Raw genomic sequence first — 56686 nt, 5'->3', positions numbered from 1 at the left:
GTCGTCGACCGACGCCGCGATCGCCACGGGCGCATGCCCGAGGCCGGCGGCCAGCAGGACGGCGGCGAACACGATGGCGCGCAAGCGCTGCATGGCGATTTCCCCGGTCGGCTGCGGGTTGCAGCGCAGGGTTGGATGCACGCCGGCCGGCGGGCGTTTAGAGCGTGTGCGTCAGCGCGACCCACGCAGCACGCCGGCTCACTCCACCGCGCGCACGAACAGGGTCTTGCCGGTGCTGCCCGGCGTGGTGCGCTCCTCCACGGTGAAGTGGCGCGGATGCTGGCGCAGCAGGTCGCTCAGCTTCTTCTGTCCGTACAAGCGTGGATCGAAGTCCGGACGGATCTTGGTGAGGTAATTGCCGACGCTGCCCAGGTGCGCCCAACCCTCCTCGTCCGAGGCTTCCTCGATCGCCTGGCGGATCAGCTCCAGCGGCAGCGGCAAGGGCCCGGCGGGTTTGTCCGGTGCGGGCGCGGCCGTGGCCGGGGCCGCAGCGGGTGCTGGCGCCACGGGCGGCTTCGTTTGCTTCGCGGCTTTTTTGGACGCCGGCTTGGCAGCCCTCACCGGCGCCACGACGGGTGCCGGCCCTTCGGCGCGCAGCACTTCGGTGTAGATGAACTTGTCGCACGCCTGCACGAAGGCATCGGGTGTCTTGCGTTCGCCGAAGCCGTACACCGTCAGCCCCTCCTCGCGCAGGCGCTGCGCCAGGCGGGTGAAGTCGCTGTCGCTCGACACCAGGCAGAAGCCGTCGAAACGCCGCGTGTACATCAGGTCCATCGCGTCGATGATCAACGAACTGTCGGTGGCGTTCTTGCCGCTGGTGTAGGCGAACTGCTGCACCGGACTGATCGAATGCTTGAGCAGCGCCTTCTTCCATTGCGACTGCTGGTTGGAGGTGAAGTCGCCGTAAATGCGCTTCACGCTCGCCACGCCGTACTTCGCCACTTCCGCAAGCAGTCCTTCGATCACCGACGGCTGCGCGTTGTCGGCATCGATGAGCACGGCCATGCGGCGCTGGTCGTCGGAGGCGAGAGAGGAGCGGGGTTTCATCAAGGATTCCTTGTGGGCGCAGGCGAACGGTGGCAGCAGGCGAACGTCGGTGTCCGCCATGGACAAGATACCCCGCCATGGAGAACGGGGCTCACGTCCAGCGGTTTGCGTTCTTCGGAAACCCGGGGCGCTGCACGCGCACCACGCAGAATCGCTGCCCCGTTGGCGCCTGCATCACCACCCACCGTTCCAGGCGACTCACCACGCTGGCCCCCAGGCCTTCCAGCCGGGACACCTCGGCGGGGATGTCATCGGTTTCGATGTCGATGTGCACGCGGCTCTCGTGCTCGACGCGTTGGATCTGCACGATCGGCTCGTCGGGCGGCGTTTCCAGCATGCGGTAGTTGCCGCGCGTGCCCGGGTGGCCGGGATCGACCGCACGGCCCAATGCCGCTGCCCAGAAGCTCGCGGCCTGGTCGACATCGGCGGTGTTGCAATCGATCAGCAGGGCGCACAGGCGTGAGTAATGCATGGCTTCCTCCAAGGCAGGGAGATCGCATTGGCCTGGGACAGGCCGTCGGGCGGACGGAGTTCAGTATGCAACGCGCGCCAATGCGCGTCGCAACCGGGCATGCTGCGACGCCCGGAATGCCCGGCACCGCGCACGCGTCGCGTGATGCACGCAGCATCCACACCGATGAACAGCGCTGGGGCGTTGCTCCCGACACGGCGACGCGATGAACGCGTGCGCGCCTGTCGCTTTCACCATTCCTTCGATGCGAAACACTCAACGTAGTGGCACTCCCCACAACGCAAGGAACCCGACATGAAGAAGTCGGCCATCAACCAGGACCAGCTGCAGGAACTTCTCTACCAGGTCCTGGAAACCGAACTCGGTGGCATTCAGGTGTACGAGACCGCGCTGCGCTGCGCCGTCAATGACGACCTGCGCAAGGAATGGCACGAGTACCTGGCGCAGACCCGCACGCACGTCGACGTGGCGACACGCCTGCTGACCGAGCTCGGCCTCGACCCCGCCGCGCCCACGCCGGGGCGCAGGGTCGTCTCCCACATCGGAGGAGCACTGGTATCCGCGATGGAGATGGCGCTCAGGATCGGCGACCGTACTGCCGCCGAACTGGTTGCCTGCGAATGCGTGGTGCTGGCGGAAACCAAGGACCATGGCAACTGGGAACTGATCGGCCAGCTCGTTGAACACGGTTCCGGCGTGGACACCCGCATGCTGCGGGCCGCGCATGACGCGGTGGAACAGGACGAAGACCACCACCTCTACCACACGCGCGGCTGGTGCCGCGAACTGTGGCTGCAATCGCTCGGCATGCCCGCCGTATTGCCGCCGCCGGAAGAGGTCAAGCAGGTCGAGACCGCCATCGGCGCATCGCGCGCGGAACAGGCACGCGACCAGATGCTCAAGCACTGATGCCGCGAACGCAGGGAAGAAGACGGGCCGCTTCAGCGGCCCGTCGTTCTACATCGAAGAATCCCAACTGCATGCACGCTCACCGCGCGAATCAGTGCGCCGCGACCAGTACCGCCCGCGGCCGGTATAGCGCGGGATAGAGGCGCTTGAGTTCGCCAATCTTCGGCAGATCGTTGAACCGGATGTAGGCCTCGTCCGGATGCAGCGTCAGGTAGTCCTGGTGGTAAGCCTCGGCTGGATAGAACCGCTTGCCGCTTTCGACCTGCGTAACGATCGGCGCATGGAACACGCCGGCCCGGCCCAGCTGGGCGATGTAGGCCCGGGTCGCCTGCGCCTGTTCCGGCGTCGTGGTGAATATCGCCGAACGGTATTGCGTGCCATGGTCCGGTCCCTGGCGATTGAGCTGGGTGGGGTCGTGGACGACCGAGAAGAACACCTGCATCAACGTGGCGTAGCTGACCTGCGCGGGGTCGTAGGTCACCTGCACGGCTTCGGCGTGACCAGTCGCACCCGTAGCGACGACGTAGTAACGAGCGGTGGCCGCACTGCCGCCGATGTAACCGGACACGGCCCGTTGCACGCCGTTGACGTGCTGGAACACGCCCTGCACGCCCCAGAAACAGCCGCCCGCGAACACGACGGTTTCGCTGTGCGCGGGCATGCCCGCGCGTGCCTGCGTGCCCGATGCGGGGGCCGGTGGCGGAATCGCCATCGCCTGCGCATTGGCGCTGCCGAACGGGAGCTGCAGCGTGAACACGATCGCCATCATCAACCCCGCGACGCCGGCGGCGATGACACCGGCAAGCAGTCTGTCCAGCGGAAGTTTCATGACGGGTGCTCCAAGGGATATCAGCCGGGGATATCAGCCGAAGGTGAAGGCGTAGGCGCGCGCGCCCGGATCCAGGAACTCGATCTCGAAGGTGTGTTCGCCAACGTCGCCGCGCTGGCGCACGAGCTGGTACAGGCGGTGCCCGCCGATCACGCCCATGCCCGAGGCATCCGTGTCCTCTCCGTGCGCATCGCCGGGCGCGCGGCCGTCGACGCGCACGCGGAAACGCACGGGCCTGGCATCGGCGTCCGGTGAGAGCACCAGGTGCAGGTCACGGGCATGGAAGCGGAAGGCGACGCGGCCACCGGCCTGGTCCACGCGCGCATCCTCGGGGCCGACGGTCCACTTGCCGGACAGAGCCCATTGGTTCAACGCCAGCGGCGTCGCGTTCGCGTACTCGTGGCCGCGATCGCGCACCAGGCCGCCCGCCGAGGCGAAGTGTTCGGCGCGCGCGTACCCGACGTAGGTCTCCGGCGATTGCAGGTTGTCCGTGTCGGCCTGCTGTTCCACTCCCTGCGCGTTGCCGGCGCTGTCGGCCATGGTCGGTAGCTGCGAGCGTCCCGCCTCTTCCAGCAGCTGGCGGATGATCCGTTCAGACCCTGCGTAGTCGCCCTCGCCGAAGTGATGGGCGCGGATGCGGCCTTGTGCATCGATGAAATAGTGTGCCGGCCAATACTGGTTGTTGAAGCCGCGCCAGATCGCGTAGTCGTTGTCGATCGCCACCGGATAGGTCACGCCCAGGTCGGCGACGGCACGGCGGACGTTGCCCAGGTCGCGTTCGAAGGCGAACTCCGGCGCATGCACGCCGATCACCACCAGCCCCTGGTCCTGGTACTTGTGCGCCCACTCGCGCACATAGGGCAGCGAGCGCAGGCAGTTGATGCAGGAGTAGGTCCAGAAGTCGACCAGCACGACCTTGCCGCGCAGGGAAGCGGCGTCGAGCGGCTTGCTGTTCAACCACGCATTGGCGCCCGCCAGCGACGGCAGCATGCCTTCGCTGTGGACGGACGCATCAACGGCACCGGCGTTGGCGGTCATCATCATCGCGGGGGCATCAGGCGCGTCCTTCGTCATCGCGTTCGCGTCCGACATCGCCGTGGGCTGGAAGCGATCCAGCAACGATTGTTCGACGCGCGCAGTGCTGACCGTGGACAGGCGCGTGAGCAGGCCGGTATCCAACCCCAGTGCGATCGCCGCTACGGCGGCGAGCACCGCCACCCCGAGTCCGCGCCGTACCCATTCGCCCAGGCCGAGCGAACGCTTCAACGCGGCGAAGACGCGGCCGCCGATCAACAGCGCGATGGCGAGCGAGCTTGCGGCACCCAGCGCGTAGGCTAGCAGCAATGCGGTTGTCCCCACGCTGGTCCCTTGCAGGGCAGCGCCCGTCAGCACCAGGCCGAGGATCGGGCCGGCGCACGGCGCCCACAGCAGCCCGGTGGCTACGCCCAGCAGCAGCGACGCACCGACACCGCCGTGGCCCTGTTCGTCGGCGATATCGGAGGAGCGGCTGAGGCGGCTGCCCAGCGCCTGGAACGGCGCACCCACCCGGTTCGCCAGCGCGGGCCACAACAGCGCCAGCGCGAATGCGGCCATTAGTGCAAGGGCGATCCAGCGCCCCACCTGGTTGGCCTGGGCCACCCATTGGCTGCCCACGGCCGCGAGCGTCGCCACGGCGGCGAAGGTCACCGCCATGCCCACGAGCATGGGCAGACCGGCGCGCGCGAAGGGTTTGTCCGAACGTGCGAACACGAACGGCAACACGGGCAGGATGCACGGACTGAGGATGGTCAGGGCGCCGCCCAGATAGGCGAGGACGAGTAGCAGCATCGGAATTCCCTGCGGTTTGGGTGGAGTTTTCGGTGGATTTCGATTGCAGCTCGGATTGCCGCTCAGCCCGGGGCGAACAGCATCGCCACGCCGTTCATGCAGTAGCGCAAACCGGTGGGGGCCGGGCCGTCATCGAAGACGTGGCCCAGGTGCCCGCCGCAACGACGGCAATGCACTTCGGTGCGTGCCATGCCGAAGGTCGAGTCGGTGTCCTCCCCGACCGCGTCGTGCAACGGCGCCCAGAAACTGGGCCAACCGGTGCCGCTGTCGAACTTGGTGGCCGATGAATACAAGGGCAAGCCACAGCCCGCGCACGCGAAGGTCCCGTGGCGGTGCTCATCGTTGAGCGGGCTGCTGTAGGGGCGCTCGGTGCCGTGCCCACGCAGCACCGCGTACTGCGCCGGCGTCAGGCGTTGCCGCCATTCGGCGTCGCTGTGCATCACTTCAAAACGCCGGGCCATGGCGGTCGCCGCCGGCGCGCGGCTGCAGGCGCCCAGGCCAAGCAGGCCGCCGACCATGGCCAGGCCGCCAACGCGTAGCGCTTCTCTGCGGGTCAAGGACATCTCGGGCTCCCGGTTGCGATTGCATGGGCGCATGGTCCGCCCGGCCGCGTCACCGAGTCCTCACGTAAAGTTAAATTTTGCGTGACACCTTCAGGGCCGGTATTGACCACAATCCCGCCTGAACCCACGACGGCTGCCGGATCCCCCCGAATGCCCCGCCCAGTCAAACGCGTACTGATAGTCGAAGACGACGCACACATCGCCGAGCTGCTGCGCCTGCACCTGCGCGATGAAGGCTTTGAGGTGGTGCACGCTGCCGACGGCAACGAAGGCCTGCGCCTGCTCGAGGAAGGCGGCTGGGATGCGCTCGTGCTCGACCTGATGCTCCCCGGCGTCGACGGGCTGGAGATCTGCAAGCGCGCACGCGCCATGGCCCGCTATACCCCGATCATCATCACCAGCGCGCGCTCCAGCGAAGTGCACCGCATCCTCGGCCTGGAACTGGGCGCGGACGACTATCTCGCCAAGCCCTTCTCCATGTTGGAACTGGTGGCACGAGTGAAGGCCCTGCTGCGGCGCGTGGAGGCGATGGCGCACAACGCGCGCATCGACTCCGGCGTCATCGAGCTGCACGGCCTGCGCATCGATCCCGTCGCGCGCGTGGCCAGCATCGAGGGCCAGGCGCTCGAACTGACGCCGCGCGAATTCGACCTGCTGCACTTCTTCGCCCGCCACCCGGACCAGGTGTTCTCGCGCATGGACCTGCTCAACCAGGTCTGGGGCTACCAGCACGACGGTTACGAACACACGGTCAACACCCACATCAACCGCCTGCGCGCCAAGATCGAAGCCGATCCGGCCCATCCCCGGCGGATCCTCACGATGTGGGGGCGTGGCTACAAGTTCGCCGACGCGCCTTCCGCCGGGGGCACCGGCGCATGATCCGCCTGAGCCTGTCCCAGCGCCTGTCCGCCGTGTTCTGCGGCCTGCTGCTGGTGTGCGTCGCCGCGTTGGCGATGACGCAGGTGCGCACCAGCGCGATGCACGAGCAGGAAGTAGTGCAACGCCTCTCGCGCGGGCTGGCCGAGCACATCGCCCACAACGGCGAACTGATGGACCAGCGCGGCCTGCGGCCGGCGAACGTGCGCGACCTGTTCGGCAAGCTCATGGCCGTCAATCCCAGTGTCGAGGTCTACCTGCTCGACGACCAGGGCCGCATCCTTGGCCACGACGCGCCCGAAGGCCACCTCAGGCGCAAGCAGGTGGATGTCGCGCCGATCCAGCGCCTGCTGCGCGGCGACCGCTTGCCAATCCTGGGCGACGACCCGCGCAGCGCGCGCGGCCGCAAAGTGTTCAACGCCGCGCCACTGCGCGTGCAGGGACGCGACGTCGGCTACATCTACGTGGTGCTGCTGGGCGAGCAACGCGATGCCCTGGTCGCGGATGTCGCGGCCAGCGCCACGCTGCGCACGACGCTGTGGTCGGTGTCGCTGGTGGCGGTGCTGGGACTGCTGGCGGGCATCGCCGCGTTCCGCTGGGTCACGCGCCCCTTGCGCCAGTTGACCGAGCGCATCCAGGCCTTCGATGTGGAGGGCCACGCGCCGCAGTCGCTGTCCGCGGCACCGGCTCCGCTGCCTGCGGACGAGAAGGACGAGATCGCCATCCTCGATCACGCCTTCACCCACATGTCGCAGCGCATCGGCGAGCAGTGGCAGGAATTGACCCGTCAGGACCAGCAGCGCCGCGAGCTGGTGGCCAACATCTCACACGACCTGCGCACGCCGCTGTCCTCCCTGCACGGCTATCTCGAAACGCTGGCACTCAAGGACACGACGCTGGACGAATCCGAGCGTCGCCGCTACCTGGACATCGCATTGGCGCAGAGCCGCAAGGTCGGCCGCCTGGTGCAGGAGCTGTTCGAACTGGCGCGCCTGGAATACGGTTCCGTGCAGCTGGACCTGCAGGCGTTCTCGTTGCCCGACCTGGTCCAGGACGTCTTCCAGAAATTCGAGTTGGCGGCCCAATCCAGGCGGCAGTCGCTGCTGGCCGACATCCCCGGCGAAGTTCCCGCCGTTGTCGGCGATCTGGGATTGATCGAACGCGTCCTGACCAATCTGCTGGACAACGCCGTACGCCACACGCCCGAAGGCGGCCGCATCGAACTGGCGCTGCGCACTACACCGCGCAGCGTGATCGTGACGATCGCCGACAACGGCCCGGGCATTCCGCCGGCGCTGCGAGCCAAGTTGTTCGACACGCCGTCGGTGCTGGTGTCGGGCAATCGCGACAGCGGCGGCCTCGGCCTGATGATCGTGCGCCAGATCCTGCAACTGCACGGCACGGCCATCGAGTTGGTCGACGACGTACGCGGCGCGGTATTCCGGTTTGAGCTGGCGACCGGGTAGTCGGCGTGGAGCCTCCACGCTGTCACTTCCGCATCGCCAGCCTGGCGTTTCCACGTAGCGCGCGCGGCAGGCGATACAGCGTGACTGCGCGCAGCCGACCAGTCAGCTGCATGAATCGGAAGCAGCGTCGCAGGTGGCGCATTCATCCTGTCGCCTTATCACCAGCGGACGTGAATCACGTTATCCAGTGCTAACGCAATGCGAGCAAACGCCTAACACGCGATCCGTAAGGTAGGCCGCGGTCCATCAAGGACCTCCTTCCAACGGAGATCACGAATGCCCACCACCCCGCAGAAGAACAAGTCTGATTCGCAGAACACCCGCCGCGACGACCAGTCCAAGCAGCACATGAGCCGTAGCGACGACCAGAGCAAGAAGCTGGGTTCACAGGACCAGTCGCAGGATCGCAACAAGCCCATGGGCACCCCAAGCGATCGTAGCGGCAGCGACCGCCACTAAAACGTCGCCAGCGACATGACTGCCTGGCGCGTACAGCGTCCGGACGCATCCACGTAGCGCAGATCCAAACTAGCGTGGATCAAAGATGAAACGGGTCGCTTGATGCGGCCCGTTTCTTTTGTCCGCGGACGCCCTTGACCGATGGCCCTTGACCGATGGCCGAAGCGCCTCTGAAGATGCGGCGCATGTTCCGGCTTCGCTGAGTCCTCATGAGACCAGGTCCCAAGCTGTTGATCACTGGCATCCTGCTCGCTGGACTGATGTATCTATCCGCTTGCGGACTGCTCTACCTGTCCCAACGCTCCTATATCTACTACCCGACGGGGCGGAATCCCGACGTTCCCGCCTTCATCCTGCAGCGCGATGACGCGCGGATCGTGGTCTCCTCCAACGGCGCCTCCTCCAACGACGCCTCCTCCAATGACATCGGCAGCGATCGCGCCATCCTCTACTTCGGCGGGAATGCCGAAGACGTTTCGAGGGCAATCGCGCCCTTGAGCCAGGCCTTCCCGGGCACGGCGATCTATGCGATGCACTATCGCGGCTATGGCGGCAGCACTGGAACGCCGTCGGAGCGCTCGCTGGTTGCCGATGGGATCGCGCTGCACGACCTGGTAGCCAGGACGCATCCGCGCATCTCCATCATCGGGCGCAGCCTGGGGAGCGGAGTGGCGATCCAGATCGCAGCATCGAGACCAACGGATCGGCTGGTGCTCGTCACTCCATACGACAGCATCGCCGAGGTTGCCGCCGATCACTTCAAACTGTTCCCGGTCAGGCTGATCCTGCGCGACAGGTATGAATCGTGGCGTTATGCCAGTCGCATGACCGTTCCAACAACGCTCATCGTTGCCACGCAGGACCAGGTCATCCCGAATCGAAGCTCGGAGAAGCTCGCCAGGGCGTTCCCGCCGGGCATCGCCAACCTGGTCAGGATCCCCGGCGCCGACCACAACAATGTGTCCGACTTCCCCGGGTACGTGGCTGCGCTTGGCGGGCAGGTCACGCAAGCACACTAGGCGCTTCATTCAAGCAACTGCATTCAGGCAGGGGCTGTTCCGCGGTCCGGTTTGATTCCAAGAAGCAGCTCTGTTGAACATCGCGGAAAATCCACGCGCCGGGAAACCATACGTGCAGCCGTGAACGCCGGCTGGCGGCGCCACCCGCTGCGCAACGCAGCGATCCGTCCCCGCGCTGGCCTCGCCCCATCCCCGGGAGGACAATCCCGGCACCGTCCCGCGGAGCACCGCCATGTCGACCGCCCCCGCCGAAACCGCCGCCGGCGGTCCTGCCACGCTTCGCGACGAAAGTGCCGCCAAGCAGCTGTTCTTCGGCAACATCCTCGACGAGCAGTTGTTCCCGTATCCGCAGATCCGCGCGCGCGACCGCGAGATGCTCGGCGCGATGACCGACGCCATCGACCAGTTCCTCGCCGACAAGGCCGCCGACCTCAAGCACTACGACCGCGACGCCGAACAACCTGCCGACTTCATCCAGGCCCTGCGCGACATGGGCCTGTTCGGCCTGATCATTCCCGAGGCCTACGGCGGGCTGGAACTCTCCAACGGCGCCTACGCGCGCGTGCTCGGCCAGACCAGCAGCCACGACAGCTCGGTATCGCTGACCATCGGCGCGCACAGTTCGATCGGCATGAAGGGCCTGCTGCTGTTCGGCAGCGACGAACAGAAGCAGCGCTACCTGCCGCGCCTCGCCAGTGGCGAACTGATCGCGGCGTTCTGCCTCACCGAATCCGGCGCCGGCTCCGATGCCGCGTCGATCCGTACCAGGGCGACGCGCAACGACGACGGCAGCTGGACGCTCACCGGCGAGAAGATCTGGATCACCAACGGCGGCATCGCCGGCTTCTATACCGTGTTCGCGCGCACCGATACGCCCGAGGGCAAGATCACCGCGTTCCTGGTCGAGGCCGGCTGGCCGGGCGTCAGCCACGGCCCGCACGAGGACAAGATGGGCATCCGCGCCTCGTCCACCACCACCGTCGCCTTCGTCGATGTGCGCGTGCCGGCGGAAAACGTGCTGGGCCCGGTCGGCAAGGGCTTCAAGGTGGCGATGAGCATCCTCAACAGCGGCCGCACCGGCCTGGGCGGCGGCGCGGTCGGCGGCATGCGCACGCTGCTGCGGCTTGCGACCGCGCAGGCCAAGGACCGCCAGCAGTTCGGCAAGCCGATCGCCGAGTTCGGCCTGGTGCGCGAGAAGATCGCGCGCATGGCGGTGGACTGCTTCGCCGCCGAGAGCACGGTGTGGATGGTCGCGCACCTGATCGACAGTGGCTGCACCGACTACTCGGTGGAAGCGGCGATCAGCAAGGTGTTCGCCAGCGAAGCCGTGCAGCGCGCGTCGTACGAGGCGCTGCAGATCGCCGCCGGCAACGGCTTCATGCGCGAATTCCCCTACGAGCAGATCACCCGCGACACCCGCATCCTGTCGATCTTCGAAGGCACCAACGAAATCCTGCGCCTGTACATCGCCCTGTCCGGGCTCAAGGACGTGGGCGCCGGCCTGGGCGAGCTCAAGGCCGCGGTGGGCGACATCTTCAACGACCCGATCAAGGGCTTCGGCGTGCTCGGCGACTACACGAGCCGGCGCGTGCGCGAAGCCACCGGCGTCGGCACCGACCGCATCGTGCATCCACTGGCCGAGCCGCTGCGCAAGCTGGCCGCGGTGTACGAGAAGTATGCGGTGGAACTGTCGAAGTCGTCCGACGCGCTGCTGCGCCAGCACGGCAAGGCCATCGCCGACCAGCAACACGCGCAGAAGCGTATCGCCGACATCGCCATCGACCTGTTCGTCGGCCTGTGCGTGCTCTCGCGCGCCGACAGCCTGCTCAAGCAGCAGCATCCCGCCGCGGCGCAGGCGGTGGAGATCGCTGAAATGTTCACCCGCGCAGCGCGGCGCCGCATGGCGGGCAACCGGCGTGGCCTGGAGCGCAACGAGGATGCGCAGACCGAGCGGCTCGCGGCCGACGTGCTGGCGCGGGGCGGGTATGCGTGGGATGTGATCTGACGGACCCGCTTCGCCCACACGCTCCCTTCTCCCGCTTGCGGGAGAAGGTGCCCGAAGGGCGGATGAGGGCGCTCTTAGCGGCTCAATTCGCAGAACCTACCCGCAGTGCACGCGATTGCTTCCGAATCCTCAGTGCCTGCTGACCGCCCCTTCCGGCGCCTCCACCGACAACCGGTTGTCCACGCTGCGTACGCCCGGAATCTCCGCCACGGCATGCACCACGGGCTCGATATCACTGGCGGCCACGGCGCCGCCGAGCACGACGTGGCCCGCCTCCACATCCACCAGCAGCGTCGAGGAATGCGCGACCACATGCCCCAGCCGGGAACGGATGCGGTCACGCAGCAGCGCGTCGTCGACGGGCTCCGTCCGCACCCGCGTACGTTGGGGCATCACCGTGCCATGCGTACGCTCCACCCTCCGCCGCGCGCCGGCTTGCGCGGCTTCTTCAAGCCTGTGCCGCAGGTCGCCGCCACGCTCGCGCACGCGGGCGCGACGAAGGCGGCCGCCCTCGCGATCGAAGTAATACATCACGGCTGCACCGGCCGCGAAGGCCACGGCCAGCCTGACTACGGTGTTCATGCCGCTTCTCCTGCCTCGGGTCGACGCGTTGCGCGGAGTGCGCAGCCGGGCATCGTGCGGAGAGGGTGCCATTGGCAACGAAAAAACTGCGCGAAAGCCGGCGATCCGGTCACGACTCGGCGCGCTCCTGCGCGGCGCGCGCGAGAATCCAGCCTTGCCGGCGCTGTAGCAGGCGCACCCCGCCAAGGAGGTAGTTGACGCTGAACAACAGCGTCAGGCCGATCAGCAGCAGGTGCCAGCGATCGTGCAGCAGCATCCGCGGATAGGCATGCACCAGCCACCAGGCCAGGCCCTGGAAGGCCACCGCCAGCGGCATCATGACCGCGATGTTGAGGCGCTGGTCGCGGATGATGTCGTCGAGCAGCGCGAGTTCCTCCGTGGTGCCGAAATCCAGGGCATGGCGCCGCACCAGGCGCAGGTCCCACGCATACAGGCCCCAGACCGCGGCGGCGTAGATCGCGTTGAGTGCGAACCAATGTTCCGGATTGTCGACCTGGCTCAGCGCAGCCGCCTCGATCAGCGTCGCGCCGAAGTAGAGGAAGGTGTGGCCGAACTCCAGCGGCCAGCCGATGAACGAGAGTGTGTGGATCAGCGAGCGCGACCAGAAGATCAGGATCACCAGCAGTCCTGTCAGCAGGTACGGCCATACCTGCCACTGCAACCGCACCAGCGGCTGCACGGCGCTGGCGACGAGCACCCCCAGCGCCAGGCCCTGGATGATGCTGATGAGCGTGAGCTCGATGCCGACAACGGTGGCGTCGAGCTGGCTCTTGGCCTCGCGGCGACGGCGTTCGGCGGACGGCGGCTCGGTCATGGACTCGGATCGCAGCGACGGTGTCCATGCCTACGCGAAGCGGTGATGGCGGCGGCCGCGGCGCGACGCCCGGTTCCTGGCTCGCATCGCCTGGCAAGGCACGGCACAGCCATCGCTGTGCGTGCCTCGTCGCTCATGTTCGATGCCTGGCAAGCGCGAACCGGCCTGGCCCGGTGACCGCAAGCAGCAGCAAGCCGCCGATGATCGCGAGGTTCTTGTAGAAGTGCGTCATGTTCATCGCGCGGTCTGCGCCTTCCATCGACCAGAACGGATGGCCGATCAGGCTCGTGCCCAGCACGAACAACGCCATCAGCAGCGCGAGGGGTCGTGTCCAGAGTCCCAGGATCAACGCGATTCCGACGAGGCATTCCATGAACACCGCCACGCCAGCGGCAACTTGCGGCATCGGCGTGTGGATCGAGGCCAGGTAACCGACGGTCCCCTGGAAGTCCATCAGCTTGCTCCAGCCCGAGGTGACGAACAGGATCATGAGGAGGATGCGTGCGAGGAGGATCAGCGTGTCGCGGTTCCGTTCAATGAGAGCGTCCATCGCATCGCCTCGTTTCGTCCGGCCGGGGGCCGCAATCTTGAGTTGCTGGTGCTAAATACCCCGTGAAAATCCCCGCACTGTCCAGGTTCCGTGCCCGTAACCCCGCCCCGTGGCGAACGCCCGCTCCCGGCTGGAAGCAACCGCCCACGCACCTCCTTGAACGGATTCGCTAGCCGATGGCAGGCAGGCGGTCCGTTGTCGGGCAGCGCTACAATCCGCCCATGTCGATGCGTCACCTTGCCCGTCTGGCTCTGCACTGGCTCCTGGTCATTTCCATGATCACGACGGCGCTCGTGGTGCCCGCACAGGCCGCGACCGACACGCTGCAAAGCGCCGCAGCCGCGCGGATGGCCGCGGCCATGGCGGACATGCCCTGCGACGACATGGGCGCGGCAAAAGCCGCGCACAAAATGCCCTGCGACTGCTGCACGCCGGCATCCTGCGACCTGTCTGCCTGCATGGGCACGGCTTGCCTGCCCGAATTGCCGCGCCTGGTCATGGGCATTCCCGCAGCGGCGATCCAGGTGCCGTGGGATGCGCCGGCGCCGCCTTCACGACTGATCGATACACCGCTCCGACCTCCGATCGCGTGACCTCTCCGTAACGACGATACGGACGCCTCGCGTCCGCACGCCGCCGTGCGCGGCGATCACGGAGAACACTGATGCAATCCCTTTTACGCTGGGCAGCGATGGCGCTGCTCAGCCTGTTGCCCATGCTGGGCATGGCGAAGCCGATCGCTTTCGCGAAAGGCACGACGGTCATGGCCGAATACGGCGCCGGCACCATGAACGAGGTGCAGCTTTTCTACGCACCGCGTTATTGGTACTCGGTGGGCGGCGGCTGGCTCGAACTGACCAGCGAAGACGGCAGCAAGCAGCGCCACGTCACCTACCTGCGCGGCAACCTGCTGGCAAAGCGCTGGAACCTGCCCGGCGCGCAAGCCAATGTCTTCGCCTGGGGCGGCCTTGGGCGTGCCACCGGCAATGATTTCGACGGCAGCACGCTGGCACGCAACGTTGGTGTCCAGGCCGATTACGAAACCCGTCGCGTGTACGGCTCGTTCCGCTCCGACCTGCAGGAAAGCGATCACTACTCGCATCGCATCGACACCCTGCAACTGGGCTGGGCGCCGTACAAGCACGAGTACGACACGCTGGCCACCTGGTTCGTCGTGCAGGGCCGCCGCTACACCGGCGACCTGTTCGATGGCACCGAAACCGCGCTCCTCGTCCGCTTCTTCAAGCGCGGCGCATGGGTCGAGGTCGGCGCCACCACCGACGGCAAGCTCCAGGCCATGGCCATGTTCAACTTCTGATCAGGACTATTCACATGAACCGATTCAAGTTTCTTCTGGCCGCGTTGCTGCTCGGCGCTTCCCCGTTTGCGATGGCGAAAACCATCGAGATGGACGTCAACGGCCTGGTCTGCGGGTTCTGCGCCCAGGGCATCGAGAAAACGCTGAAGGGCCTTCCCGCCACCGAAGGCGTTTTCGTCAACCTCGAACACCACCTCGTCGCGGTGAAACTGAAGGATGGCGCCGACATCGACGATGCGGCCCTGCGCAAGGCACTCAAGGATTCCGGCTACACCGTTGTCGCGATCCATCGCACCGAACACTCGCTCGACGAAATCCGCCAGCAGGTGAAGCGCGGTGACTGACGCGATCGATGCGCAGGCGCCGCTGCGCCGCAACCTGGGTGTAGCCCTGCTGACCCTGCTCGCCAGCGGCGGCACGCTGGTGTGCTGCGTGCTACCCGCGGTGATGGTGGCACTGGGCGCAGGTGCGGCCCTGGCGGGATTGGTGACCGCGGTACCGCAACTGGTGTGGTTGTCGGAGCACAAGGCCGCCGTGTTCGGACTGGCCTTCGTCCTGCTGGTGCTGTCGGGCGCGATGGTGTGGCGGGCGCGCACCTTGCCGTGCCCCGCCGATCCTGCGCTGGCCCTGGCGTGCACGCGGTTGCGGCGAACCAGCCTGGTGCTGTGGTCCGTCGCTACGCTGTGCACCACGCTGGGCGCCGTGTTTGCGTTTGTACTGCCCGCGTTGCAATGACTCAGGGAGGGCGGCCACGCCGCCCTCCTTCCATCCACCGGAGATCCGAATGACCGCCGTGCAATTGCAAAGCCTCCTGACCTGCCCGCATTGCGGGCACCAGAGCCTGGAAACCATGCCGACCGAGGCTTGCCTCTTCTTCCACACCTGCACTGCGTGCGGCGAAACCCTCAGCCCGAAAGCGGGCGACTGCTGTGTGTTCTGCTCATACGGCAGCGTGCCGTGCCCACCGATTCAGCAGCAGGGGTCGTGTGGAGGCTGCGGATCGCCTGGTTGAAATCAAGCGTGAATGCAGGCGGTTCGCTTCCAAGAGGCCTGACTCCGGTTAGCCCACAGCGCCGAATCGAATGGCCCGCTAGAACCCGGACTCCACACCGCACCACTGGTCTTCACACGGCACGCCGTCATGGTCCCCATCCATCTCGGTGGCCGGGCAATGTTGGATGAAGTACTTGGCCTCGGCGCACGAGGTCATTTGCGGGCAGCGGGTGCGGCCGTCGCAGCGAGACCGATCGACTGCGGAGGGCGCGGCGGGAGTGGAGAACTGCGCCGGAGCGGCGGCCTGGTTCGAAGTGAACGTGCTGTATCCAAACGCACCAATCGCCCCGACGATCAGCAGGGCGAGCATTGCGGCGACTGGACGAGGCGTGGCCGCGGTCGAGTCCCTGCTACGCGCCCTATTGGCACCGGCACGGCGCCCCGGTCGCTGGACGCGGACGGCGCGCTGCTTGCCGTCGTTGCCCGCTTCGACCTCGAAGGACACGAGCTCGCCAATGCGCGGCCGGACGCCGTCGCGTGGGAAGGCGGAGATGTGGACAAAGAGTTCATCGCTCCCTTGGGCGGGAGTGATGAATCCAAATCCGCGGTCGTCGTTCCATTTGGACAGGTTGCCGTGAATTCGCATGTACTTACCTGATTTTCGCCTTGAAGAGTCGTGCTACCGCTGGCGGAGCGCGTCCCGGAAAAGCAGCTTTCACGTTAATCGTAGATGGATCCCCGAGCGCCAAAAGCGATGGCGTTCAATCGCCCGCTAGTCGGTTCCGGTTGAAGGATAAGTCGGTCGCCGCCTATCCGATAGCGCCAGCAACCTTCAAGCTCCCCCTTCAACGGTTTGAACGTATCGCCCACCGCGTGAAATGGAAGCTCGTAATCGGACAGATCCTCCAGAACTTCCAGGATTCGCCCCATCACCTTCCGATCGAGTGCTGCCGTGTCTTTCTTGAACTGCTTGGAGAACCCAATGGCCCACGGCGGTGGCCCCGTACGGTTTCGATCTCCCACGGCAAAGTGATAGCTAACATCACCGATCGATGCAGAAAAGCTTCTATTCGGGTCCGGCGGCGGAGGCGGATTGAGCGTCAGCCGCTTGAATCTGATTGAAGCAGCGGTCAGTACGTCTTCGATCTCGAAGCGAGGGTCTGTTGACATCGTTTACCTCCAAACGTTCCAAGACCAACAGCCGGCTGAACTGTCTTCCCACCAACCTTTACCTACGCAGCCTCTTCAAGCGCCCACGTATCAGCCAGAAGTTCCGCTTGCGTAATCACCTTTTCCAGTGCGCTGGGCTGCTTGTCCGGCGGATAGCGATACTTGGCTAGGAGAACCTTGACCATTGCCATCATCTTCGCCCGCGAAGAATTGCGGTTCTGCCAATTGATCGTTGCCGACTTCCTCAGCTTGTCGGTCAACTCCTGTGCCAGCGCACGCAGCACCGGGTGCCCCATCTCTCGCACGGCCGATTCGTTCTCACACAGCGCCTGATAGAACGCGAACTCCTCTTCAGTCATTCCGTCGGGTGGCCTGGCCGAATTGATTTCCTTCGCCAGACGAATCAGTTCCTCGATTACCTCGACTGTGGTGATCGCTCGGTTCTGATAGCGCGCAATGGCGTCTTCAAGCCGCTCAGTAAATTCCTTGCCCTGCATGGCATTGCGCATGCCGCGAGCCCGCACCTGATCAGCGATCAACCGTTCCAGCAGTTCCGCGGCCAGATTCTTGGTCGGCATTTCGCGAATCTGCGCAAGGAAGTGCTCATCCAGCAGCGAGATGTCGGGCTTGCCCAGTCCGAGCGTACCGAAGATGTCGTTGACGCCTTCCACGAGCACGCCCTTGGCGACCAGCTGCCGCAACGCCGCCTCTTTCTCCAGTCGCGAGCGGCCCTCACCGGCGCGGGTCAGCTTGATCAGGCATACGCGCGCGGCCTGGAAGAAGGCGATCTCCTCGCGCAAGGCCATCGCCTCATGACGGGTTCCTGCCAAAGCCTGCGCCTTGGTGAGCTTAGCTACCTGGTCGAGATAGGCCCGTACGCCCCGATTGCGGCCCTTCTCGTCCGGTTCCGGATCGACCTGCAGTACGTGTTCCATGGCCGGCCCCAGAAGCGCCAGCGCCCGCTTGGGGTCGGCGAAGCCCTGATAGTCGAATCCATGGAAGAACTCACGCCGGATCACGTCCAGCGTGTCGAGCAGAATCGCCAACGCCTGACCCGAGGTATCCACCGGCTCACGTTCACCGCCAGCATCCTTCGTGTACTGCTTGATCGCCTTCTTCAGTTCCTCGCCGATGCCGATGTAATCGACGATCAACCCGCCCGGCTTTCCCTTCCAAATGCGGTTGGTCCGGGCGATGGCCTGCATCAGGCCGTGGCCCTGCATCGGCTTGTCGACATACAGCGTATGTACGGGCGGCGCGTCGAAGCCGGTCAGCCACATGTCGCGGACGATCACGATTTCCAGCGGATCGTCCGGATCCTTGAACCGCTTTTCGAACAGCTTGCGCTGCGGCTTGTCGGTACGGTGCGGCTGAAAATGGATCGGATCGGCCGAGCTCCCGGTCATCACGATCTTGATTCGGCCCTTGTTGATGTCAGCGTCGTGCCAGTCCGGGCGCAGTTTCACGATCTCGTCGTACAGCCGCACCGCCGCCTCGCGCGAGATCGCCACGACCATCGCCTTACCGGCCAGCGATTGCGTGCGCGCCTCCCAATGCCCCACTAGGTCGGCCGCCAGTATCGCCAGGCGCCCTTCAGCCATCGCCAGCGCTTCAAGCCGCGTGTACCGGCTCGCGGTCCGGCCCTGCTCGCTGCTGTCCTCGTCCTCGGTAACTTCGAGAAACTCGTCCATCAGCGCCTGCTTCTCGGCCTCGTTGAAGCGCAGCTCGATGATCCGCGACTCGTAGCTCACGGGGACGACGGCCTCGTCCTCCTGCGCGGCAATCATGTCGTACACGTCGACATAGGTGCCGAACACCGCCTCGGTGTCGCGATCATCCAGGCTCACCGGCGTGCCGGTCATGCCCAAATAGATCGCCTTGGGCAACGCGTCGCGCATGTACTTGGCCAGGCCGTATTTGGTCTGACCGCTCTTGGTGTCCAGCTCGGCGGTGAAGCCGTATTGCGTGCGGTGCGCCTCATCGGCGATCACGATGACGTTGGAGCGATCGCACAGCACAGGAACGCCGCCCTCGCCAGGACGCGGCGCGAACTTGTTGATGGTGGTGAAGTAAATGCCACCGGCCTGCACCTGCGACAGCTTGTCGCGCAGATCCTCGCGGCTGTCCGCTTGCTGCGGCGTGCCGCGCAGCGACCACGAGGCGTCGGCGAACGTCTCGAACAGCTGGCCATCCAGATCGTTGCGGTCGGTTACCAGCACCACAGTCGGATTGCCGAACTCGGCACGGTCGCGCAGAGCCATCACGTAAAACAGCGCCAGCAGCGACTTGCCCGACCCCTGGGTGAACCAGATCACCCCGCCCTTGCCGTCCCTGCGATGCACCAAGGCATCGACCGCCCGCTCCACCGCGCGCTGCACGCCGTGGTACTGGTGCCACTGCGCAATGATCTTGAAGCTCGCACCGCCATCTGCGCCGCCATAGGCGACAAAGCCACGGAAGAAGTCGAGCAGCGTGCGCGAGTCCAGCAATCCGCGCATGAGTACTTCGAGCTCCAGCTGCCCCTTACCGACCTTCTTCCCCTCCAGCAGGCGCCAGCGTGAATGCCGCGACAGGTCGGCGCTGATCGAGCCATAGCGCGCCACCGTGCCGTCGGAGATGACATTGAACAGGTTGAACCAGAACAGCTGCGGAATGTCCGCCTTGTAGGTCTGGATCTGGTTGTAGGCGGATTCGAAATCGGCGTTGATATCCGCCGGATTCTTCAGCTCGATCACCACCAGTGGCAGTCCGTTGACGAACAGCACAATGTCCGGCCGCCGCAGCTTCTGGCCCTGCACCGTGAACTGCTGCACGGCGAGCAGATCGTTGCGCCCACCTTCGAAGTCCATGACACGGACCCGCAGCACAGAACGGTGGCCGTCGTGTTCGACACGTTCAATAGGCACGCCGTTCCGTAGCCAGTCGTACACCTCGCGGTTGCCGTCGACCAGCGACTGCGCGCCAAAGCCTGAGAGGTGCGTAACGGCAGCCTCCACCTCGGCGGCGGCCAGTTGTGGATTTAGTCGTACCAGCGCTTCTCGCAAACGTGGCGCCAGCACCACCTCGGACCAGCGTTCGCGTGCCGCTTCGGTACCACCGGGTGCCAGCGCCTCGCCGTGCATGCGAGTCCAGCCCAGGCCCTCCAGCCAGTCCAGGCAGACCTCTTCCAGATGATTTTCCTTCATCGCGTCGACACTCCAAAGCGTTGCTGCCTTGCGCTCATCTGCATGCCTTTCGCCATCTGTGAGAGGAGATAACCCGATTCATGCCGGAAGTGACGCGCCGATCAACTCGCCGCTTTCAAGATCTAACGGAACCGCGTCCAGCCACAGCCCATCCTCCAGATCGAACGGTTCCAGTGGCGCCAGGAACGTCTCTGACCTCGGAAACACTAGGGCCAGGCGTCCTTGCCCCGACAGGTACCGCTGCCCATAGGCGAACAGCTGATAGAAGTCGCTCTGACTCAGTCCGTAGTTGTTGGCGACATCGGCCCCATTGAGCAGCTTCCACTTGGCATCTATTACCCACATCCTGCCCTCGTACTCGACCACGAAGTCGGGGCGCAGTTGAAACAACTTCCGCGACCCCTGGCTGCACAGGTATTGACCAGCCGCCTGTGGCCTGAGCTTTGCCTTCGCAGGCAGACAACGACGAAGGCTCGCCTCCACGTAGCACTCGAACACCTTTTCCATCGGGAACAGTAAGCTTCGCCCTGTCCACTCGCCGAGCGCCGACATCGGATTACGGTTGCCAAGGATCAGCTCGCACCACGGCCTGATGTTGCCGTAGTGGCTCATCAGCCGGTCGCCGCTCCAGCGCCGAAAATCGCCAGCGACATCCTGGCTGCATTGGATCTCGACCAACTGGTGCTCCAGCTCATGCGCCAGGCGCCAGTTCGCCGGATCGCGGGTCATGCCCGCCACCTTGACCAGCGCGGAAGCGATCAACCGGTTCTCCGCGCGGTTGGCATCGAAGACCTGGTGCTCCACCTGGAACAGGTGCTGCCCGCCGACCGGCTGCCGAAGCTGGCGAGCCACCTGCAGCCGGCCCCGCATGAACCGCACTTCTTCCTCGACCAGCCGGTAGTCGAAGCGCAAACCGCGCCTTACCAGCGCATCCAGCTCCCGCAGGAACTGCTGGATGATCCACTCGCTCACCGGCGCATCGAAGGTCTGCAACGCGGTGGGACCGGAGTCCCGCACCGGCAGCCGCAGGCCGTGGCGGAGCATGCGCACCAATACCTTCCGCGCGGTGGCCCTGTCCGTCTCGCCGCGCACGTGTTTGGGCAGAATCTCGATCCGCGTACCGCAAGGGGACTCGAGTACGCCCACGTAGTTGTCCAGTCGCAGCCAGCGCCGATCCTCCACCTGTACCAGCGCAGCGCCACCCGCGCGATGCCGCTGGGCCTCGCGGCACAGCCAGTCGAACGCTGAGACCGGAATACTGGCCTCGTCGAGGCTACCGGCCGGGACCGGCCCGGTGGTCAGCCTGGCGTGCTCGCGGACGGTTACGAGGGTCACGCCGCGACCTGGGGAACCTTGACGCCCTGGGGAGCCTTGATGATCGCCAGATAGGCTTCCGGCTTGAGGAATGCCTGCTCATTGATCGCCCACAGGCGACCTTCGCCAGGCAGCTCCACGCCTTCACCCAGCAATTCGGCCATGCCCGCATTGGCCTGCCGGAGGAACTGTAGTTCCTCCGGCTTGCGATGGTCGTTGAGCACCCAGGCAATCTTCTGCCAGTCCGCGAAGAAGTATTCCTGCAGCAAGGGCAGTACCTGCCGCTCGAACACCTCGGCAAGCACGTCCAGCGACGGAGCGTCCTTCAGGCGCATGAAATACGCATGACCCAGCATGTAGTCGCGGCCCAGCAGCACCTCGATGCGCCGGTTCATGGTGGATAGCAGCGCATCCACCGGCACCCCGTCGACCACCACCTCATCAAGTGCATCGATATCGGGCAGCATTTCCACGAACTCGAATCGCCGGCGCAGCGCCACGTCCAACCCGGCCAGGGAACGATCGGCGGTGTTCATGGTGCCGATCAGGTGCACGTTGCGCGGCACGCTGAAGCGCTTCTTGGAATACGGCAACGTCACTTCCAGCGCCTCGGGGCAGCCCTCGCGTTTGGTGGGTTCGATCAGGGTGATCAGCTCGCCAAAGATGCGCGATACGTTGCCGCGGTTGATCTCGTCGATGATCAGCACGTGGGGTTCCGCCACTTGCGCTTCCGCCTGTTCCGGCGCTAGCAGGGCCGACAGGCGCTCCAAGTTGATCGTGCCCTTTCCCGGCGCGTAGATCGTCATCTGGCTGAAGCGGTTCTCCATCAGGTCCGTGTACGGACGCGCCGGGTCGTACTGGCGCAGCCACCGCACCGGCCGGCCTTGCGCATAGGTATCGGCGCCATCGCGATCGACATGGACATAGCCGCCGGTCACCTCGCCAATGGCGCGGAACTTGAGGTTGCCCTGCGAGACCACCACCAGGTCGCCCACCTGTACCCGGCGGACGAGCAGATCCAGCGCCGTAACCGCATAGTCGTTCGATTCGACCTGCTCGCCGGCCGCGCGCAGTCGCGCCACGATGTCCGCCCTCGAAGTCACGCCCGACAGGTCCGCGCCCGAGCCGAACCCGAGCAACGCCAGGCCTTTGCTCATGCACTCGTCGAAGATGTGGCCCTCGGTGTTGGCGTCGCCCAACGAGATCTTCCAGATCCGGCGTCCGGCAATGTCGATGCCCGAACCGGCTTCCGCCACGGTGCGGCTACGCGCCGCGTCGCATATCTGCTTGAAGACGCCGGGATCGATGCGATAGCGCAGGCCGCTTTTCTCGTCCTCGCCGTCCTCATCGCCTTCGAGGTCGGCGCGGATGCCCTCGACGAAGTCCTCGTAGCTGAAACTCTGATGGAAGGTCACGAAGCGGATGCGCCCCGCATTCGCCAATTCGTCAAACCGCGCCTTCAACGCACTGCGACTGCCGCCATGGGTGGCGAGATAGACCGGGTCGAGTATCCGCAGCGCCTCGTCGACGGTACGGTAGGTCTTACCGGTGCCGGGGGGGCCAAAGAGGATCTTGTTGATGGGCATGGGCAGGCACTCGGAATCGGGTTCTTCGATAGCCATGGAGTCCGTCGCGGGTGAACGAATCGCGTTCGTGGCCGGGAGGCGGTTACCGCCCTTCGGGTAATGGGTGATGAGGTAGACGCCTTCGTCGTCCGGCTGGAGCTGGATCACGTCGCCGGGCTGCACGTTGCGTTCGCGGTAGTAGCGGCCAAAGCGCACGCGGATCCGACCGTTGTCGGTCCCGGGCGCACGTACATCGCTTTCGAACTCCCAGCCCGTGTCGGTTCGAAATCTGACCGGCTCGCCCGCCTCGGCGTCGGTGTTGCCGCCGCGGATCGACTCCGGGAACGGGGCGCTGATCAGGTTGATCGGCAGGTAGCCGTTGTGCACTGCGCCGTCCTTCAGGGTGATCCGCAGCGGCGTGGCCATCACCCAGTCGCGCCACACGCGGCGGCTGAAGTCCATCAGCGACTCATCCGCGCGGCGCAGGGCAGCAGCGCGCCCGTACAGCGTGCTCAGCGGCGTCGATCTGTCGCTGTCGGGCAATCCGCAGGCGTGGAGCAATGGCTTGCGCAGGAACACGCAGGGAAACAGTCGCGACTGGCTGCGATCCTGATAGTGGAACGCGATCTTCCAGCGATAGGAGGGGCCAAGCTCGGACTTGTCGATGTCGCTCCAGCGGCCGGCGCGCGCCGCCTCCGCAACCGCGACCACTTCCCGGCGCACGGTTTCGAACGCGGCATCGTGGGTCTCACCGAAGCGGCGATACCAGCCGTAGTCCGAGTCGTAGGCAATCGAACTGTCGCCCTGCTTGGGCGTGTGCTCGTTGCGGGAATAGATGCCAAACTTGAACGCCGACCCGCCCCAGATGCTGCCGTACTGATCGAGCCCGGCTTCCATCCAATACGCGAAGCAGTCCTTGTTGCCTGCGCTCGTGTAATCGGCCAATGCCATCGTCCGCAGACGCTCCAGCGGCCATTTGGCCAGGAACGCATTCCATGTGGATTCGTCGATTGAAAAAGCCATGATTCTTTGTCCTTGTTGACCGATCCCGCCTGCTTCGTCGTCCTGCTATGCCACCGTCGCCATCTCGACTACCGCCTCGGGCAGGCGGAGCTTGCCGGAAATCAGGCGGGGGAGAAGGGTGTCGCGGAGTTGCGCGAGCGTGGCGGCGCGCTGGCGATTGCGTTCGACCTGACGCAGAAGTGGTGCCGCAATGGACTCGAACGCCACGGCCGATGAATCACTGATTGCGGCCACCTGCACTTCAGCAAGCTGGTCTGGCTTGACGCGTTGGTGACTGTTGGACGTCCCGGTGACCAACTGGCGCATGACGGAGTTGAACGCCAAGGACGATGCCAGGCAGTACACAAACGTGCTGCCGATGCCGGGCTTGGGTGCCCATACGAGGAATTCGGTGGAACACACCGAGTTTTCCGCCACGTCACCGACAAACCAGATGCGGGGAATGTGTGGATTGAGCTTGGAAACCAGCACGGCACCCGAAGGCACCGGCGTCTTGTTGCTCTTGATCGCCTCGCCACCCTCGGAAAGAGGCAACTGCCCCGCATCGAATGCGGGAAGGCTGTAGTGCTCGAACTTCTGTTCCGGCCGCGCCCCCGGATTGATGCTGCCTTTGGATTGGGTCGCCACATCGCCAAACCGGACGCAACGCCAACCCATCGGAATCGGGCCGAGTTCGGAATCCTCGAACTCGCTGGGGAACAGGGCGGCGGTGACGGCGTCCATGCCCTCCGGCTCGCGGCCTTCGGCCTTAGCGCGCACGGGATCGAAGTCCACGAACCAGGACTTGAACAGGGCTTGGACGATGGCTTCGAGGGTGGCGTTAGTCTGGCGCAGACTGTCGATTCGCTCGTCCAGTGCACCAAGTGTGTTACCGATGACACGTTGCGCGTTGTACGTAGGAAACGTAATCGTCAGTCTTTCCAGCATCTCATTGTTGAGACTTGCGCGCGTGGAAAGGGACGACATCGAATAGATGTCTTGCCTAAAGGTGGGCGATCTGAAGTAGTAGCGAGCAAATTCAGGCGCAACGCGATTCGGAACCCTAGGTCGCAACCGCTTCGTAAATCCGTTGAACGTCGCATCCTTGATATCGGCTAGAGCAACGCAGCTCATGCCGAGTTCGTCCATCGTCTCGCTTGTCCTAGTAAGAAATACGTCGCCGCGCCTGACAGAGCCGCGCACACGCTCTTGTTCAGTTGAGTTCACTAGCTCTGTTAAGCGCGTTGGCACGGCAGAGTTGTAAAAGACATCTTTGAATGACAGAAATGGATAGCCCGTTCCAAAGGCGGAACGAGGCTTGGACAAGCCCGAGCTGAATTCATACAGATCAGCAAGTGACTGCTGCTCCCATTCAAACGCCATAACCCAGCGCCCCCAACTTCTCCCGGATCACCGCATCCAGCTCCGCCCCCTTCGCCATCTGCTCGGCCAGCTGTGCGGTCAGCTGCTCCATCTTGTCGTTGAAGGCTTCGTCGTCGTTCTCTTCCGCCTGCGCGCCGACATAGCGGCCGGGCGTCAGCACGAAGCCGTGCTTCTCCACTTCCGCCAGCGGCGCGCTGTAGCAGAAGCCCGGCTCGTCGGCGTACTCGCCGCCATCGACGAAGTCGCTGCCGCGCCAGCGGTGGTAGGCCTGCGCGACGCGCTGCATGTCTTCATCGGTGAACTCGATCTGGGTGCGGTTGATGCGGCCGCTGGCCACCTTGCGCGCATCGATGAACAGCACCTGCCCACGCCGGTCCACCTTGCCGTTGCCGCCCACACCCTTGTCCTTGGACAGGAACCACAGGCACGCCGGAATCTGGGTGTTGGAGAAGAGCTGCCCTGGCAGCGCGACCATGCACTCGACCACGTCGGCCTGCACCATCGCGCGGCGGATGTCGCCCTCGCCGGACTGCTGCGAGCTCATCGAGCCGTTGGCCAGTACGATGCCGGCGCGGCCGCGCGCGGACAGGCGCGCCAGCATGTGCTGCAGCCAGGCGAAGTTGGCGTTGCCCTTGGGCGGGATGCCATGTACCCAGCGCGGGTCGTCGGCGAGCTTGTCGCCGCCCCAGTCGGAGATGTTGAACGGCGGGTTGGCCAGCACGTAGTCGGCACGCAGGGTCTTGTGCTGGTCGTTGGCGAAGGTGTCGCCGTAGCTGGCGCCGAGGTCGCCGTCGAGGCCGTGCACGGCGAGGTTCATCAGGCACAGGCGACGGGTGGCGGCCATCAGCTCCTGGCCGTAGATGGCGAGGTCGCCCTTCTTCTTGAGCTGCGCCTGGTGCGCGTCCTTGAAGCGTGCGGACTGCACGAACATGCCGCCCGAGCCGCAGGCCGGGTCGTAGATGGTGCCCTTGAACGGCGCGAGGATCTCCACCAGCAGGTTGACCACGCTCTTGGGCGTGTAGAACTCGCCGGCGCGCGCGCCTTCCTTCAGCGCGAACTGGCCGAGAAAGTATTCGTACACCTCGCCGAACACGTCGCGACTGTTGTGCTTGTGCGGATCGAACTTCAGCCGCGCGACGAGCCCCATCAGCTCGCCGAGCTTGCCCGGCTCCAGTTCAAGACGCGAGAACTCGCGGTACAGCACGCCCTTCAACCGCGGGTTCTCGGCTTCGATCGCGCCCATGGCCTTGTCCAGGCGCTGCGCCAGGTCCGGCACGGTGGCCTGCGCCAGCAACACGCTGAAGTGCGCGTCCGGCGGAATCCAGAACACGTTGTCGACATCGAAGAAGGTCTTGTCGCCGGTGAAGGCGGCCTCGCTCTCCTGCCGCGTGGCCTCGTCCTCGATGTAGTAATCGGACTTCGGCTCCGCGAGACGGTTGCGGATCACCTGCGCCTGTGCGTCGTACATGTCGGACACGTACTTGAGGAACACCAGCCCCAGCACCGGGTACTTGTACTGCGCCGCCGCCACCGAGCCGCGCAATTTGTCGGCAGCGTCCCAGAGGGTGCGTTTGAATTCTTCGTTGGTCATTCGAGATCCTTGTTAATCACTTTCTGGCGGCCAGCACGCGCTCTACCTCGGTCAACGTCACAGGAAAGCGCTGCAGCAGGTCCGCGAGTCGCGTGCGGTCGTACAGATCGACGGAATTGAGCCGCGCCTGTTCGACAGCATTATCGTTGAAGTACTGGTTGGTGACGCCCACCTTCCCGAACGTCACTCCCGGATGCTGGCCACTGTAGAAGGCGTGCCCACCCACGACGTCCTTTACCGTTTCCCATCCGAGCCTCGCGTCGACGCGGGAGGACGTCTTGGTCTGGATCAGGACGCCGTTGGCGTCCGCGATCGCAACGATATCCACCCCATTGTCGCCCGACACCGGCGTGCAGTAGCACGTGCCAAAGCCCTGCTTTGCCCATAGAACCGCGACCATCCCTTCGAAGTGGCGCCACTCCAATCGGCCCAGCAAGTCAGCAGTAATCTCCTGTTCGAGTCCATGCGCCTCATCGCCTGGAACGACGTCCGGCAGATCGATACTGCCGTCAACATCTCCTGCGCCATTGAGCATGTCCTTGGCGAGTTCACGCTTCAGCTCAAGAAGCCGGTCAAGTTTGACGTCGACCGTCGTAAAGTCCGGCGCCGAGACGATGGGGCAATACACCGTGACAGGGAGCCGCTGGCCGATCCGATAGGCACGGTCCGTTGCCTGGTCCTCCTTGGCTGGGTTCCAGGTGCGTGTGTAGTGGATGACGTGGTTCGCGGCCTGGATGTTCACGCCAAATCCAACTGCCACCGGCGACAGGATGATCACCCCGAAGCCCTCTTTTGCCTGGAACGCATGGATCCGCTTCTGCCGGCTGTTCGCGTGCTGGGCATCGGCACTGGTATCGCCGTTGATGATGTCAGCGCGGACCCCGAATACGGCATGGATGTAGTGTTGAAGCAGGCGCTGGAGCTGCTTGAACTCGCAGAACACGATGGCCTTTTCGTTCCTCTCCCGGACCGAAGCCAGCTGTCGCACGAGCCAGTCGAACTTGGGTGCTTCCTGCTGGTATTGCGCTACGGGCGCCGGCTGGAAGACCGTGCAGCCAGGTGGACTCGGCGCGGTGCAAAGAAGTCGGAGGTAGTGCAGCAGCTCGAGGTGATGCGTGAATGCGCCGGGGGCGGCACCGGGCGAGCGACTCTGTTTGTAGGCACGGACGGCGTTCGAGTACAGGTTGCGCTGGGTCGTGGAGATCTGGAGACCGCGACAGCCTTGGTCAATGAGCTTCTCCGGAAGGTCCTTGGCGACGTCCGCCTTCGTGCGCCGCAGCGTCTGCGGCTCAATGCGTCTGCGGAGTTCTTCGACCCGTTCCTTTTCCTCATCGGTCCGCGCCTCGATCGGCCGACGGTACTTGCGCCCAAATTCGTTGAGCGCGCCGAGCAGACCAGGCTGGATGAAATCGAACAGGCACCAGAGGTCGGCGAGCGTGTTCTCCACGGGCGTACCCGTGCAGGCGATGCGGAAGTCGGCACGCTGTTTCTTGGCGGCACGCGTCATCATGGCGGCCGGATTCTTTATCCGTTGCGCCTCGTCGCAGACCATGACGCTCCAATGCTGCGCGGCGAACGAGAACTCCAGGTCCCGCAGCGTTTCATAGGTCGTCAGAACGATGCGGGCGTCGCCGACCCATCCGGGGCGCAGGAAGTTGACCAGGCCGTCCTCTGTGCGCAGACGCTCGTCGATCTGAGCGCGCGGCACCCTCAGATCAGCCAGCGTAGCGCCGTAAGCCGTCATCACCGGCAGCGCTCCTGGCACGAAGAACTTCTGGATTTCTTCCCTCCAGTTCTCGAGCAGAGATACTGGCGCCACCACAAGCATTGGATGGGAAACGGCATCCGTTTCGATCAGCGACGCCATGAAGGCAAGCAACTGAATTGTCTTGCCCAAGCCCATATCGTCGGCCAGCAACGCACCGCGCACCTGGTGTGCGTGCCTCTGTGCATGAAGGTGCTGCAGCCAACCGAGACCAGCGTGCTGGTGCGGGAGCAGATTGACTCCCTCTTTCAGACTGGCGGGCAGTCGCGTCGCGCCATCAACAGGCTTCAGAGCCTCGCGCCGTTCTTCGTAGTCGACCTCAGCAATGTTGGAACGCAACAGTAGCGACTTCGCCCGCCGAGGCGCATCTGGCGCCGGAGGCGCATCGCCGCCGGGCAGGATGATGTCTTCGGGCTGTGGTGGCGGGTCGAAATCGCCTGATTGGACAGCGCCCAAGGCCCCCTGCAGCGACTGAACCAGCGCCTGCGCCGTCGGCACGTCGATTGGATCATCGATGCCAGGGACCAGGACCGTCCCATCGCCACGCTCGATCGCCTTTGCGATCGCTTCCACCAGCGCCTTCAGCTGCCCCGTCGTGAGCGGAATGGTCAGCGGCCTATCGGATCCTGGCGGGGTGTACAGCACACCAGGCACGACGTTCTCCGGGAACCAACCCTCTTCGTCATCCTTTTTAGCGATGAACGGCGACACGTAGGGTTTTTCGAAGCCCACGCCGGCGATGCGAGAGGAATAGCCGCTGAGGTCGTGGACCGAATCGAAGTGGATGAGGATCGGTGGCAGTCGCCGCTGTTCGCGCACCTGGCGAAGCATCTCGAGGTGCTGTTCAGCATCGCCATCGAGCGCCAGGTCGTACCCGTTCCAACCCAGAAGCTGGAACTGCTTGGCGATCGCACTTTCCAGGTCGCGTACGAAGCGATCGAGGCCGCCGTCATCGAGAGGGACCTCTTCGGCACTCCCCTCTCCCGCTTTGCTGACGGCCTCGATGAAGAGAGCGACACGGTGCGGATAGCCGTGGTCATCCCGGTCGACCAGCGGACGAAAACGGTCGTAGTCCAACCCGGCGGCCTCGCGGGCCTCCTCGAACTGCTCCTCCACGATGACGTTGCGAGCGTCTTCGCCGAGCGTGGCGTAGGGATTGAGAATGAAGGCCTGTGCGCGCGAGCCCGCGACACGCCGCATCGGGAAGCGCTTGATCTCCTCGAGCACGGTCCGCACCTGGGGTGTGACCAATACCTGGACGATGCCTTCCTCCGTCACGAGGTCGTAGCGATCCTGGACGCGCTGCGCGGCGTCGAATTTGGCGAGCCAGCCGTCGGGCGCTCCCGCAAAGGCGGGATCGACTTCAATGACATGGTCGTCATTCACGTGCTCCGACCGCCGCAGCCGGATTTCGAGCCGCTCCGGCGATAGGACGATGGTGCGACGCAGGAAGTCGTCCACCTCGGCACCCGCGACCAGCGCGCCTTGCCGAATGCGCGCCCAGGCAGCGCGGTGCGCTGCATCGTTGTGATTTTCCGCCCCACGCGCCGCGAACTGCCGGATATCGCGAACGACGCTCCATTGCGCAGCCCGCATCAACTCAGGCCCATCCGTCAATTGCAGCACTGGCCCGACAAGCGGAATGACTCTTACGGGACCGCCTGCTGCGCGCCAGCCTGCGACGGCGATACTGAAATCCGCATCGGCCAGGGAGCCATCGCTCCGAAGCACCATGCTGCGTTGCGTCTCGCGAGGCAGACCGAAGGCCAGCGCCAAGCCAACGTACTCGACGCTGTCCAGCGCGGAGTACAGGCCATCCCAGGGAACGACAACCTGATCGCCACAAGAGTCGGCCAGACCTTCGTCAACGAGCTGCTGCAAGAACCCGGGCAGCAGAGGGTCCGACAACTCGCCATTCGGGAATGGGGCAACCTTCAGGCCATCCCAATCCATCGTGGTGGCGTATCGCTGGTATCCAGGACCCGAGGTCTTGCGTCCAAACATTCTTACTTTCTCCACCAGCCCTTTCCGAGCTTATGCGTAAAGCCCCATGCAGCCAGGGTACGAATCACTTCCGCAGTTGGGACGCGGCCATAATCCAGCACCCAAAGATTTCCGTTATCGGCGGTCATATCCCGCACGGTCATACGATGGTCGTTTGCGAAGGTCGCAAGATTGGTCTTGGAGTAAGCCGGAATGCCCGAGCCGGCTCCCGCGGGCAGGGCAGGCGCAACGGAAGTCGCGGCTCCCGCTGACGTTCCAGGTCGACGACGGGTCGGCGTTGGCACAGCGGCTGCCGACAACGCAGCGGCAAATCGATCTTCCCAGTGTCGATAGCCGTGAACGCCATCCTGGTGTCGCAACCGCAACACGTTGGAGGAATTCTTTAGCGAGTTCCTTGCGTCTACCGCAATCCCCAGAGGTCGATCCAGGTCGAATGGAACTCCGCCTGCCGACTTGTAGCCATAGACCGCATGACTGGGGTCCCCGAATTCGACGATCGTCATGCCGCCAAGCCGCATGATGAAGGCGTTATTGGTGGGGCTGCCTTCGGAGAGATTGGAGATTAATCCCTCCATCCGCTTCTTGAGCAGGAGAAAGTCCCTGTCTTTCAACTGACGCATCGAGGCCCCCAATGCGAACTGCACCCCGTCCATCACAGGAACATAGCGCAGCCAGAAATCCATCCGGCGACGATCCCCACCGCCGTCCGTCGCCATCTTCGTGAAGAACGCCTCGACGAACTCGCTCTTAAGCCATTCGCCCACCAAGCGCCGCGTCTCAGGCTTGACGCGACCCCATGCGGCTTCCCTCGAAGGGAGCCATGGGTTGCCCCATCTGACGACCGACTTTTCGCGTAATCCCAAGTGTTGCGACGGGTTGGCACAGGCCACGTAGCGATCCAGCAGCAATCCGAGCCCCTCATCAGCAACTGTTGGGTGCTCGTCCAGCATCGTCAGCAGCCCAGGCAGGTAACCAATGAACCGTGTATCCGCAGCGTCCACGGCAGCGTGCAGGCGTGCCATGACCAGCTGTCGGAAGAACCAGGACGCATCGGGAATGCCGAGGTGGCTGCCGACTTGGTGCACGCGCGCCAGATCGCCTTCGAGTGCGGCCGCCGCATACCGCGAGCACGGACTCCCCGTAAACAGTTCCGGCTCCGCCTGCGCGGTACCTACCCACTCCGGATCCCTCGCGTGAGTGGCAATTCGTGTCCGGTGCTCAGAGAGGTAATCCCGCAACTCGTGCCAGTTCTCGCGCGCAGCCGCGTCGTCGCGATGATCAGGATCGAAAGCAAAGTACGACCTCACGAGCCCCTGATAGCAGCGCCGGAAGCGGCGTGGACTATCGAGCCACTGCCCCACACCATCTCGTTCGTCGAGCACGGCGCGGAAGCGTAGTTTGTCCCGCATGACGCACTGGCGGCGTGGGCCCACCTCGCGCGCCATTCCGAATGTGACCATGCGCGCATCGCGAAGGGTCCCAAGCTTCGGTTCGCTCCAGAAGGCAGACAACACGCGCTCTTGCACGTCATCGTCGATTGCGGGAATCGCTGCGCCCTGCGTCCGCTTCTTCAGGTCAGCCAGTACCGCTTCCATTCGGTGATGCACGCGAGCCGTCGACGGGCGCCGCTGTTCGCTGGCACCCAACCGGCGCGCGAGATCTTCCAGCAAGGTGCTCACAGGGAGCAGCTTCCGAAGTTGCGGTCATCTTCCGCGGCCGTGCCCCGCTGCTCACCCAACCCCAGGAACTCGAGCCGCATTTCCACGCGCCGGCTTTCCTCGGGAGTTTTCTTGGAAGCGTTGAAGGAATAGCCACCCACCAGGAACAGATCGCGCACTTCTGTCTTCTGCAAGTCGGACAGCAGGTGGTCCCCGGACGGCGCAAACATCGCGCACAGGACGCGCTGGCTGCGCTGAAGACTCAGATTCAGGTTCGAGAGATACGAACCCGTGCGGTCGGTATAACCCTCAACGACGATGCGCTTGAGGACACTCCGGCCAATGCGATCGTTCGCCCGCTCAAGAATCTCAGGAACGAAGCTCCGGAGAAACGCCCCCCGTTCTGGCGCCAGCGCCGAACTTGCGAAGTCGAACTGCGCACGCGACCCGAAGTCGATGACACCCCGCTCGCGATCCACGGTAATGCCGGGGTAGCGTTGCGCTGCCTGCTCGAAGCGATTGAGCAGGATCTCGATGTTCCGATTTCGTTCCTGCTCCTGTCGCTCACGCTCGGAAACTTTCCGAGTCACCGCCAGCAGCGCGACTCCCATGACCACCAGGAACAAGACCATCAGGGCCGTCATGAGATCGGCGAAAGAGATCCAGAACGGCTTCTCTTCCTCGTCTCGACCGCCCCTGTTAATGACGATTCGCGTACCGAGCATGGATTACCTCTGCGGCACTAGGCCGGTCAGCGTGTCGTCAAGATCCTGGACCGTGCTCGCCAGCATCCCTACGGCCTCCGAAAGGCGCTCGTGGAAAGAGGTGTTCACCTGATCGATCGTCGTCCTCACGCTATCCCGGAACGTGTCCGTGGACGACGATATGACGTCGTTGATCCCTTCCATGTAGTCGTGGGCAGCCTGTTGCGCATCGCGCAGCCGCTGTGACGACTCCTCGATGCGATGCAGGACATCTGCAGTGATGCTGGCTTCGCGGCGCGCGCCGTCGATTATCTGGCGCAACTCCTCGACCGCCGTTGTCATGGCATCACGTTGTGCGCGGTAGTCCAGAAGCGCCGCCTGCAATGCGCCCGCCCCTGCAGTCAGGGAGGCCGACGTCTCCGTGAGCTTGCCGCTGATGACGGACGCGCGCTCCAACACGCCTCCGACACCGTTGCCTGCGTCGGCAAAGGCGGTCGCGGCGGTATGCAGTCGTTCTGCGCCTGCGTGCATCCTATCGACCGAAGTCCGCGTCGTGTCCGACAGCGTGGCCACACTGCTCGCCATCGCGGCACTCGCGTCGGACAGCGAACGGGCAGCTTGCTCGACCGCCGACGTGATGTTCGAGATCGCCGTCTGCGCAGTGGCCGATACCGCCTGGCCCTGCGCGGCCGCCGCATCCATCGCCGAGGACTGCACGGACTGGAGCCTTGCCAAAGCAGCTCCGAGCTCCTCGCCCATCCGCGTCATCGTCTGCTCCATCTGCGTGGTGGCCCGAGTCTGCGACTGTTCGACCAAGTCACGCACTTGGGTTGCCAGCGTCTCGGATTGCGCATTGAGTTCCGACTGTCGCTGTTCCATGCGCTCTATAGCGCGCTCCACTTGCTCGCCGATCTTTTCCGAAGACCGCTGGCCGCTGGCTTCCATCTTGTCGACCAACGCGGTCAGGCCGTGCACCGCGTTCTGAATGCCCTCTGCGGTCTGCCGGTTGAGTTCGTTGATGCCATTGATCTGGTTGCCGAACAAATCATTGAGCCGCTGGCTGAAGCTAGACATGACGTCTTGCAGCATCCGCACGGCGGCTGCGCTCTGGTCGCCACTCGCATTGCGCACTGTACCCGCGATTTCTTCCAGTGGGGCCTTGAGGCTTTCGCTGATAGCGGCCACCAACGACGACTTGAGTGCTTGCTGGTCCTCGCGCGCAGCGGCGGTCTGCAACTCGATGCGCTGGCCGAGCTGGGAGCTGAGCCGTTCATTCGTGTCGCTCTGCGTTGCCGCGATTTCCCGTAGCACGTCGCCAAGCTCACGAACGAGCGCGTCTTTCAGGATTTTTGACTGGCTGGCGGAATCTTCCGATGCGCGCACAAGCCGAGACAGATATTCCTCGCCCGCCCCTGCATCGAAACGTGAGTCGACCTCTTGGACGATGCGCAGGGCCACCCCGTGCAAATGGGTGAGCATGAGCTTCTCGATGATGGTCACGCTTATTGCTAGGGCGATGGCGCTCCCGGAAACTACGAAAGCACCGCCCACGGCCCCCATTAGAGACTCAAGCCCGTTGCGCACCGCATCCGGATCATCGCTGACTGTGAAGCTTCGCAAGCCTTCAATTAGGCCCCAGAAGGTGCCGATGATGCCCAGACCAGTGAGGATGCCGGGCAGGTGCTTGAAGAAGTCTGCCCGCAATGGACTATCAACCAGCACATGCGGGCTCAGGTACGTCTCGGCGGGCACTGTCGCGCGAACTGCAGCGACGACCGACACGCCGTCCCGCATGACCTCCTGCGCATGTAGCGAGTCCTTATATTCCTTCCAGAGGTGGCGCAGTCTGTCGTTGCGCCCGAATATTTTTTCGTACTCGGAGAGTGGCGCCTCGCGCTTGAGCGCCTTGAGCTGTTTCAACACGCGCGCAAGCAGTATTCGCTGCCTAATCGCCGGGATCGCAAACAAAAAGACAAACAGCAAAGCCAGCAATGCCAGAAAAGCCGCCGGGACGAGCTGATGCAGAGCCATGTTATTCAACATGCTTCAGCCCCCGACCTGTTGTAGTTGCCTGTGAATCCGCTGTGCCGCTTACCGAGCCGACGCTTGAGCGACTCCTTCAGAACGGCTTGCGTATTGGGGTGGGGCGCTTTGGCCATGGATCTCTTCCAGCAAGGTGGTCGAACCGCTCCGCGGTTCGGTGGCTTGCCATCCATGGCGTATTGTTCTCCGAGAACTACTCAGGCCGTTGCCGTTTCCGGCAGCCTGAACTTGATGTTGGGACTCAAATATCCATCGGGCTCACGCTAACTGCAGCTTTGTAATCACCAGCAAGCGAACGTCTGCAGGCGACACCCCAAACGGCGCCAACTGCTTCGCTGCCGCGTCAATCCTTTTGTCTAGCTCCTTGCGCGCACCCACAACCGCCGCAGCGATGCCGGACTTCTCCAACTCCTCATGTGAATGTGCATGTGCCAGGCGGATGAGTGCACGCGGCTCGAGTCCGAGCGGCGCTTCCACTCTTGCCTCACCCGGGCGCTGCCAGTGACATGGCACTGAACTGCGGGCTATGCGCAGGCGCCCTTCCTCCACCTGCACTATCAGGGGATTCTGGAGAGGCGGGACGCGGGCAAAAGTACGTAACCAAATCGAGTCCACGCGAGCCTCGCCAGGCCAGTGGCCTAGCGCGGGCACCTTCATCTCGGCGCCGCCCAGCCGGATGCACAGCTGCCCGTCGGCGTAGGAGACCAGCGCGTCGCCGGCATTACGGCGGCCGATGACCTTCAGTGTGCGGCGCAGGCCTTCAACGAAGTCGGCGAGCGGGACTTCGAGACGGATTGGCTTGAGGCTTTCGGAGGGCATGCGGTTTCGCTCAGCGAGCCAGGGGCCGGCGCGGAGCATCGCCAGCGAGGGCGTGCATCCTCTCGACCGTGGCATCGAGCGCGCACCCACTTGGCGTCCCGCGCTTTCGAAAGATTTCACAGAGCGACTGGTAGTAACCCAGCGTGCCCTCTTGGCCGCCAGTAAAGCGATCGAAGACGTCGGTGCCGACGGCGGGGTCTTCCAGGTCCTGCACTATTGCGCGGGCGTTGTGGAGCTTGTCGCAGCCCGACACCAGCAGCACGTGATCCGGCGCTTCGGTGAGGTGCGCGATGTAGGCCTGCTTGCGGGCCAACCAGTCACGCTTCTTGGCTTCGGGGGTGGTGTGTTCGCCCTTACTTTCCGCGGTGCCATCGGTGCAGGCGAGCACGATGTCGGCCACGGTGTCGCCGAACTCCTTACGGATGATCGGCTCGTGGTGGGCACCACAGTCTTCCAGCGTGTCGTGGAGCAGGCCGGCGATTGCCTGGTCCTCGCTGCCGGAGAATTCGATTACCAGGCTGGCGACGCCAAGCAGATGGTAGAGGTACGGGATGCCCGAGCCCTTGCGAACCTGGGCAGCATGGGCGATGCGGGCGTAGTCGACGGCCCGAGTGAAGCGATCGGTGAGTGCGGTCATGTGGTCCCCCACCACGATTCCCGGACCGTGATCATGCCCGGTGTGCGTCGCATGCGGGGAGACTTTTTTTGGGGGGGCCAGAAACGGGCTGAAGCGGTTAAGTCGCGAGTGCCGGCGGGTGCGGACGCAGATGATGGGCTCCGCGCGGTCGGTCCGGCGGGTGCATGCGCAGGGATAGAGGTGCGTGGGCACAGTCCATCGAAACCGCGGGCGCAGGGTATTGGGCCTGCAGGTGAAGCGCGCCGGCCGTGGCTTGAGGTTTTGGTTGTGGAGAAAAGGCCCCGTTGGGCCTTTTCTTTTTGGGGCATGGCGCAGAAGGAGCGCCCCTCATCCGGCGCTGCGCGCCACCTTCTCCCCGCTAGGCGGGGAGAAGGAATGCATGGCGGGAGAAGGAATCGTGGCGGACGGGGAGAAGGAAAGCGTGGCGGGCGGCCCGGGGGAGTTCCTACGCCCCCACCCATGCGGGTAATCCCGGTCTTCACGTGCGTCATGGCTTACTGAATGCGCCCCGCCAGCAGGAGCTGCCGTCATGCCGCATTGCACGGTCCGCTACAACGTACGCCTCAAGCCCAAGGTAGCCGACGCCCCGGCGATGGACGCCATCGGCATCTTCTGCGAGGAACGCGAACCCGATTGGCTGGGCGAGCCCGGTGACCTGACATGGCGGTGCCTGACCAGGTTCGACGGGCCGACCGGCTATTCCCTCAAGGAGATGGTGACCCGCAAGCGCGAATGGGAGATGGTCGTGCGCGAACGGATTGGGCCGTTGGTGTGGGATAGCTGAGGGGCTTTATTGCGAGCAAAAAAGGCCCCGCTTTGGCGGGGCTTTTTTGTTGGCGTGGGAACTAAAAGCGCCCCTCTTCCGCCCTTCGGGCACCTTCTCCCCGCATTGCGGGGAGAAGGGAGAAGCTGCGGGGAGAAGGGAGATGCTGCGGGCTTACTGCTTCGTGGGCGCCGGCGCCGGCATGCTGCCGGGCGGGAAGGTGGCGAACATCTGCTGTACGGCGGTGTAGATGTCGGCGGTCTGGCGGGCGGGATCGCGGTGCACGGTGCTTTCGGCGCTGCCGCGCCAGATCGCGCGCTTGGTCCGCGCGTCGAACATGTCGACGTTCAGGGTGCCGACGGTGTAGGCGCGCACGGTGGAGTTGTTCCAGCCGTAACCGGCGCCCCAGTAGCCGCCGTGGCCCCAGCAACAGCCACCCCAGCCCCAGCCACCCCAGCCCCAGAACGGGTCGTAATAGGTGTCGATGTCGTATTCCTGGCGGCTATCGACGCTGGCGGCGACGACGACGTCGCTGCTGCCACTGGGCGCGCGGCTCCAGCCCTTGGCGCTGAGCTGTGCGTCGATGGCGTTGATGATGCGCTGCTGCATCAGCGGCGCGGCGCGCTCGGCCTTTTCTTCCTGCCAGCTGTAGGTGCGGTACTGGCCGAACTGCGCGGACGGATCGAAATCGGTATAGACCACGGGTGTGGTCGCGCACGCGGCCAGGCCGAGGGCCATGGAGGCGGCGATCGCGACGAGCATGCGGTTCATGGCGGTGCTCCGGCGGGCGAGAACTTGATGGTACGCCCGCATGGCGCGGGCGGAATCCCTTTCCGGCTGGAACGGTCGCGCCGTTGTAAAGCGGTCAGGAAGTTCGGCGCATGCCGGTTCGCCCTGCTTTTACGGCGCTCATCGGAAGTGGATGCCGCTTTTGGGAGATTGCGTTCGGTTGCGCTGGTGACCACCACGAGGTGATGGGCGGTGGCGCGGCTGGTGGTAAAGAGCGCCCTCATCTGCCCTTCGGGCATCTTCTCCCGCAAGCGGGAGAAGAGGAATGTGGGTGGCTTTGTGTGAGAGCGCCGCTCGTCCGCCTGCCCTCATCTGCCCTTCGGGCATCTTCTCCCGCAAGCGGGAGAAGAGATATGCCCAGCGGCGGGCGCTCGGGAAACCGCATCCGGTTTGCTAGGCTCCCGCCAAACCCCGGGGGACGCATGGCGGCCAACCATCATTCGCAGTTCGATTTGCTGCGGCAGCGACGTTTCCTGCCGTTCTTCCTGACCCAGTCGCTGGGTGCGTTCAACGACAACGTCTACCGGCTGGCGATCATCGGCCTGCTCGGCTACCTCGCCGTCAGCCCCGAGGACAAGACGCTCTACACCAACCTGGCGCCGGCGATCTTCATCCTGCCCTACTTCCTGTTCTCGGCCACCGCGGGGCAGATCGCGGAGAAGCTGGAGAAGTCGAAGCTGATCCGCATCACGACCACGATGGAAATCGTGATCATGTCGTTCGCGGCGATCGGCTTCCTCACCCAGAACATGGTCGTGCTGCTGGTGGCGCTGTTCGCGACCGGCCTGCAGTCGACGCTGTTCGGGCCGGTGAAGTATTCGATCCTGCCGTCGGTGCTCAGGCCGGAGGAACTCACCGGCGGCAACGGCCTGGTGGAGATGGGCACGTCCATTTCGATCCTGGCGGGGATGCTGTTCGGGGGACTGATCTTCCAGGTGTCCGGCGCGCACGGGCCGGCGGTTGCAGCGGTAGCCATCGTGCTGCTGGCGATCACCGGCAACGTGGTCAGCCGCTTCATCCCGCGCGCGGAAGCCGGGGCGCCGGAGTTGCAGATCAACTGGAATCCGATCCCCGAGTCGCTGGCGATCATGCGCCTGACGCGCAAGCAGGAAGGCGTGCGCAATTCGGTGCTGGGGGTGTCGTGGTTCTGGTTCTTCGGCACGGTGGTCACTTCGAACCTGCCGACTTATGCCGAGATCAACCTGGGCGCGCCGCGCGACGATGCGACCATCTACATCCTGGCGCTGGCGTTGTTCTCGATCGGCACCGGCGTGGGCTCGCTGCTGTGCGAGAAGCTGTCGGCGCGCACGGTCGAGATCGGCCTGGTACCGATGGGCGCGATCGGCATGACCGGCTTCCTGCTCGACCTGTACTTCGCGCGCAGCGGCCTGGCGCCGGTGACGGGGCTGGATGCGGGGGGTTTCCTGCGTCAGCCGGGGGCGTGGCGGATCGTGATGGACCTGGTGGGCATTGGCCTGTTCGCCGGCTTCTTCCTGGTGCCGCTGTTCGCGCTGATCCAGAGCCGTACGCCCAAGGGCGAGCTGTCGCGCGTGATCGCGGGCGTGAACATCCAGAACGCGTTCTTCATCGTGCTGGCGGCCGGTGTGGGAATCGCGGCGCAGCGGCTGCTGCACTGGTCGATCCCGCAGCTGTTCCTGGCGCTGGCGATCGCCAATGCACTGGTGGCGATCTGGATCTTCACGATCGTGCCCGAGTTCGCGATGCGCTTCGTCAGCTGGTTGCTGGTGCGCACGCTGTACCGGCTGAAGCTGCACGGCATCGAGAAGCACGTACCCGACGACGGCGCGGGACTGATCGTGTGCAACCACGTCAGTTACATGGATGCGCTGATCCTGGCGGCGAGCATTCCGCGGCCGGTGCGCTTCGTCATGTATTACAAGATCTTCAACATTCCGGTGATGAGCTGGATCTTCCGCACCGCCAAGGCGATCCCGATCGCCGGTGCGCGCGAGGATCCCGCGGTGATGCAGCGCGCGTTCGACGAGATCGATGCGGCGCTGAGGAATGGGGAGCTGGTCGGGATCTTTCCCGAGGGCTCGCTGACCAGGGACGGCGAGGTCGCCAGGTTCAAGTCGGGCGTGGAGAAGATCCTCGAGCGGCGGCCGGTACCGGTGATCCCGATGGCGTTGCGCGGGATGTGGTCGAGCATGTGGAGCCATCGCGACAATCGCCTGGGGCGGATGCGCGTGCCGCGGCGTTTTCGTGCGCACGTGGAGGTGGCGGCGGATGCGGCGATCGATCCGTTCCTGACCACCGCCGAATCGCTGCAGGCGACGGTGCGGGAGTTGCGGGGGGATGCGGCTTGAGGGGTGTGGGGGCTGTGGGTTTTGGCAACGGCAAGAGCCGCCCTCATCTGCCCTGCGGGCATCTTCTCCCGCAAGCGGGAGAAGGACTGCGGTTGCCTGGCTTTGGGCGAGAGCGCTCTGCCCTGCGGGCATCTTCTCCCGCAAGCGGGAGAAGGAAATGCAGGTGTGCTGCGGGAAGCTTTGCACTGGCATGCACAGCCACCGTTTCGCGATGACGCTGGCAAGGAGCCGCTGCTAGGATGCCGCCAGGGCCATCGGCCTGCTGGGGATCCATCCTTCATCACTTAGGGGAAGAGTAATGAGTGCACCGCCGTCATTTCCGCCGGAACAGCCGCAGCAGTACGGGCCAATTCCCAACTACCTGGTCTGGGCGATCCTGATCACCATCGTCGCCTTCTGTGTCTGCTGCGTCGTCGGCGCGATTCCGGGCGTGGTCGCGATCGTGTTTGCCTCGCAGGTCAACAGCAAGCTCGGCGCCGGTGACCGCGCCGGTGCCGAGGACGCATCGAAGAAGGCCAAGCTGTGGTGCTGGATCACGACCGGGCTGGTCATCTTCGGACTGCTCATGAATGTCGGCATGCGCATGGCTGGCTACAACAACCAGTACTGGCAGAACTACATCGAGCAGATGGAGCATCGGTGATCCTGGCGCATGAGCACCGTGCCGCAACGATCCCAATTGTCCCGCCAGGCGACGGCCGCGATCGCGGCCATCGCGCTGGGTGCGGCGATCGCGGGGATCTGGTTGCTGCGCACGTTTGATCCGAACGCGGCGGGAAGCCTGTTCCCGTCGTGTCCGTTCCACGCCCTGACCGGGTGGTATTGCCCCGGCTGCGGCATCACCCGCGCGCTGCATGCGCTGGTGCATTTCGATCTGGCGCGCGCGCTGGCGATGAATGCGCTGGTGGTGCTGGGCCTGCCGCTGCTCGCGGTGATGGCACTGCAGGGGCTGACGCAGCGCGCGTTGCTGCCGCGGGTGCTGGCGCGCGTGGCGTTCGACGGCCGCGCCTGGATCGTGGTGTTGCTCGTGTTCGGCGTGGTGCGCAACCTGCCGGGCTTCGCGTGGCTGGCGCCGGGCGGGGGCGCCGCGATCTACTGAACCTGCGGGTATGTCCAACGCGCCGCAGCGCGCGGGGAGATCGACGTGCAGATTCAATGGCGCAGCCCGTATAGCGGCCGCAGAGCAACAGCCCGTCAGGCAGATGCCTCAACGCGCGGCGGCGCGGCGTGCATCGCCATTACCTGGAATCACCGCGGCGCCCTACGCGACGTAGCCGGCGATCACGAACAGCGCGAGCACGGCCAGCCACACCAGCAGGCTGCGCCAGACCAGGCTCATGGCGTCGCGCAGTTCCGGCAGTTCGGCGGCGGTGGCAATCGTGGCGACGGGCGCCGCGCCGGTAGTGGCGGCGTCCACGCTGTCGCCGTAGTCGGCGGCTTCCTCGGCCAGTTCGCTGCGCACGCTGGCGCGACCCGCGGCATCGAGGAAGTGGTGGTCGATCGTGAACGACGCGCCGCCGTTCTCGCGCCAGGCGCCGAGCACGGTGTCGAAGTTGCCGACCAGCGCGAGCGAAAGGGTGAGCAGCTGCGCGACCGGCCAGTCGAGCAGTTTCAGCAGGGTGCGCGCGCCGATCGCGGTCTCGTGCGGCAGCTTGCGCGCGAAGCTGCCTTCGCAGGCGAGCACGGTCAGGCGGTACAGCATCGCGCCCCACGGACCGAACACCAGGAACCAGAACAGCACGCCGAACCAGCGCCGCAACGCGTTCTGGAACACGGCGGAAACGATCGCACCACCGTCGAGGATGGAGGGCGCACCATCGGGCCATAGCCGCAGCAGCGCTTCGCGGCGCGAGGCGGGATCGGTCGCATTGGCTATCGCGTCGATGTCGAGGTCGAGGTCGCGCGGACCCCAGGTGTAGAACAGCACGGCGATCGCGAACAGCAGGCCGACCAGGCCGTACAGCGGTTGGTGCAGCGCGACCTGGAACAGGCTTACCGCGAGCACCGGCGGCAGCAGGGCCAGGGTTACGCCCCAGCGGCCGTGCCAGAAGCTGCCTTCGGGGAACTGTGTGTCGAGCCAGCCCAGCCAGTGTCCGTACCAGTCGTAGTGGCGCATCGCCGCGGCCAACGACTGCGCGACGTGGCCGATGACCAGCGCGGCGACGACGGCAAGCAGGGTGACGGCCATGACGGGTCCTTTCGGGGGGACGGCTGGATTCTAGCCCTCTGCCCAGCGGTCGATCAGCCAGCGCGCGATGGACAGGCGCGGCGAGACCAGCAGGCCGGTGCCATCGTCGCGCGTCGGGTCGGCGTCGCGCGCCTGCGCCTCGCGCACTTCCTCGCGGGTGAACCAGCGCGCGTCCTCGAGTTCGTCGCCGGTGCTGGGCGTGTCCGGATGGGCGTCGGCGACGAAGCCCAGCATCAGCGAGCTCGGGAACGGCCACGGTTGCGAGGCCTGGTAGCGGCACGACTTCACCCGCACGCCGGTTTCCTCCAGCACTTCGCGGGCAACGGTGTGTTCGAGCGATTCGCCGGGTTCGACGAAGCCGGCGATGGTGGAGTAGCGGCGCGCGGGCCAGCCGTTCTGGCGGCCGAGCAGGAGGCGTTCGCCGTCGCTGACGGCGACGATCACGGCGGGATCCGTGCGCGGGTAATGCTCGGCATGGCATTGCGTGCAGGTGCCGAGCCAGCCTCCGCGCGAGTACGCGAGCGCGCCGCCGCAGACACCGCAGTGGCGATGGCGCTGGCGCCAGTGCTGCACGGCGCGCGCCTGCGCGAACACGGAGGCGTCGAAGTGCGGCCAGTGCGTGGCGGCAGTGCGCAGGTCGCAGCGTTGTGGGGCATCGGACGCGGTGAGGCCGGCATCGAGCGCGAACCAGCCGGTGCCGTTGTCGTCGACGCCGAGGAACACGGCGGCACCCGGGCCGCCGGGACCGGCGCTCAGTTGCGCGCCGGTGGGCGCCAGTAGCTGGCGTTGTTCATCCGCGAAGGCGAGACCGCTGTCGTCGAGCAGCACCACGCGCGCGTCGGGCCACAGGTTGGCAAGCGCGTCGTTGTCGTGGCGCAGGTGGTCGGCGCGATCGAGCGCGGCCCGACAGGCATCGGCTTCGACAAAGGCGAACGGGGATGCGGGCATCGGGCAATCCATGGCGCGGAGTTGCGGGGATTATCGCTCGTGCCCGCACGCGACCTCGTGCCCCCACCCCGGCCCTCCCCCGCTATGCGGGGGAGGGAGCTCTATCGGCTTGCGCGCGGCTTCCTCCTCCTGCGCGCAGCGCGTGGCTTGCTCCTCCCCTGCGCGCAGCGCGGGGGAGGTTGGGAGGGGGCGGCTTGTGCTTGCGACGGAGAACAGCTCGCGCCTGCGGCGTTCGTTCCCCCACCCCAACCCTCCCCCGCTATGCGGGGGAGGGAGCTCTAGCGGTTTGCACGCAGCGCGCGCGGCTTGCTCCTCCCCTGCGCGCAGCGCGGGGGAGGCTGGGAGGGGGCGGCTTGTGCTTGCGGCGGAGAACAGCTCGCGCCTTCGGCGCTCGCCCCCACCCCGGCCCTCCCCCGCTGTGCGGGGGAGGGAGCTTCATGCGGAAAACGAGGACCCGCAGCCGCAGGTCGTCTTGGCGTTCGGGTTGCGGATCACGAACTGCGCGCCGTGCAGGCTTTCGGTGTAGTCGACTTCGGCACCCATCAGGTACTGCAGGCTGAGCGGATCGACCAGCAGGATGACGCCGTCGGTCTGCACGGCGAGGTCATCCTCGCCCTGCTGTTCGTCGAACTCGAAACCGTACTGGAAGCCGGAACAGCCGCCGCCCTGGATGTAGACGCGCAGCTTGAGCTCGGCATTGCCCTCTTCGGCGATGAGTTCGCGCACCTTGGCCGCTGCTGCAGACGTGAACTGCAGCGGACGGTCGAGCGACTGGTAATCGGGTGCGGCCGCTGCGGCGGCGGGGATGCTGGAGCTGTTCATGGACTCAGGATGGGGCGCAAAGGCAGGGCATTCAACCCATTATTCGGCAACGGTCTGTCCGCGCTGGGCTTCGGCCCAGGTGAAGGACTGCTCGATCGCGGCGCCCGAACGCGGCTGCAGGCGCACGGTGACCTTGACCGGGGTCAGCCCCGCGGGCAGGAAGATGTCGCCCTCGACCTGCTGGAAGTACTTGAACGAGTACACGATGCCCGGCGCGGTGGCCTGCTGGCGCAGGTCGTTCCAGGCCAGCTTCTGCAGCTTGCCCTCGCGCGTGCCCTCGAGCGTGAGGGTCAGCGTGCCGTCGCTGATCGCGCCGCGGTTGAGGTTCTGGGTGAGCGTGCCGATGAAGTGCCAGGCGGGGCCGTTCTGCTGCTGCACCTTCAACGCATGCACGGTCAGGCCGTGGCGCGTGGCGGTAGCGCCCACGAGGCGCTCGTAGAAGGCAACGTCGGCGCGCAGGCCGGCGATCTCCTCGTCGCGGTCCGCGATCGCGCCCTGCAGGTCGCGGTTGGCATCGCGACTGATCTGGTCGGAGCGGCTGAGCGTGGCGACGCGCTGGCGCAGCTGTTCGCTGTCGTCGCGCAGCCGCGCCTGCTCACGCTTGAGGCTGCCGATCTCCGCGCGCGGATCGCCCGAGACCGGTGCGAACACACGCCACGCACCCCAGCCGCCGAATCCGATCGCCACGAGGAAAACGACTGCGCCGACCAGCACGGGCCAGTGTTCGCCGAGCCAGGAAGTCTTCTGACGTTTGTACATGCGGCGAGGGTAACGGCATTGACCGCCGGCAGTATGTGCCGGCGGTTACGACAACGCCACGCTTGCTCAGGCGATGGTCACGTCCGGCGTGATCGGCGTGACGTTGGTCGCGTCCGCCACGATCACGGTCTCGGCATGGATCAGTCGGCCGGTCAGCGTGGAGCCGGCGATCATCTCGATCACCTTGTAGTGCACGTTGCCGTTGACGCGCGCCAGCGGATGCATCTCGACCAGTTCGCCGTAGGCATCGCCGACCAGCTGGCCATTGATGACGACGTTGGGCGCGCGGACTTCGCCTTCGACCACGCCGGTTTCGGCGATGGTGACCTGGGCGGCTTCGCCATTGCTGGCGATGATCTTGCCCATGACGCGGCCTTCGATGTAGAGGCCGCCGGCGAAATGGAAGTCGCCCCGGATGACGACCTGCGGGCCGATCAGGGTGTCGACCTGGCCAGGCGCGATGGTCGACTTCTTGTCTTTCTTGAACATGGTTTTTCCCCAGGTGCTGATGGAGCAAGGCCTGGTCGTCCGGCAGTCGAACGACCGGCGTGGCGCCGTGAACCCGCGCCGACCGGGCCATTGGACCGGACTGGGCGGTATTCCCCTTCCCCTATACTCGGCGCGGAGTCTAGCGGGAGACACGCCATGTCGGATGCGCACTTGTTCGCAATTGGCGTAGTGCTGGCCTGGCTGGCCGGTATTCGCGTCTACCTCACCGTGTTCGGCGTGGGCCTGGCCGGGGCGCTGGGATGGCTGGACCTGCCCCCGGCCCTGGAAGTGACCCAGTCGCCGTGGGTGATCGGCGTCTCCGGCGCCTTGGCGGCCGTCGAGTTCTTCGCCGACAAGATCCCGGGCGTGGATTCTGGCTGGGACCTGTTGCATACGCTGCTGCGGGTGCCGGCCGGGGCGTTCCTGGCGGCGGCGACGCTGTCGCCCGACGGAAACCTGGGCGTAGGCGCGCTCGCCGCGGGCGCGGGCGTGGCACTGACCAGCCACGCATTGAAGGCGGGCTCGCGCGCCCTGCTCAACACTTCGCCCGAACCGGTGACCAACTGGACCGCATCGGTGGCCGAGGACGTCGCGACGGTAGGCGGACTGGCGCTGGTGTTCGCGCATCCGTGGCTGGCGCTGTCGATCGTGGTGTTCATCACGGTGACCTTCGCGCTGGCGCTGTGGTGGTTGTGGCGCAAGCTGTTCCGACGCCGCCGGAGTGACGGCCAGTCGGGGCTGGGCACGGTGTAACGCGACGGTGCGATCCGACCCTGCGCAGCGATGCGGCTGAAAAGAAAAACGCCACCTTGCGGTGGCGTTTTCGTTACGCGGTGCGGCGACGGCGAGGCTCAGCTTTCGATCTTCATCGCCAGGTAGTTCTGTTCGCCGATGCGATCGATCAGCGACAGCTGCGTTTCGATCCAGTCGATGTGTTCCTCTTCCGATTCGAGGATGTCGGCCAGCAACTGGCGGCTGACGATGTCCTTGATGCTTTCGCAGTAGATGATGCCTTCGCGCAGCATCGGCAGTGCTTCCAGTTCCAGCGCGAGGTCGCAGGTGAGTACTTCGCGCGGCGTTTCGCCGATGCGCAGTTTGCCCAGTGCCTGGAAGTTCGGCAGGCCTTCGAGGAAGAGGATACGTTCCGACAGTTTGTCGGCGTGCTTCATCTCATCGATGGACTCGTGGTACTCGTGTTCCGCGAGTTCCTTCAGGCCCCAGTTCTTCAGCATCTTGGCGTGCAGGAAGTACTGATTGATGGCGATGAGCTCGTTGTAGAGCGCCTTGTTAAGGAATTCGATGACCTTGGCGTCGCCCTTCATGGCCCTGCTCCGTGCGCTGTCGATGCGCGGACTCTAGTCCGCACGCGCGGGCGATGGCGAAACGCGAATCGACTGCATCCGCGAACAAGTTGCATCGGGAATGCTACGGGGCCCCTCAGGGACCGGCGGGATCAGGCGGCTTGCGACAGGACCGGCAGTGGCAGGTCGCGCACGGCGCGCGCTTTGTCCATCAGCTCCGCTGCCAGGTCGAGGCAGCTGCCGCAGCTGGCACCGGCGCCAGTCCGCATGGTCAGCTCGGCCACGCTGCGACACCCGGCCTCAACGGCCTGGTTGATGTCGTGGTCGGTGACTCCGTTGCAGATGCAGACGTACATGGGGCGGCGTGATCGGAAAAAGCAGCCGGTTCGGCTGCAGGACTATTCCGCCATGAATGAGAATGATTGTCAATTAGAGGCAGGGTCGGAGCCGCTGCCGCCCCGCGCCTGCGAATCGGGACGCGCCCGGGGCCGCTGGCGATTGCGGCTGGCATTGCGGCGCAGGTCGCGAGGGTCCGGTCCCGGCACCGGGACCGCCTGCAGCCCCGCCACCACGCGGGCGACCGGCGCCAGGTGGCGCAGGGCGCTGTTATAGACGCCGCGCTTGAAGGTCACCACGTGCTCGACCGGATACCAGAAGTCGACCCAGCGCCAATGGTCGAATTCAGGTTTGTCGGTCAGGTCCAGGCGCAGATCGCTTTCCTGCCCAGTCAGGCGCAGCAGGAACCAGACCTGCTTCTGGCCGATGCAGACAAGGCGGTCGTGGCGGCGCACGGCGCGCGGCGGCAAGCGGTAGCGGAGCCAGCCCGGGGTGGCGCCGAGGACTTCAACATGTTCGGGCAACAGGCCGGTTTCTTCGCGCAACTCGCGATACATGGCCTCCAGCGGCGTCTCGTCGCTGTTCATCCCGCCCTGCGGGAACTGCCAGCCGTCGCGATGCACGCGGCGGGCCCAGAACACCCGGCCATCCGGATGCATCAACACAATGCCGACGTTGGGTCGGTAACCGTCCGGATCGATCACGATGCGGACTCCAGAATGCACTGCGTCCGACTCTGCCACGGCCTCTGTCGGCGGACAAGCAAAGCGCCGGAGGATTGACGGGGGGTGCCCAAGCCGGAATAATTTGCGGTTCTTCGCGCGGCTATGTAGCTCAGCCGGTTAGAGCACAGCACTCATAATGCTGGGGTCGGTGGTTCGAGTCCACCCATAGCCACCACCGCGTCGAGAAGTAAAAGCCCCGTCCATGCGGGGCTTTTTGCTTTCCAGGATTTGCTTTTCAGAATCGGACGCTGGCAACAGCATGCGTGGACGCACCGATCATCAGCAGCGAAGAAAGACGCGACGCCACGCTGCGACAGAGGAAAGCCGCGCCACGCATCGACACGTGGTGGCAGGCAACGCGAACACGCACGCTTCTACCTCGGGCACGCCATCAACAAACGAGCCGGACGCACGCACCGGTTCGCCAAGCCCCGGACGACTCGCTACCCTTGGCCGCTTATCGCCTGTCGGCGCAGCGGACCCGGAACGTCCAGCCATCGGACCCATGCGACCGGACAACGTACCTCCCGAACTCGTGTTGAAGGCCACGCCGCCGCGCCTGGGCAAAGGCCTGCTGCTGCGCCAGAACCTGCGCCTGGACGCCCCTGGCTACGAGCACAAGGCGGTGATCGCGGTGCAGGCGCCGGCCGGTTTCGGCAAGACCTCGCTGCTGGGCCAATGGCGGCGCGAATCGCTGGCGCGCGCCGCCGTCGTGGCCTGGCTGACGCTCGACGAACGCGACGAGCCGATACGCTTCGTCAAGGGGCTGATCGCGGCCTCGCGCCTGGGCAGTGACCGCGGCGCATTCGGTGCCGGGCTGGCCGGCGCCATGCTCGACGAGGGCGATGCGCTGGATGCATTGACCGCATGGCTGGCGACCGTGGCGGATCTCGCGCACGAAGTCATGCTGTTCCTGGACGACGTGCACACGTTGCCGGACGCGACGGTGCGGACACCGCTCGCCTATCTGCTGTTGAATGCACCTCCGAACCTCAAGGTCGTGCTCGCCTCGCGCAGCCGCGTCGCCCTGCCGGTGGCGGACATGCTGGCGCGCGGCGAATACGCCACGGTCACGGCACCCACGCTGCATTTCCGCCTCGAAGACACCATGGCCCTGCTCCGGGCCCGCTTCGGCGAACGCATCGATGCCGACGCTTGCGCCCTGCTGCAGGAGCGTACCGAGGGCTGGCCCCTGGGCTTGCAGCTGGCGATTTCCTCGATCGAGAAGAGCCAGGACCTGGATGAGGCGATCCGGGCGATCTCGACTGGCCGTGGTGATCTGCAGAGCTACTTCGTCGAATCGCTGTTTGCGCGCCTCACCCCGGAGCAGGCCGATTTCCTGATCCGCATTGCCCTGGTCCAGGCGGTCACGCCCGCGTTGTGCACGGCGCTGACCGGCAATGACGAGGCACGCACGCTGCTGCTGCACCTGTGCGAGACGACCCCGATCTTCGTCGAGGCCACCGACAGCGAATGGATCCGCATCCATCCGCTGGCGCGCGAGTTCCTCCTGCGCCGCTTCGAGCGGTTGCCCGCGTCCGAGCGCCAGGACCTGTCCGAACGCGCCAGCCGCTGGCTCGCCGACCACCACATGTACGAGGAAGCCGCGCAGCTCGCACTCAGCGCCGGCCAGACAGCGTTGGCCTACGACCTGGCAGAGCGCTGCATGTACGAACTCATCCTGCGCGGGCAGATGGGCCGCGTCCTGGAGTGGCTCGACCGCCTGCCCGAGACCGAGGTCACGCGGCGCCCGCGCCTGCGCCTGGCCGCGGCCTGGGCGCTGGCACTGGGCGGGCACCACGACGCGGCCCGGGGACTGGTGGCGCACATTTACGCCGATCCGGACGCAGCGCCGGAAGACCGCGGCGAAAGTGCGGCGGTGTGCACCGCCGCCGCCTTCTTCTCCGATCGGGTCGACGATGCGGCGGCCCTGCTCGAGGACTGGTCGGTACGTACACCGCCGTCCTCGACCAAACTGCAATGCTTCCTGGCCAACCAGCAGGCGCAGATCTGCCTGTACCGGGGTGAGCCGGAACAGACGCGCTATCTCTTCCTCAGTGCCCCACACGACAACGGCATCCCGGGCATGGAATCCAGCCGCAGCTTTGGCGACTGGCTCGTCGGGATGAGCTACCTGGCCGAGGGCCAGGTCCGGCTCGCCGAAGGCGTGCTGCGCACCGCCCTGACCCAGGCCGAGAGCGTCGTGGGCCGGCGCAGCCAGGTGGCGGGGATGCTGGCCACCGCGCTGGCATCTGCGTTGTGGGAACGCGACGAGCCGGAGGCGGTGGCCAGCCTGCTGGCGAACCGCCTCGACGTGATCGAACGGCTGGCGGCGCCGGAGACGGTGGCCAGCGCCTATGTCCTGCGCGCGCGCTGGCTGGCACTGCACGGCCAGGAACACCGCGCCTACGACCTGCTGGAGAGCCTGCATGCGCTGGGCGAGCGCCGGCACATGCCCCGGCTGTGTCTGGTGAGCCTGGCCGAACAGATCCGGATGCATGCCCTGCGCCAGCACGGCGAGACCTGCGCCACGCTGTACCGGCGCCTGGAAGCCGTGGTTCCGGACGAGATCAAGACCGGCGAGGGTTTGCTGGGCACGCAACTGACCATCGTGCATGGCATCGCCCAGGCCTATCACGCCCTGGCCCGGCGCGATCCGGACGCCATGCTCGCCGGGCTGAACCGGATCGCCCCGATCGCCGACCGGTTGCGCCGCAACCAGGACAGCATCCGGATCAAGCTGTTGCGCGCGCTGGCCCTCCGGCGCGCGGGTGAAGACGGACGGCCCCTGTTCAAGGAGGCCAACAGCTTGGCGGAGGCTTACGGACTGGCCCGGATCGTGGTCGACACCCACCCGGAACTGACTGACCTGGCACCCCGTCCTGCCGTCGCCACGGCACGCCCCGCCTCGCCCCGCCCAGCCGCCCCGACGCCGGCACGGGTCACGACCAGTGCCCTGCTGACGGCCAAGGAGAGCGAGATCCTGCGCCTGCTGGCCAACAACATGTCCAACAAGCAGATCGGCCGGACCCTGGACGTCCGCGACGAAACCATCAAGTGGCACCTCAAGAACCTGTTCGGCAAGCTCGGGGTCGGCTCACGCCGCAATGCCGTGCACCAGGCGCGCCTGATCGGCCTGCTCGACGACGGCGCCTAGTCAGGCAACCGGCGATGCCCAACCCGCGGCGATGCCGCGGCACCTGAATCGGGAAGGCCGCCAGGCGTTTCCGCGCAGTCCTTCGCACAACACACGATCGCCTGCCCAACCCCCCCGACACAGGGGGGGCGGCGGCCAGAAAATCCGCATCAACTCCACCGTCCCCTTCTGGATCCGGCCGCAAAAGAACGGCTGCTCCGGAAGGGCCAGATCAACACACGGGGGGGTGGGTTAAGTGAAGTCATTGCAAGTAAACAAGGCGTCGCCGAAGACGCGGAAGCGGTTGCTCAGCGCCATGATCGTGGCATCGCTGGCGGCCACCGGCAGCGCCGCGGCCGTCGAGATCAATACCGGGAATCCGGACGTCGTCCTGCGCTGGGACAACACGTTCCGCGTCAATCTGGCCAATCGCGTCGATGCGCAGCGCGAGGCGATCCTGAACAGTCCGAACTACGACGACGGCGACCGCAATTTCGGCCGCGGCATGGTGTCCGAACGGTTCGACCTGCTGAGCGAGCTCGACTTCGTCTACAAGGACCGCCTGGGCTTCCGCGTCAGCGGCGCCGGCTGGTACGACCTGGCCGCCGAGGATTCGGACAACGACCATCTGGTCTCGTCCAACCACATGAAGAACGGAAAGGCGGCGCTGGGACTCAGCGACGAGACCGACCGTTATTTCCACGGCCCGTCGGGCGAGCTGCTGGACGCCTTCGTGTTCGCCAAGTTCGACGTCGGCTCGGTGCCGGTCAACGTGAAGCTGGGCCGCCACACCGTGTTCTGGGGCGAGGCCATGCTCAGCCCGGTGCACAGCCTGAGCTACGGCCAGTCGGCGCTGGACCTGGGCAAGCTGTTCTCCGTCCCCGGCACTGAGGCCAAGGAACTGTTCCTGCCGCGCGAGGCCATCTCGGCGCAGATCCAGGCCACGCCCGAACTCTCCTTCGCGGCCCAGTACTTCTTCGACTGGGAACAGGCGCGCATCCCCGAGTCCGGCTCCTTCCTCGGCTTCAACGACCATCTGCTGCGCGGTGGCGAGTCCTTCATCTTCGGCGCCGCTGCAGTCACGGCCGCCAACCCGCTGGGCGTCAACCGCCTGGTGCGGGGGCAGGACAGCGATCCCCAGGAGAGCGGTGACTGGGGCGTGTCCGCGCGCTGGAGCCCGCAGTGGCTCGACGGCACGCTCGGCGCGTACTACCGCATCACCGCCGACGTGCTGCCGCAGGGCAACGCCACTCCGGCGGTACGCCCCGCCACGCCCCCGGGTCTGTGCCGCGCGCTGGGCGCGACGCCTCTGGGCCCGCCCACCTCGACCACCTGCTACATCAACCCGTCCGCGGCGACCGTGCCGGAGATCCTGGGCGGCACCATCGGCCGCTACGCCGCGGCTTACGCCGACGACATCAAGATCTATGGCCTGAGCCTGTCCAAGAACCTGTGGGGCGTGAGCGTCGGCGCCGACCTCAACTACCGCGAGAACATGCCGCTGCTCAGCGATACGGTGAGCGTGCTGCCGGCATCGTTTGCTCCGTTTGCAGCGGCGCTGCCGGCGGGCGCACTGTTCGCCCCGCCCAAGACCGGCGAAACCGGTGGCGCGCGCGGCTCGACCTGGCACGGCGTGCTCAACGGCTTCGCCACTTTCGCCGACACCCCGGTGTGGGATGCAGCCAACCTGATCGTGGAGCTCACCTGGAACCGCTGGAACGACGTCAGCGAAGGTGCGGCGGTCTTCAAGGGTCGTGACAACTACAGGGTCGTCGGCCCGACCGGCGCCCTGATCACTCCGGCCGACAAGGTCACCAAGGACTTCTACGGCCTGGCGATCAACTTCACTCCGACCAAGTACCAGCTCTTCCCGGGCGCCGACCTGTCCGTGCCGATCAGCTACTCGCGCGGCCTGAGCGGCAACTCCGCCGTGCTGCTGGGCGGCAACGAGGATGCCGGCAGCTATTCCGCCGGCGTGGCCGTCGATCTCCACTCGAAGTACCGCTTCGACCTGAAGTACGTGGACTTCTTCGGCCCGACCACCACCAACGCGCTCGAAGTGATCACCTCCAACGGCGGCGCCAACGCGCTGCTCAAGGACCGCGGCTTCGTGGTCTTCACCTTCAAGACCACGCTGTGACGCACGGTCGACATACGCAAAGGAACACCAACATGAAATTCGCTCACACCATCCTGGCCGGCGCGCTGCTGGCCGTCCTCGGCAACGCCGCCCACGCGGCCGTCAGCGCCGAGGAAGCCAAGCAGCTCGGCACCAAGCTGACCCGCGTCGGCGCCGAAACGGCCGGCAACGCCGACGGCACCATTCCCGCCTACACCGGCGGCCTGACCACGCCGCCGGCGGGCTTCAAGGCCGGCAGCTCGACCCGCCCGGACCCCTTCGCCAAGGAAAAGCCGCGCCTGACGATCACCGCGGCCAACATGGCGCAGTACGAGGGCGAGCTCACGGTGGGCACGCGCGCGCTGCTGAAGAAGTATCCGAAGTTCCGCATCGACGTGTATCCGACGCACCGCACCGTGGCCCTGCCTGATCGCGTGCTGGACAACACGCTCGCGAACGCGACCCGCGCCAGCACCAGCGATGGTGGCCTGGGCATCTCCGGCGCCATCGGCGGTTATCCGTTCCCGATTCCCAAGAGCGGCTACGAGGCGATGTGGAACCACCTGCTGCGCTACGTCGGCGTGGCCAGCACCTTCAAGTACGACAACTGGAACGTGGACTCCTCCGGCACGCCGGCGCTGGCCACCAGCGGCAAGCTCTTCGTCGAATATCCGTACTACGACGCGAAGAACACCAAGCCGGCGCAGGAAACCGACGTCTACTTCCGCACCAAGATCTTCTACAACGCGCCGGCACGCCGCGCGGGCGAAGCGCTGATGGCCGTGGACGTGGTCAATCCGCTCAAGCGTCCGCGCCGCGCCTGGCTGTACCTGCCGGGACAGCGCCGCGTGAAGCTCGCACCCGACATCTCCTACGACACGCCGAACCCGGGCACGGCCGGCTCCGCGACCTATGACGACTCGTGGATCTTCAACGGCGCCATGGACCGCTACGACTTCAAGCTCGTCGGCAAGAAGGAAATGCTGGTCCCGTACAACACCTACCGGCTGACCTACCACAACAAGGCGGCCGACGTGACCACGCCGCAATTCATCAATCCGGACCTGGTGCGTTGGGAACTGCACCGCGTGTGGGTCGTGGAAGCGACGCTCAAGCCGGGCAAGCGCCACATCTACGCCAAGCGCACGTTCTATCTCGACGAGGACAGCTGGACCGCCCTGGCCGCAGACCAGTTCGACGCCAAGGGCAAGCTGTACCGCGCCTCCTTCGCGCACATGTCGCCGAGCTACGACGCCAAGACCCCCAACGCGGAAACGCAGGTGTTCTACGACCTGACCTCGGGCGTCTACAACATCAGCTTCCTGATGGGCCCGTATGAAGGCGTGCGTTACATCAATCCGCTTCCGGCCAACGAGTGGTCGCCCGACGCGCTTGCCGGTGCCGGCATCCGCTGACGAGACCTGACGGACTCGGCCTCCGGCTGCGGCCTGCCCGCCGCCGGAGGTCCGCTGTCCGGGTTGACCTGTCGTAGAACGAAATCACTCATGAAAACACCTTCTGCCCGCCGGCTGGCCGCCGTATCCGGATTGGCCTCCGCGTTCGGACTGGCGACGCTGCTCGCCGCACCGATGGCTCACGCTCCGAGCTTCATCGACGTCCTCAATCAACCCGCCGCCACCAGCGCACTGGTCTCGCAGCGACTGCTGCAGGCCAGCGCCGTCGCCGGCCAGCGCCTGGTCGCCGCCGGTGCGCGCGGCCACATCGTCTACTCCGATGATCAGGGCGTTACCTGGAAACAGGCGAAGGTGCCCGTCAGTGCCGACCTGACCGCGCTGCATTTCGCCAGCGCGCACGAAGGCTGGGCCGTGGGCCACGAAGGCGTGGTGCTGCACACGCGCGATGGCGGCGCCTCATGGGAGGTGCAACTCGACGGCCGCCGCGCCAACGCCCTCGTGCTCGCGCTCGCGCAGCAGTTGCCTGAGACCACCGATCCGGCCGTGCGCGAGTCCCTGCGCACCGAGGCCGAGCGTGCCGCTGGCGAAGGCCCGGCCCGACCGTTCCTCGACGTCTGGTTCGCCAATGAGCGCGAAGGCTTCGTCGTCGGCGCGTACAACCTCATTTTCCACACCAGCGACGGCGGCAAGACCTGGCAACCCTGGGTCGACCGCACGCAGAACGAACGCTTCTACCACCTGTACGGCATCCGCGGCAGCAGCGACGGCGTGTACATCGTCGGCGAACTGGGACTGGCACTGCGCCTGGATCCGGCCACCGGCCGCTTCGCCGCGTTGCAGACCCCGTACGAAGGCAGCTACTTCGGCGTGCTCACCAAGCCCGGCCTCGTGCTCGCCTACGGCCTGCGTGGCACGGCCTACCGCTCGCTCGATGGCGGCCAGCACTGGGAACAGGCGGATACCGGCGTCACCGCTTCGATCACCGCCGGCCAGGTACTGCCCGACGGACGCGTGCTGCTGTGCTCCCAGGCCGGCGACGTGCTGGTGAGCGATGACGACGGCGCGCACTTCCGCCGTCTCAAGATGAAGACGCCGATGTCGTACACCGGCGTCGCCGTGTCCGGCCGTGCCCTGCTCCTGAGTGGGCTGCGCGGCGTGCAGGTCGAAAGCCTCGAGCCTGGCGTTCTGCCACGCACGTCGGCCCGTTTTTGAGGATTAGCAATTGAACACGTCACCCACCCCGCTCGACGAGATGCCGGTCGTCCGGTCGATCGAGGATTTCGACCAACGCTCGGGCCATGTCTTCGAGCGTGCCATCTTCAACAACCGGTTCTGGATCGTCGTCGCCTGCGCGCTGCTCACGCTCGTGCTCGGCTTCCAGGCCACGAAACTGGCGATCAATGCCGGTTTCGAGAAGATGATTCCGCACCGCCACGCCTACATCAAGAACTACCTGGAAAGCCGCGGCAGCCTGCGTGGCCTGGGCAATTCCGTGCGCGTCGTGGTCGAGAACACCGACGGTGACATCTTCGATCCGGCCTACCTGGAAGTCCTCAAGCAGGTCAACGACGAACTGTTCCTGATGCCGGACGTCGACCGCGCCTGGATGAAATCGATCTGGACGCCGGCCGTACGCTGGAGCGAGGTCAACGAAGAGGGCTTCGTCGGCGGGCCGGTGATGCCCGACAACTACGACGGCTCGCCCGCCTCGGTGGATGCGCTCAAGCTCAACATCCGCCGCGCCAACATCGTCGGCAACCTGGTATCCAACAACTTCCGTTCGAGCATGGTGTTCGTGCCGCTGCTCGAGCGCAACGCGGAAACCGGCAAGCGACTGGACTACCACGCGTTCTCGCAGATGCTGGAACAGCGCGTCCGCGCCAAGTACGAAGGCGCGGGTCACGGCAAGATCAAGATCCGCGTGATCGGCTTCGCCAAGCTGGCCGGTGACCTGATCGCCGGCCTGGTCAAGGTCGCCAGCTTCTTCCTCGCGGCTG

The 56686-nt window shown here is 65.4% G+C and carries 52 protein-coding genes and 1 tRNA gene (2 of these 53 only partly in view); 22 read left to right on the top strand and 31 right to left on the bottom strand.

Annotated features, from left to right (window positions below; genetic code table 11):
- The 3 genes from ACYVGE_RS08575 to ACYVGE_RS08565 all read right to left on the bottom strand — a co-directional run.
- On the bottom strand, nucleotides 1–93 hold the 5' end (the start) of the coding sequence (locus ACYVGE_RS08575) for a S41 family peptidase (protein WP_460728964.1). The gene continues 1587 nt to the left of window position 1, outside the view; 93 of the gene's 1680 nt are visible here — the first part of the coding sequence; it begins with the start codon at nucleotides 91–93; its stop codon lies beyond the left edge, outside the window.
- Between the two features lie 105 nt (nucleotides 94–198).
- Nucleotides 199–1047 carry an NYN domain-containing protein gene (locus tag ACYVGE_RS08570; RefSeq protein ID WP_460728962.1) on the bottom strand — a complete coding sequence of 283 codons (849 nt, stop codon included), beginning with the start codon at nucleotides 1045–1047 and terminating at the stop codon, nucleotides 199–201.
- A 91-nt stretch (nucleotides 1048–1138) separates the two neighbouring features.
- Nucleotides 1139–1519 carry a VOC family protein gene (locus tag ACYVGE_RS08565; RefSeq protein WP_460728960.1) on the bottom strand — a complete coding sequence of 127 codons (381 nt, stop codon included), beginning with the start codon at nucleotides 1517–1519 and terminating at the stop codon, nucleotides 1139–1141.
- 294 nt (nucleotides 1520–1813) lie between these two features.
- Here ACYVGE_RS08565 and ACYVGE_RS08560 point away from each other — a divergent pair, with 294 nt between their 5' ends.
- Nucleotides 1814–2428 carry a ferritin-like domain-containing protein gene (locus tag ACYVGE_RS08560; RefSeq protein ID WP_460728958.1) on the top strand — a complete coding sequence of 205 codons (615 nt, stop codon included), beginning with the start codon at nucleotides 1814–1816 and terminating at the stop codon, nucleotides 2426–2428.
- A gap of 91 nt (nucleotides 2429–2519) precedes the next feature.
- On the opposite strand, the gene msrA is transcribed toward ACYVGE_RS08560, so the two are convergent.
- From msrA to msrB, 3 genes are all read right to left on the bottom strand, one after another.
- Nucleotides 2520–3257 carry a peptide-methionine (S)-S-oxide reductase MsrA gene (msrA, locus tag ACYVGE_RS08555; RefSeq protein ID WP_460728956.1) on the bottom strand — a complete coding sequence of 246 codons (738 nt, stop codon included), beginning with the start codon at nucleotides 3255–3257 and terminating at the stop codon, nucleotides 2520–2522.
- Between the two features lie 33 nt (nucleotides 3258–3290).
- The gene (locus ACYVGE_RS08550; RefSeq protein ID WP_460728954.1) at nucleotides 3291–5084 is read right to left on the bottom strand and encodes a cytochrome c biogenesis protein DipZ; all 1794 of its coding nucleotides are present in this window, start codon (nucleotides 5082–5084) and stop codon (nucleotides 3291–3293) included.
- A gap of 62 nt (nucleotides 5085–5146) precedes the next feature.
- Complete coding sequence (msrB, locus tag ACYVGE_RS08545) at nucleotides 5147–5647, bottom strand: peptide-methionine (R)-S-oxide reductase MsrB (protein ID WP_460728952.1); 501 nt, start codon at nucleotides 5645–5647, stop codon at nucleotides 5147–5149.
- 150 nt (nucleotides 5648–5797) lie between these two features.
- Between msrB and ACYVGE_RS08540 the strand changes: the two genes are divergently transcribed.
- The 5 genes from ACYVGE_RS08540 (at nucleotide 5798) to ACYVGE_RS08520 (ending at nucleotide 11475) form a co-directional block, all read left to right on the top strand.
- Nucleotides 5798–6529 (top strand): response regulator transcription factor, encoded by a 732-nt coding sequence (locus tag ACYVGE_RS08540; RefSeq protein WP_460728950.1) that lies wholly within the window; start codon nucleotides 5798–5800, stop codon nucleotides 6527–6529.
- On the top strand, nucleotides 6526–7992 hold the full coding sequence (locus tag ACYVGE_RS08535) for a sensor histidine kinase (protein WP_460728948.1): 1467 nt from the start codon (nucleotides 6526–6528) through the stop codon (nucleotides 7990–7992). Before ACYVGE_RS08540 ends, ACYVGE_RS08535 begins: the two co-directional genes overlap by 4 nt.
- Before the next feature lie 276 nt (nucleotides 7993–8268).
- Entirely contained in the window at nucleotides 8269–8451 is a 183-nt protein-coding gene (locus tag ACYVGE_RS08530; RefSeq protein WP_460728946.1) for a hypothetical protein, read from the top strand.
- A 230-nt stretch (nucleotides 8452–8681) separates the two neighbouring features.
- On the top strand, nucleotides 8682–9470 hold the full coding sequence (locus ACYVGE_RS08525) for an alpha/beta hydrolase (protein WP_460728944.1): 789 nt from the start codon (nucleotides 8682–8684) through the stop codon (nucleotides 9468–9470).
- A 232-nt stretch (nucleotides 9471–9702) separates the two neighbouring features.
- Entirely contained in the window at nucleotides 9703–11475 is a 1773-nt protein-coding gene (locus ACYVGE_RS08520) for an acyl-CoA dehydrogenase family protein (protein WP_460728942.1), read from the top strand.
- Between the two features lie 129 nt (nucleotides 11476–11604).
- On the opposite strand, the gene ACYVGE_RS08515 is transcribed toward ACYVGE_RS08520, so the two are convergent.
- From ACYVGE_RS08515 to ACYVGE_RS08505, 3 genes are all read right to left on the bottom strand, one after another.
- The gene (locus ACYVGE_RS08515; RefSeq protein WP_460728940.1) at nucleotides 11605–12057 is read right to left on the bottom strand and encodes a BON domain-containing protein; all 453 of its coding nucleotides are present in this window, start codon (nucleotides 12055–12057) and stop codon (nucleotides 11605–11607) included.
- 109 nt (nucleotides 12058–12166) lie between these two features.
- Nucleotides 12167–12871 (bottom strand): hypothetical protein, encoded by a 705-nt coding sequence (locus ACYVGE_RS08510; RefSeq protein ID WP_460728938.1) that lies wholly within the window; start codon nucleotides 12869–12871, stop codon nucleotides 12167–12169.
- A 133-nt stretch (nucleotides 12872–13004) separates the two neighbouring features.
- Complete coding sequence (locus ACYVGE_RS08505) at nucleotides 13005–13421, bottom strand: DoxX family protein (protein ID WP_460728936.1); 417 nt, start codon at nucleotides 13419–13421, stop codon at nucleotides 13005–13007.
- Between the two features lie 221 nt (nucleotides 13422–13642).
- Here ACYVGE_RS08505 and ACYVGE_RS08500 point away from each other — a divergent pair, with 221 nt between their 5' ends.
- From ACYVGE_RS08500 to ACYVGE_RS08480, 5 genes are all read left to right on the top strand, one after another.
- Entirely contained in the window at nucleotides 13643–14014 is a 372-nt protein-coding gene (locus ACYVGE_RS08500) for a hypothetical protein (protein ID WP_460728934.1), read from the top strand.
- Between the two features lie 71 nt (nucleotides 14015–14085).
- A complete protein-coding gene (locus ACYVGE_RS08495) occupies nucleotides 14086–14739 on the top strand; it encodes a hypothetical protein (RefSeq protein ID WP_460728932.1) in 654 nt (217 codons plus the stop codon).
- Between the two features lie 14 nt (nucleotides 14740–14753).
- Entirely contained in the window at nucleotides 14754–15083 is a 330-nt protein-coding gene (locus ACYVGE_RS08490) for a heavy-metal-associated domain-containing protein (RefSeq protein WP_460728930.1), read from the top strand.
- Entirely contained in the window at nucleotides 15076–15474 is a 399-nt protein-coding gene (locus ACYVGE_RS08485) for a hypothetical protein (RefSeq protein ID WP_460728928.1), read from the top strand. The genes ACYVGE_RS08490 and ACYVGE_RS08485 overlap by 8 nt, the downstream gene beginning before the upstream one ends.
- A 49-nt stretch (nucleotides 15475–15523) precedes the next feature.
- Nucleotides 15524–15751, top strand: coding sequence for a GDCCVxC domain-containing (seleno)protein (locus tag ACYVGE_RS08480; protein WP_460728927.1), 228 nt, complete (start codon nucleotides 15524–15526; stop codon nucleotides 15749–15751).
- A gap of 78 nt (nucleotides 15752–15829) precedes the next feature.
- On the opposite strand, the gene ACYVGE_RS08475 is transcribed toward ACYVGE_RS08480, so the two are convergent.
- The 13 genes from ACYVGE_RS08475 to ACYVGE_RS08415 all read right to left on the bottom strand — a co-directional run bounded on the left by ACYVGE_RS08475 (nucleotide 15830) and on the right by ACYVGE_RS08415 (nucleotide 36572).
- Nucleotides 15830–16378 (bottom strand): cold shock domain-containing protein, encoded by a 549-nt coding sequence (locus tag ACYVGE_RS08475; RefSeq protein ID WP_460728926.1) that lies wholly within the window; start codon nucleotides 16376–16378, stop codon nucleotides 15830–15832.
- A 74-nt stretch (nucleotides 16379–16452) separates the two neighbouring features.
- Nucleotides 16453–16902, bottom strand: a complete 450-nt coding sequence (locus ACYVGE_RS08470; RefSeq protein ID WP_460728925.1) for a type II toxin-antitoxin system RelE family toxin — start codon at nucleotides 16900–16902, stop codon at nucleotides 16453–16455.
- 62 nt (nucleotides 16903–16964) lie between these two features.
- Complete coding sequence (locus ACYVGE_RS08465; protein ID WP_460728923.1) at nucleotides 16965–20087, bottom strand: type I restriction endonuclease subunit R; 3123 nt, start codon at nucleotides 20085–20087, stop codon at nucleotides 16965–16967.
- A 78-nt stretch (nucleotides 20088–20165) separates the two neighbouring features.
- Entirely contained in the window at nucleotides 20166–21422 is a 1257-nt protein-coding gene (locus tag ACYVGE_RS08460) for an McrC family protein (protein ID WP_460728921.1), read from the bottom strand.
- Nucleotides 21419–23989 (bottom strand): AAA family ATPase, encoded by a 2571-nt coding sequence (locus ACYVGE_RS08455; protein ID WP_460728919.1) that lies wholly within the window; start codon nucleotides 23987–23989, stop codon nucleotides 21419–21421. The genes ACYVGE_RS08460 and ACYVGE_RS08455 overlap by 4 nt, the downstream gene beginning before the upstream one ends.
- 45 nt (nucleotides 23990–24034) lie before the next feature.
- Entirely contained in the window at nucleotides 24035–25351 is a 1317-nt protein-coding gene (locus tag ACYVGE_RS08450) for a restriction endonuclease subunit S (protein WP_460728917.1), read from the bottom strand.
- Nucleotides 25341–26942 (bottom strand): type I restriction-modification system subunit M, encoded by a 1602-nt coding sequence (locus ACYVGE_RS08445; RefSeq protein WP_460728915.1) that lies wholly within the window; start codon nucleotides 26940–26942, stop codon nucleotides 25341–25343. The genes ACYVGE_RS08450 and ACYVGE_RS08445 overlap by 11 nt, the downstream gene beginning before the upstream one ends.
- A gap of 16 nt (nucleotides 26943–26958) precedes the next feature.
- A complete protein-coding gene (locus ACYVGE_RS08440; protein WP_460728913.1) occupies nucleotides 26959–30711 on the bottom strand; it encodes an SNF2-related protein in 3753 nt (1250 codons plus the stop codon).
- Between the two features lie 2 nt (nucleotides 30712–30713).
- Nucleotides 30714–32390 (bottom strand): EH signature domain-containing protein, encoded by a 1677-nt coding sequence (locus ACYVGE_RS08435; protein WP_460728911.1) that lies wholly within the window; start codon nucleotides 32388–32390, stop codon nucleotides 30714–30716.
- Complete coding sequence (locus tag ACYVGE_RS08430; RefSeq protein WP_460728909.1) at nucleotides 32387–33094, bottom strand: OmpA/MotB family protein; 708 nt, start codon at nucleotides 33092–33094, stop codon at nucleotides 32387–32389. The genes ACYVGE_RS08435 and ACYVGE_RS08430 overlap by 4 nt, the downstream gene beginning before the upstream one ends.
- 3 nt (nucleotides 33095–33097) lie before the next feature.
- The gene (gene zorA / locus ACYVGE_RS08425; protein ID WP_460728907.1) at nucleotides 33098–35116 is read right to left on the bottom strand and encodes an anti-phage ZorAB system protein ZorA; all 2019 of its coding nucleotides are present in this window, start codon (nucleotides 35114–35116) and stop codon (nucleotides 33098–33100) included.
- Nucleotides 35117–35374: 258 nt separating this feature from the next.
- Nucleotides 35375–35935 carry a hypothetical protein gene (locus ACYVGE_RS08420; RefSeq protein ID WP_460728905.1) on the bottom strand — a complete coding sequence of 187 codons (561 nt, stop codon included), beginning with the start codon at nucleotides 35933–35935 and terminating at the stop codon, nucleotides 35375–35377.
- Nucleotides 35936–35945: 10 nt separating this feature from the next.
- Nucleotides 35946–36572: an HD domain-containing protein gene (locus ACYVGE_RS08415; RefSeq protein ID WP_460728903.1), complete on the bottom strand. Its 627-nt coding sequence runs from the start codon at nucleotides 36570–36572 to the stop codon at nucleotides 35946–35948.
- A 529-nt stretch (nucleotides 36573–37101) separates the two neighbouring features.
- Between ACYVGE_RS08415 and ACYVGE_RS08410 the strand changes: the two genes are divergently transcribed.
- Nucleotides 37102–37356: a hypothetical protein gene (locus ACYVGE_RS08410; protein WP_460728901.1), complete on the top strand. Its 255-nt coding sequence runs from the start codon at nucleotides 37102–37104 to the stop codon at nucleotides 37354–37356.
- Between the two features lie 153 nt (nucleotides 37357–37509).
- Here the strand turns inward: ACYVGE_RS08410 and ACYVGE_RS08405 are convergent, their stop codons facing one another.
- A complete protein-coding gene (locus ACYVGE_RS08405; RefSeq protein WP_460728899.1) occupies nucleotides 37510–38106 on the bottom strand; it encodes a DUF4136 domain-containing protein in 597 nt (198 codons plus the stop codon).
- A 440-nt stretch (nucleotides 38107–38546) separates the two neighbouring features.
- Here ACYVGE_RS08405 and ACYVGE_RS08400 point away from each other — a divergent pair, with 440 nt between their 5' ends.
- From ACYVGE_RS08400 to ACYVGE_RS08390, 3 genes are all read left to right on the top strand, one after another.
- A complete protein-coding gene (locus ACYVGE_RS08400) occupies nucleotides 38547–40451 on the top strand; it encodes an MFS transporter (RefSeq protein ID WP_460728897.1) in 1905 nt (634 codons plus the stop codon).
- A 298-nt stretch (nucleotides 40452–40749) separates the two neighbouring features.
- Nucleotides 40750–41094, top strand: coding sequence for a CD225/dispanin family protein (locus ACYVGE_RS08395; protein WP_460728895.1), 345 nt, complete (start codon nucleotides 40750–40752; stop codon nucleotides 41092–41094).
- Between the two features lie 9 nt (nucleotides 41095–41103).
- Nucleotides 41104–41550 carry a DUF2752 domain-containing protein gene (locus tag ACYVGE_RS08390; protein WP_460728893.1) on the top strand — a complete coding sequence of 149 codons (447 nt, stop codon included), beginning with the start codon at nucleotides 41104–41106 and terminating at the stop codon, nucleotides 41548–41550.
- 162 nt (nucleotides 41551–41712) lie between these two features.
- Here ACYVGE_RS08390 and ampE read toward each other — a convergent pair whose 3' ends face one another.
- The 5 genes from ampE to ACYVGE_RS08365 all read right to left on the bottom strand — a co-directional run bounded on the left by ampE (nucleotide 41713) and on the right by ACYVGE_RS08365 (nucleotide 45657).
- The gene (gene ampE / locus ACYVGE_RS08385; protein ID WP_460728891.1) at nucleotides 41713–42639 is read right to left on the bottom strand and encodes a regulatory signaling modulator protein AmpE; all 927 of its coding nucleotides are present in this window, start codon (nucleotides 42637–42639) and stop codon (nucleotides 41713–41715) included.
- A gap of 30 nt (nucleotides 42640–42669) precedes the next feature.
- The gene (nudC, locus tag ACYVGE_RS08380; RefSeq protein ID WP_460728889.1) at nucleotides 42670–43587 is read right to left on the bottom strand and encodes an NAD(+) diphosphatase; all 918 of its coding nucleotides are present in this window, start codon (nucleotides 43585–43587) and stop codon (nucleotides 42670–42672) included.
- A 435-nt stretch (nucleotides 43588–44022) separates the two neighbouring features.
- Entirely contained in the window at nucleotides 44023–44409 is a 387-nt protein-coding gene (gene erpA, locus ACYVGE_RS08375) for an iron-sulfur cluster insertion protein ErpA (protein WP_460728887.1), read from the bottom strand.
- A gap of 39 nt (nucleotides 44410–44448) precedes the next feature.
- Nucleotides 44449–45168, bottom strand: a complete 720-nt coding sequence (locus ACYVGE_RS08370; protein ID WP_460728885.1) for a DUF6776 family protein — start codon at nucleotides 45166–45168, stop codon at nucleotides 44449–44451.
- Nucleotides 45169–45234: 66 nt separating this feature from the next.
- Nucleotides 45235–45657 carry a bactofilin family protein gene (locus ACYVGE_RS08365; RefSeq protein WP_460728883.1) on the bottom strand — a complete coding sequence of 141 codons (423 nt, stop codon included), beginning with the start codon at nucleotides 45655–45657 and terminating at the stop codon, nucleotides 45235–45237.
- 156 nt (nucleotides 45658–45813) lie between these two features.
- On the opposite strand from ACYVGE_RS08365, the gene ACYVGE_RS08360 reads away from it, so the two are divergent.
- Nucleotides 45814–46410, top strand: coding sequence for a DUF4126 domain-containing protein (locus tag ACYVGE_RS08360; RefSeq protein ID WP_460728881.1), 597 nt, complete (start codon nucleotides 45814–45816; stop codon nucleotides 46408–46410).
- Between the two features lie 98 nt (nucleotides 46411–46508).
- Here ACYVGE_RS08360 and bfr read toward each other — a convergent pair whose 3' ends face one another.
- From bfr to ACYVGE_RS08345, 3 genes are all read right to left on the bottom strand, one after another.
- The gene (gene bfr, locus ACYVGE_RS08355) at nucleotides 46509–46979 is read right to left on the bottom strand and encodes a bacterioferritin (RefSeq protein ID WP_460728879.1); all 471 of its coding nucleotides are present in this window, start codon (nucleotides 46977–46979) and stop codon (nucleotides 46509–46511) included.
- 131 nt (nucleotides 46980–47110) lie between these two features.
- A complete protein-coding gene (locus ACYVGE_RS08350) occupies nucleotides 47111–47314 on the bottom strand; it encodes a (2Fe-2S)-binding protein (RefSeq protein WP_310055601.1) in 204 nt (67 codons plus the stop codon).
- A 69-nt stretch (nucleotides 47315–47383) separates the two neighbouring features.
- Nucleotides 47384–47998, bottom strand: coding sequence for an RNA pyrophosphohydrolase (locus ACYVGE_RS08345; protein ID WP_430538024.1), 615 nt, complete (start codon nucleotides 47996–47998; stop codon nucleotides 47384–47386).
- Between the two features lie 119 nt (nucleotides 47999–48117).
- Between ACYVGE_RS08345 and ACYVGE_RS08340 the strand changes: the two genes are divergently transcribed.
- The 6 genes from ACYVGE_RS08340 to ACYVGE_RS08315 form a co-directional block, all read left to right on the top strand.
- Nucleotides 48118–48194, top strand: a tRNA-Met gene (locus tag ACYVGE_RS08340).
- A 330-nt stretch (nucleotides 48195–48524) separates the two neighbouring features.
- Entirely contained in the window at nucleotides 48525–51176 is a 2652-nt protein-coding gene (locus ACYVGE_RS08335) for a LuxR C-terminal-related transcriptional regulator (protein WP_460728876.1), read from the top strand.
- Nucleotides 51177–51411: 235 nt separating this feature from the next.
- Entirely contained in the window at nucleotides 51412–53295 is a 1884-nt protein-coding gene (locus ACYVGE_RS08330) for a DUF1302 domain-containing protein (protein ID WP_460728874.1), read from the top strand.
- A 32-nt stretch (nucleotides 53296–53327) separates the two neighbouring features.
- A complete protein-coding gene (locus ACYVGE_RS08325; RefSeq protein WP_460728872.1) occupies nucleotides 53328–54689 on the top strand; it encodes a DUF1329 domain-containing protein in 1362 nt (453 codons plus the stop codon).
- Between the two features lie 90 nt (nucleotides 54690–54779).
- Nucleotides 54780–55901, top strand: a complete 1122-nt coding sequence (locus ACYVGE_RS08320) for a WD40/YVTN/BNR-like repeat-containing protein (RefSeq protein WP_460728870.1) — start codon at nucleotides 54780–54782, stop codon at nucleotides 55899–55901.
- Between the two features lie 10 nt (nucleotides 55902–55911).
- Nucleotides 55912–56686, top strand: partial view of an efflux RND transporter permease subunit gene (locus ACYVGE_RS08315; RefSeq protein WP_460728868.1) — the 5' portion only. The gene runs 1634 nt beyond the window's last position; 775 of the gene's 2409 nt are visible here — the first part of the coding sequence; the start codon lies at nucleotides 55912–55914; its stop codon lies beyond the right edge, outside the window.

The sequence above is a fragment of the Lysobacter rhizosphaerae genome (assembly GCF_054779795.1).
This window is presented reverse-complemented; position numbering and strand designations above follow the sequence as displayed.

Excerpts from the sequence above, each read along its gene's own strand:
- ACYVGE_RS08570 (WP_460728962.1), bottom strand. The coding sequence starts at position 1,047 with ATGAAACCCCGCTCCTCTCTCGCCTCCGACGACCAGCGCCGCATGGCC.
- ACYVGE_RS08565 (WP_460728960.1), bottom strand. The coding sequence starts at position 1,519 with ATGCATTACTCACGCCTGTGCGCCCTGCTGATCGATTGCAACACCGCC.
- ACYVGE_RS08560 (WP_460728958.1), top strand. The coding sequence starts at position 1,814 with ATGAAGAAGTCGGCCATCAACCAGGACCAGCTGCAGGAACTTCTCTAC.
- msrA (WP_460728956.1), bottom strand. The coding sequence starts at position 3,257 with ATGAAACTTCCGCTGGACAGACTGCTTGCCGGTGTCATCGCCGCCGGC.
- ACYVGE_RS08550 (WP_460728954.1), bottom strand. The coding sequence starts at position 5,084 with ATGCTGCTACTCGTCCTCGCCTATCTGGGCGGCGCCCTGACCATCCTC.
- msrB (WP_460728952.1), bottom strand. The coding sequence starts at position 5,647 with ATGTCCTTGACCCGCAGAGAAGCGCTACGCGTTGGCGGCCTGGCCATG.
- ACYVGE_RS08540 (WP_460728950.1), top strand. The coding sequence starts at position 5,798 with ATGCCCCGCCCAGTCAAACGCGTACTGATAGTCGAAGACGACGCACAC.
- ACYVGE_RS08535 (WP_460728948.1), top strand. The coding sequence starts at position 6,526 with ATGATCCGCCTGAGCCTGTCCCAGCGCCTGTCCGCCGTGTTCTGCGGC.
- ACYVGE_RS08530 (WP_460728946.1), top strand. The coding sequence starts at position 8,269 with ATGCCCACCACCCCGCAGAAGAACAAGTCTGATTCGCAGAACACCCGC.
- ACYVGE_RS08520 (WP_460728942.1), top strand. The coding sequence starts at position 9,703 with ATGTCGACCGCCCCCGCCGAAACCGCCGCCGGCGGTCCTGCCACGCTT.
- ACYVGE_RS08515 (WP_460728940.1), bottom strand. The coding sequence starts at position 12,057 with ATGAACACCGTAGTCAGGCTGGCCGTGGCCTTCGCGGCCGGTGCAGCC.
- ACYVGE_RS08510 (WP_460728938.1), bottom strand. The coding sequence starts at position 12,871 with ATGACCGAGCCGCCGTCCGCCGAACGCCGTCGCCGCGAGGCCAAGAGC.
- ACYVGE_RS08505 (WP_460728936.1), bottom strand. The coding sequence starts at position 13,421 with ATGGACGCTCTCATTGAACGGAACCGCGACACGCTGATCCTCCTCGCA.
- ACYVGE_RS08500 (WP_460728934.1), top strand. The coding sequence starts at position 13,643 with ATGTCGATGCGTCACCTTGCCCGTCTGGCTCTGCACTGGCTCCTGGTC.
- ACYVGE_RS08495 (WP_460728932.1), top strand. The coding sequence starts at position 14,086 with ATGCAATCCCTTTTACGCTGGGCAGCGATGGCGCTGCTCAGCCTGTTG.
- ACYVGE_RS08490 (WP_460728930.1), top strand. The coding sequence starts at position 14,754 with ATGAACCGATTCAAGTTTCTTCTGGCCGCGTTGCTGCTCGGCGCTTCC.
- ACYVGE_RS08480 (WP_460728927.1), top strand. The coding sequence starts at position 15,524 with ATGACCGCCGTGCAATTGCAAAGCCTCCTGACCTGCCCGCATTGCGGG.
- ACYVGE_RS08475 (WP_460728926.1), bottom strand. The coding sequence starts at position 16,378 with ATGCGAATTCACGGCAACCTGTCCAAATGGAACGACGACCGCGGATTT.
- ACYVGE_RS08470 (WP_460728925.1), bottom strand. The coding sequence starts at position 16,902 with ATGTCAACAGACCCTCGCTTCGAGATCGAAGACGTACTGACCGCTGCT.
- ACYVGE_RS08465 (WP_460728923.1), bottom strand. The coding sequence starts at position 20,087 with ATGAAGGAAAATCATCTGGAAGAGGTCTGCCTGGACTGGCTGGAGGGC.
- ACYVGE_RS08455 (WP_460728919.1), bottom strand. The coding sequence starts at position 23,989 with ATGGCTTTTTCAATCGACGAATCCACATGGAATGCGTTCCTGGCCAAA.
- ACYVGE_RS08450 (WP_460728917.1), bottom strand. The coding sequence starts at position 25,351 with ATGGCGTTTGAATGGGAGCAGCAGTCACTTGCTGATCTGTATGAATTC.
- ACYVGE_RS08445 (WP_460728915.1), bottom strand. The coding sequence starts at position 26,942 with ATGACCAACGAAGAATTCAAACGCACCCTCTGGGACGCTGCCGACAAA.
- ACYVGE_RS08440 (WP_460728913.1), bottom strand. The coding sequence starts at position 30,711 with ATGTTTGGACGCAAGACCTCGGGTCCTGGATACCAGCGATACGCCACC.
- ACYVGE_RS08430 (WP_460728909.1), bottom strand. The coding sequence starts at position 33,094 with ATGCTCGGTACGCGAATCGTCATTAACAGGGGCGGTCGAGACGAGGAA.
- zorA (WP_460728907.1), bottom strand. The coding sequence starts at position 35,116 with ATGTTGAATAACATGGCTCTGCATCAGCTCGTCCCGGCGGCTTTTCTG.
- ACYVGE_RS08420 (WP_460728905.1), bottom strand. The coding sequence starts at position 35,935 with ATGCCCTCCGAAAGCCTCAAGCCAATCCGTCTCGAAGTCCCGCTCGCC.
- ACYVGE_RS08415 (WP_460728903.1), bottom strand. The coding sequence starts at position 36,572 with ATGACCGCACTCACCGATCGCTTCACTCGGGCCGTCGACTACGCCCGC.
- ACYVGE_RS08410 (WP_460728901.1), top strand. The coding sequence starts at position 37,102 with ATGCCGCATTGCACGGTCCGCTACAACGTACGCCTCAAGCCCAAGGTA.
- ACYVGE_RS08405 (WP_460728899.1), bottom strand. The coding sequence starts at position 38,106 with ATGAACCGCATGCTCGTCGCGATCGCCGCCTCCATGGCCCTCGGCCTG.
- ACYVGE_RS08400 (WP_460728897.1), top strand. The coding sequence starts at position 38,547 with ATGGCGGCCAACCATCATTCGCAGTTCGATTTGCTGCGGCAGCGACGT.
- ACYVGE_RS08395 (WP_460728895.1), top strand. The coding sequence starts at position 40,750 with ATGAGTGCACCGCCGTCATTTCCGCCGGAACAGCCGCAGCAGTACGGG.
- ACYVGE_RS08390 (WP_460728893.1), top strand. The coding sequence starts at position 41,104 with ATGAGCACCGTGCCGCAACGATCCCAATTGTCCCGCCAGGCGACGGCC.
- ampE (WP_460728891.1), bottom strand. The coding sequence starts at position 42,639 with ATGGCCGTCACCCTGCTTGCCGTCGTCGCCGCGCTGGTCATCGGCCAC.
- nudC (WP_460728889.1), bottom strand. The coding sequence starts at position 43,587 with ATGCCCGCATCCCCGTTCGCCTTTGTCGAAGCCGATGCCTGTCGGGCC.
- erpA (WP_460728887.1), bottom strand. The coding sequence starts at position 44,409 with ATGAACAGCTCCAGCATCCCCGCCGCCGCAGCGGCCGCACCCGATTAC.
- ACYVGE_RS08370 (WP_460728885.1), bottom strand. The coding sequence starts at position 45,168 with ATGTACAAACGTCAGAAGACTTCCTGGCTCGGCGAACACTGGCCCGTG.
- ACYVGE_RS08365 (WP_460728883.1), bottom strand. The coding sequence starts at position 45,657 with ATGTTCAAGAAAGACAAGAAGTCGACCATCGCGCCTGGCCAGGTCGAC.
- ACYVGE_RS08360 (WP_460728881.1), top strand. The coding sequence starts at position 45,814 with ATGTCGGATGCGCACTTGTTCGCAATTGGCGTAGTGCTGGCCTGGCTG.
- bfr (WP_460728879.1), bottom strand. The coding sequence starts at position 46,979 with ATGAAGGGCGACGCCAAGGTCATCGAATTCCTTAACAAGGCGCTCTAC.
- ACYVGE_RS08350 (WP_310055601.1), bottom strand. The coding sequence starts at position 47,314 with ATGTACGTCTGCATCTGCAACGGAGTCACCGACCACGACATCAACCAG.
- ACYVGE_RS08335 (WP_460728876.1), top strand. The coding sequence starts at position 48,525 with ATGCGACCGGACAACGTACCTCCCGAACTCGTGTTGAAGGCCACGCCG.
- ACYVGE_RS08325 (WP_460728872.1), top strand. The coding sequence starts at position 53,328 with ATGAAATTCGCTCACACCATCCTGGCCGGCGCGCTGCTGGCCGTCCTC.
- ACYVGE_RS08320 (WP_460728870.1), top strand. The coding sequence starts at position 54,780 with ATGAAAACACCTTCTGCCCGCCGGCTGGCCGCCGTATCCGGATTGGCC.